The following is a 55,091-nucleotide window of genomic DNA, read 5'->3' on the forward strand; positions in this document are numbered from 1 at the left end:
TGGACACACCCGCCCAACGCATGACCCAACTTCTTAGCCAAGCCGCCTAATCGTTGTCATAGCCACTTGACATCAAGGCGTTTTGACGCGCGTGGAACGCAATTTCGGCGCGGGTGGCGCGGGGGGGCGGGGTGGGGTCAGCGGGTCCGGAAGTGGGCGATGGCCAGCACCGTCAGGACCCCGGCGGCGGTGGCCGACATCAACGACAACGTCAGCAGCGGCGCCGAGTACACCTGCGACACCGTGGCGGGCTCGCCGTCGAGGACGGGCGGGATCACGACGGGCGACGACGCGGCCACCCGGCTGGCGACCGCAGCAACAGCCGCGAGCAGGGCCAGCACCGCTTCGACGACGGCGCGCATCCTCACGACGAGGTCTCCGGCGGGATCCGTTCTTCGACCAGGTTCGTCAGCGCGGCGCGCAGCTGCTCGTGCTTACGCGCCCACGCCTGCGCGGTGCGGTCGTTGGTCAGCCGAACGCCGATACCGGTGCGTCCGCGCGGCACACCGGTGAGCTCGCCCAGGGCCCGCGCGTACTGCCATTTCGGAGTCTCGGGGCCCTTGGCCTCGGGATAGACCCGAACGATCTCCTCGGTGCGGGTCACCTCGGTGCCCTGCCGCAGGGTGTCCGGGGTCAGCTCCACGGACGTGTGGATCCGGGCCGCCTTGACCTGAATGCTCAGGAACAAAGTCACCAGGACGAAGAACATGCCCGGGACCACCCACTGGATGCCGTAACCGGCCGACATCTGGATCAACAGCATCGCCAGGCCCGCGCCCGGTCCCGCCAGCACCCACAGCCAGCTCGCACCCTGCTCGTGGAACAACACCTCGGGCTTGTCGGTGGTCTGGGTCATCGCTGCCTTTCCGGGTCGTACCAGGCGGCCGCCGCCGGGCGGGTGAACAACGCGGCGCCGACGAGCAGCGGCAACAGCGCCAGCAGGATGACCGGATGTGCCACCTTGACGCCGAGCGCCAACAACAGCATCACCACGGTCGCCGCGGCCACCAGTCCCAGGACCGCCAGCCGGAAGCGGGCGTCGCCGCCGCGGGCCCGCCCCGCCAGGAACGCCACCAGCCCGCCGACGATCACCGCGCCGATGCCGGTGGCCCGGTAGATCGCGAGGTAACTGCGGACCGTGTCGTCGTCCACGGTGTCGGGGAAGGCGGCCCGCGCGGCGTCGTAGCCGGCCGACGAGGCCATCAGCCCGCCGACGATCAGCACCACCGCTCCCGCGACGAAGCACCAGAACGACAGGTCGACGATGCGTGGGCGATCGGCCGGGGTGGGGTCGGTCATGGTCGGGTCAGAGTATCCAATCACCGGGTGAAGAACTCGTGTGCTTCCTTGCGGTGCAGCAGGTAGGTGCCGCCGACGATGAGCACCGAACCGATGATGACCGGCACGGCATAGGCCAGCGCGGTCGCCGCGGAGGGTCGGTCCACACCGAAGAGGTTGCTCACCGAGTAGACGACGGCCGCGATGGATCCGCCGGTCAGGAAGGTGCGGGCCCACCGGTAGCCCTGGCGCAGCAGATAGAGGAAGGTCGCGACGACGGCCGCCAGTGCGCCGACGAACACGCAGTTGATGGCGAGGAACAGTCCGTCCTGACCCCGGTGGGCGGTGAAGAGGTCCACCAGGTAGCCGATCACCATCAGCGGCAGCGCCACCAGCCACAGCCAGAATCCGGTGTCCACATCGGGCGGGCGGACCGCCGATTCCGGACTGTCGGCGGGCTCCCGGGGATCGGTCACGACAGCCAGCGGGCCGCTTCTGCGGCCCAGTAGGTCAGCACGATGTCGGCGCCGGCGCGGCGGATCGACGTCAGTGACTCCAGAACCATCGTCTGCCGGTCGATCCAGCCCCGTTCGGCTGCGGCGGTGATCATCGCGTACTCACCGGAGACCTGGTAGGCGGCCACGGGCACCGAGGAGATCTCGGCCGCCGCGCGCACGATGTCGAGGTACGCCATCGCCGGCTTCACCATGACCATGTCGGCGCCCTCGGTGAGGTCGAGTTCGATCTCGCGCAGGGCTTCCCGCGCGTTCCCCGGATCCTGTTGGTAGGTGCGACGATCGCCCTGCAGGCTCGAACCGACCGCCTCGCGGAACGGGCCGTAGAAGCCGGACGCGAACTTCGCGGCGTAAGCCAGGATCGCGGTGTCGACGTAGCCCGCGGCGTCGAGTCCGTCGCGGATCGCGGCCACCTGGCCGTCCATCATCCCGCTCGGTCCCACCACCTGCGCACCGGATTGCGCTTGCGCCACAGCCAGTTCCACGTAGCGACGGTTGGTGGCGTCATTGTCGACCCGGCCCCGATCGTCGAGCACCCCGCAGTGTCCGTGGTCGGTGAACTCGTCGAGGCACGTGTCGGCCATCAGGACCGTGGCATCACCGAGGTCCGCGGTGAGATCGCGCAGAGCGACGTTGAGGATCCCGTCGGGGTCCACCCCGACCGATCCGTCCGAGTCCTTGTCGGCGTCCTTCGGCACGCCGAACAGCATCAGTCCCCCGACACCGAGGCGCACCGCCTCGTCGGCCGCGCGGCGCACGGTCTCGCGGGTGTGCTGCACGACACCGGGCATGGACGTGATCGCGCGCGGCTCGTCCAGGCCGTCGGCGACGAACATGGGCAGCACGAGATGCCTTGGTTCCAAGCTGGTTTCGCCGACCAGACGACGCATGGCAGCAGTGGAACGCAGCCGCCTGGGGCGGTGGCTCGGGAAGCTCATGGACGGCCCCCGCTAGCGGCGACGGCTCTTTTTCCGCGGGGGCGGCAGCGCACCCTCGGCCCGCAGTCGGGCCGCATGCTCGGCGAGCGCCTCCACCAACGGTCCGACGGCGGCCACCTCGGGCTGCACGTCGACCCGCAGGCCGAATTCCGCTGCGGTCTCGGCGGTCTTGGGTCCGATGCACGCAACGATGGTGCGCGCGTGGGGCTTTCCGGCGATACCGACCAGATTGCGCACCGTCGAACTCGAGGTGAAACAGACCGCGTCGAATCCACCGGTCTTGATCATCTCGCGGGTGTGCGCCGGCGGCGGAGCGGCACGCACCGTCCGGTAGGCCGTGACATCCTCGATCTCCCAACCGCGTTCACGCAGGCCCTCGGCCAGCGTCTCGGTGGCGATGTCGGCGCGGGGCAGCAGCACCCGGTTCACCGGATCGAAAACGTCGTCGTAGGGCGGGAAGTCGTCGAGCAGGCCCAGGGAGCTCTGCTCACCGCTGGGCACCAGTTCGGGGTTGATGCCGAACGCGCGCACCCGGTCGGCGGTGGCCTGACCGACGCAGGCGATCTTCACACCCGAGAATGCCCGCGCATCCAGGCCGAACTCGTTGAACTTCTCCCAGACCGCGCGCACGGCGTTGGTGGAGGTGAACACCACCCACTGGAACCGGCCGTCCACCAGGCCCTTGACGGCCCGCTCCATCTGCGCGGGGCTGCGGGGCGGTTCGACCGCGATGGTCGGGACCTCGATCGGCAGGGCACCGTGGGTGACCAGACGGTCGCTCATCTCCCCGGCCTGATCCTTGGTGCGCGGCACCAGCACGGTCCAGCCGTACAGCGCGCGGCTCTCCCACCAGTTCAGCTTCGCGCGGTGCGCGACGGTCCGTCCGATCGTCACCACGAGGGTTCCGGTCAGCGGGCCGGCGGGCTCGGCGATCGCCGGCTTGTCCAACACCGCCTTGTCGAGCAGGCCGGCCAGAGTGGTCTCCACCGAACGCTGCTGGCAGGTGGTGCCGTTGCCGGTGACCACCGCGGGCGTCGACTCGGCCAGGCCGTACTCGATGAGCGTGCGCGCCGCGTCGGGAAGATGCGATGCCGTCGCGTGCAGGATCAGCGGGCCGGGAGCCGCGGCCAGCGCCGCCCAGTCGACCTCCGGGTCGCGGACGTCGGCGACGGTGTGCGACGAGCCCAGCGGCAGACCGGCATAGGTGGGCACGGCGGTGGTGCCCGGCAGGCCGGGCACGATCTCGAACGTCAGCTGGGTCCGCGCCAGCGCGTTGACCTCGGTGATCACCGAGTCCACCGACAGCGGATCGCCGGCGACCAGGCGCACCACGTCGACACCGGTGCGGGCTTCGGTGGCAAGCGTCTTGGCGACCTCGGCGGGTTCCCCGAGCGCGGGGCGCACGTCCGGACCGCCGGGGATCACCGCCTCGACGGCGGGCGTCTCGGCACCCTTGTCGTCGTCGGCGTCCTTCTTGGCGGCCGCCGTGGCGTTCTCCGGCAACGGCCCCGACGGCGGCGGCAACTCCGTGCCGACCAGTGCCAGAACCGACTCCGGCACATCGGGGTCGGTGAACACCAGCGCGGCGTTGGCCAGCACCGCGCGGGCCCGCGTGGTCAGCAGACCCGGATCACCGGGCCCGGAGCCGACGAACGTGATGCGACCGGGCTTGCCCTTGCGTCCTCGCAAGCTCATGCGTCTCTCCCGCCTTCGTCCAACAGATCGCGCGCGCCCAAGTCGAACAACTCCTCGGCCATCGAGAGCCCCAGCTCCCGTGCCCGATCGGGTGTCCCGACACCGGACGCACGGATCACGTCGGATCCGTCCAGCGTCGCCACGCAGCCGCGCAGCGACAGCTCTTCGAAGACGCGACCCTCCTCATCGATCGACTCGACCACCTCAGCGATCGCACCGACCGGTGCGGAACATCCCGCCTCCAGTTCGGCCAGCAGGGTCCGCTCGGCGGTGACCGCGGCCCAGGTGTCGGCGTCGTTCAACTGCGCCAACACCTTCACCAGGTCGGTGTCACCGGCACGGCACTCGACGGCCAACGCTCCCTGGGCCGGCGCCGGCAACATCTGCACCGGCTCCAGCGCCTCGGTCACCACTTCGAGGCGACCGATACGGGACAGACCCGCTCGAGCCACCACGATTGCGTCGAGTTCACCGCGGCTTACCCTGCTCAACCTGGTATCTAGGTTGCCTCTTAGGGGGCGGATTTCCAAACCGAGACCCAGTGCTTTAAGCTGTGCCACCCTTCGCGGGGACGACGTACCGATCACGGAGCCGGCAGGCAACTCGCCCAGCACCATGCCGTCACGTGCGACCAGCGCGTCTCGCGGGTCTTCGCGCCGCGGTGTGGCGGCGACGACGAAGCGCGGGTCCTGGGCGGTCGGCAGGTCCTTGAAGGAGTGCACGGCGGCGTCGACGGTGCCGTCGGCGATGGCCTCGCGCAGAGCGGCCGTGAACACCCCGACACCGATGTCGGCGATCGGCTCGTCGGGACGTTGGTCGCCCGCGGTGGCCACGATGACCAACTCGGTCGGGTGACCGGCGGCGATCAGCGCGTCGCGCACGGTACCCGCCTGGGTGGTGGCCAGCAGGCTACCGCGGGTACCGAGACGAATCACCGGACGGTCGGAAGAGGGTGTGGATTCACTCGGATGTGTCGAAATCTCTTGTCACCACCGATATTTCGCTGCCATTGACGGCATTGATGTCCAGGCCGTCAAGCGGCAGCTCACCGGCCGCCACAGCATCGACCGCCTGCTGGTCGAGTTCGAACAGTTCCCGCAGCGCCTCGGCGTAGCTGTCGCCGCCGGGCGCGCTGGCGAGTTGTTTGACGCGCACCGTCGGCGCGTGCAGAAGCTTGTCGACGACGCGGCGCACCGTCTTGGCGACCTCGTCGCGGTGGTCGGCGTCCAGTCCCGGCAACCGGTTGTCCAGCCGCAGCAGCTCAGCCTCGACGACATCGGCGGCGCGCTGACGCAGCGCGGTGACCGTCGGGGTCACCTCGGCCATCCGCTGCCCCGCCAGGTAGTGGGCCACCTCCGCGGCGACGATCGTGCGGGCGGCCTCGGCATCCGAGGCCGCGGCGCGCGCCGTGGGTTCGCGCTGGATGCGCTCCATGTCGATGACGTGCACGTCGGGCAGACCGGCCACCGCCGGGTCGACGTCGCGGGGCATGCCGAGGTCACAGATCACCAGCTGCTTGCGGTCGGCACTGTGGGCCAGCCCGCGGTGCACGTCGGCCAGCGACACGACCGGGCGCACGGCCCCGGTGCAGCTGACCACGACGTCGGCGTCGGTCAACAGCGGCGGCAGGTGGTCGAACGGGAACGCCTCGGCGGCGGTGCCCGCGGCGTTGAGGTTCTCGGCGAGGCGCTTGGCGCGCGGCAGGGTGCGGTTGACGACGTGGATGCGCTCCACCCCCGCGCGGACCAGTTGCCTGGCCGCCAGCGCTCCCATGGATCCGGCGCCCACGACGACCGCGCTACGGCCGGCCAGCGAACCGAGCTTGCGTTCTGCGATGTCGAGCGAGACCGACACCACCGACGCCCCGGCCGCATCGATCCCGGTCTCGGTGTGCACCCGCTTCCCCACCGACAGCGCCCGCTGCGAGAGCTCGTGCAAGGTGCGGCCGACAGTGCGGTTGGCCTCGGCGGTCGCGTAGGCGCGCCGGACCTGACCCAAGACCTGCTGCTCGCCGATGACCGCGGAGTCCAGACCGGAGGCCACGGAGAACAGATGCTCGACGGCCGCCTCGGCGTAGCGCACGTAGGCGTACTTGGTCAGATCCTGCAACGACATGCCGGAGTGCTCCGCCAGCACCTGCCCGATCACGGAAAGGCCGCCGTGGAACGCTTCCACGACGGCGTAGACCTCGATGCGGTTACAGGTGGACAGCACCATCGCCTCGGTGACCAGCGACGAACGCAGCACCTCTTCGATGATCTTGGCCTGGTCGTCTTCGTCGGTGGTCAGTTGCTCGAGCACTGACACCGGCGCGCTGCGGTGCGACACCCCGAAAAGCAGAACGCTCATGGCTTCATCACCGCGCTGACCACGCCTTCCAAGGTAGTCGCTGACTGCTGGGCCACCAAATTCGTTCAGCTAACAGCTGAGATGTCAACGCCCCAGATCAGCACGCAATCGGGGTTCGTCGACCTCCCAGTAGCTGTGTTCTGCTCCGTCGAGCAGCACGACGGGCAACCGGTCGCCGAACTCGGCGCGCAGCTCGGTCCGCCCGTCGGCAGCGGCGTCGTCGACGTCGGTCACCACCAGGACGAAGCCCAGCTCGGAAGCCATCGCGGCGAGCTGGTCGGCCGCGCGGGCACACATCGGGCACCCCTGCCGGGTGAGCAACTGCACCTGCCGATCCACCCCGCCAGTATCGCGCCTGGGTGCCTTAATCTTGTAGCCGTGTCGGACAGCGGGGAATTGCCGGGCGGGTCCGCCGGTCTGGGATCGGGCGTCTCCGCCGGTCTGGGATCGGGCGTCTCCGCCCACCGGGCGCAGGAACTCGCCGGTCAGGCCAGCGCCGAGGCGGCCGCCCTCGGTCTGACCGAGCTGCCCGACGAAGCCGCGGCCCCGCCGGCCCCACCGCCGGATCTGACCGCCGCGGCGTTCTTCGACGTGGACAACACCCTGGTGCACGGCTCGTCGCTGGTGCACTTCGCGCGCGGGTTGGCCGCACGCGAGTTCTTCACCTACAAGGACCTCGCGCGGTTCGCGGTCGCCCAGGCCAAATTCCAGCTCACCGGCCGGGAGAACAGCGAGGACGTGGCCGCGGGCCGACGCAAGGCGCTGGCGTTCATCGAGGGCCGGTCCACCGCCGAGCTGGTCGCGCTGGGTGAGGAGATCTACGACGAGATCATCGCCGACAAGATCTGGCCGGGCACCCGGGCGCTGGCCCAGATGCATCTCGACGCCGGGCAACAGGTGTGGTTGGTGACCGCGACACCCTACGAGCTGGCCGACACCATCGCGCGACGGCTGGGCCTGACGGGCGCCCTGGGCACTGTCGCCGAATCCGTCGACGGGGTGTTCACCGGCCGGCTGGTCGGCGACATCCTCCACGGGGTCGGCAAGGCGCACGCGGTGCGGTCGCTGGCGATCCGGGAGGGCCTGAACCTGCGGCGCTGCACCGCCTACTCCGACAGCATCAACGACGTGCCGATGCTGTCGCTGGTCGGCACCGCGGTGGCGATCAACCCTGATGCCCACCTGCGCGATCTGGCCCGGCAGCGCGGCTGGGAGATCCGTGACTTCCGGACCGCCCGCAAGGCCGCCCGCATCGGGGTGCCGTCGGCACTGGCGCTCGGCGCCGCCGGCGGCGCGCTGGCCGCGGCGGTGTCCCGCCGCGACCGCACGTGACCTTCACGCCACATAACCGCTGATAGGCTCACGCCTCCAGCGCCCAGACACAGAGAGACTCCGGCATGGCCATCGCAGAAGAGATCATCGGAACCCACTACCGGTACCCCGATTACTTCGAGGTCGGCCGCGAGAAGATCCGTGAGTTCGCCCGCGCGGTCAAAGACGAGCACCCCGCGCACCACGATGAGGACGCCGCCAGGGAATGCGGTCACGACGCGTTGATCGCGTCGTTGACGTTCATGGCCGTCGCCGGCCGGCGCGTACAGCAGGAGATCTTCAACCAGTTCGACCTGCCGATCAACATGGAGCGGGTGCTGCACCGCGACCAGAAGCTGATCTTCCACCGGCCGATCGTCGCCGGCGACAAGCTGTGGTTCGACTCCTACCTCGACTCGGTGACCGAGTCGCACGGCGCCGTGCTGACCGAGATCCGCGGCGAGGTCACCGACGACGACGGGCAGCCGGTGGTGACCAGCATCGTGACCGTCATGGGTGAGGCCGCGCACGACGGCGAGGCCGACGAGTTGACCGCCAAGGTCGCCGCGAACCGGGACGCAGCCCTGTCGAAGTTCGTTGCTGGGCAAAAATCCCAGGCGGAATGACCGCTCAGCCGAAGAAGGTGTTGCGGCGGTTGGTCAACAGCTGATACAGCGTCTGCTGGATGGTCTCGCGCACCTGGTCGGTCAGGTCGAACGTGACCATCGGATCGTCGGCGGCGGACTCGTCGTAGTCGGCGGTGGAGATCGGCTCGCCGAACTCGATGTACCACTTCGACGGCAGCGGAACCACGCCCAGCGGACCGGCGAGCGGGAACAGCGGGGTGACCGGGAAGTACGGCAGACCGAGCAACCGCGCCAGCAGCTTGACGTCGGCGACCATCGGATAGATCTCCTCGGACCCGACGATCGAGCACGGGATGATCGGGGTCTTGGAGCGCAGCGCCGCCGACACGAATCCGCCGCGGCCGAATCGCTGCAGCTTGTAGCGGTCTTTGAAGCGCTTGCCGAGCCCCTTGTAGCCCTCCGGGAACACCGCGGTGAGCTCGCCGGAGGCCAGGAGGCGATGGGCGTCGTCGGTGCAGGCCATGGTGTGGCCGGCCTTACGCGCGGCCTGCCCGACCATCGGCATGTCGAACACCATGTCGGCGGCCAGCAGACGCAGATTGCGCTGCGCGGGGTGGTGGTCGTGCACGGCGACCTGGGTCATCAGCCCGTCGAAGGGCAGCACGCCCGCATGGTTGGCCACCACCAGTCCCGCGCCGGTCTCGGGGAGGTTCTCGATCCCGCTGACCTCCACCCGGAACCACGACCGGAAGAACACTCGCAGCAAAGGAAGGATGATTGCTTCGTTGAGGTGCGGGTCGAACCCGAACTCGTCGACGCTGTAGTCACCGGTCATCCGCTTGCGAACGAAGTCGGCGACCGCGGAGATGTTCTTGGCCAACTCGGTCGGCGTCGCCTCGACACCGTCGGCCCGGTGTGCGTCGATGTCGCGGATGACGGCGTCGAATTCCTCGTGCGCGACGTCGCCATCGGGATCGGCGAGAAACGAGGGATGGCGCCGCGAACTTTCCGCACGCTGCGCCGCGCTGCGTCGCTGAGCCGCGCCGCGACTCGAATTCGAGTGCAGCGGAATCACTTTCGCTTTCGGCTCGCTGGCCAACGTGGTAACCCTCTCCACCAGCCTCCCCCGGCTGACAATCTGAAAATCGAGTCTAGCGTCCCCAGCGCTGCGCCGCAGTGACCGCGCGGTCCTCGATCGAACGTACCCAATCCGGATCGACGATGGGTTTCAACGCACGCCCCCGGACATAGTCGTCGAACGCTTCGGCTGTCGTCCACTTGGGCGTGTAGCCGAGTTCCGCACGCATCCGGCTGGTGTCCATCACGCGTCCGTAGCTCAGGTAGTCGAGCTGTTCACGATCGAGCTCGGTGTTGCGGGTGGCTCGCCACAGCGAATCGACGACCACCAGAGCCGAACGTGGCAGTGGTAGCGGAATTCGCCCGGCGCGGCGGATCGCCTGGCTCATCATGATGATCCCCGACGCCCCGATGTTGAACGTACCGGCCTTGCCCGCGATCGTGGCGTGCTCGAGGGCACCCAGCGCATCCTGTTCGTGCAACAGCTGCATCCGTGGATCGTGGCCGACGACCGTCGGCACCACGGGCCCGGCGAGATAGCGCGACAGCGCGGTGTCCATCGCCGGGCCGATCATGTTGGCCAGCCGCAGGATGGTCACCGCGATGTCGGGGCGTCGCCGTCCGAGACCACGCGCGTAACCCTCGATGTCGATGCTGTCGCGGGCGAACCCCTCCCCGGGCGGGCGGCGGCGGCTGCTGCTCTCGGTGAACAGCACCGGGTCGCGCGCGCTCGAGCCGTAGACCTCCGAGGTCGACTTCAGGATCACCCGACGCACCGACGGCGCCTTCTGGCAGGCCGCGAACAACTGGATCGCGCCCATGACGTTGTGTTCCTTGAGCATCGCCCGCCCGCCGGAGCGCGGCGCGTAGGACGCGGCCGCAGCGTGCACGACCGTGTCGACGTCGCCGGTCCTGATGACCTTGGCGATGAACGGGTTGCGAATGTCGGCGCGGACGAACTCCGCCCGGCCCATCCGACGCAGCAGATCCTTGCTCGGAGCGATCGCGTCGACCGCGATCACGTGCTCGATGCGCGGATTTTGGGCCAGCCGTGCGACCAGGTAGCCACCGAGAAAACGACAGGCACCCGTGACGAGCACGACCTTCGGATACTTGAGTTCGTCGCGGGTGCCTGATGGCCCGGCGCCGCCGTCGGACCTGGAATCAGCATCCATCCGGACAGCCTAGCGACCGGGCGCTCGACCTACTTGCCGAGTTTTCTGCGCTGGACCCGGGTGCGACGCAGCAGCTTGCGGTGCTTCTTCTTCGACATGCGCTTGCGCCGCTTCTTGATGACAGAACCCATGAACTCCGCTACCTAAAGTTGTTTGACATTTCGGGCACCGTCGATCGACGGCGCCAGTCCCGAGCGGTCACTTTACCTGGGCCCTCGGGTCAAACGAAAAACGGCTCTGTCGGGAAACCAGCCGCCCCGCGCCTACCCCGCGTCGAAGTAGGAGCTCTCCAGCATGTCGTGAACGGCCTTGGCGTGCACACGGAACGAACGACCGACCCGGACCGCGGGCAGCTCGCCGTTGTGCACCAGGCGGTACACCGTCATCTTGCTGACCCGCATGAGGCCGGCCACCTCGGCGACGGTCAGAAATTGCGCTCGCGGCGCCTGACCGTCGCTCTGGCCGGCATCACGTGCCGCCTTCCCTCCGCTCGCGGAATCCCGCGCCGACGGCCCGTTCGTAGACGTCATCGCAACCCAATCCTTCAGGCACGGGCAGTTCCAGCGGCTTCCCCACCGCTGGCACCGACCCGTGCTTACCACTGGGAGAATAGCGTGGCAGGTGGGGTTACTGCGACGGGTGTGGGGTTTTCAGTCCGAAATCGCTGAACTACTCGGATGTAATTCCGAGCTGCTCAGAGCGGGTTTTCGCCGCGGCCACCGCGTTGGCGACCGCCGCCCGCAGCCCACCCCGCTCGAGTTCACGCAGACCAGCAGCGGTGGTGCCGCCGGGAGAGGTCACGGTGGCGCGCAACTCGGCGGCCGAGGTGTCCATCGCCGCGGCCATCACCGCGCTGCCGCCGGGGGACCTCTGATCGAGCCGCTCGAGCAGCATCGCCGCCGAACCGGCCATCGTCTGCACCACCAGATCGGTGGCCACCGCACGCGCCAGCCCGGCGTCGACGGCGGCGTCGACGAGCGCCTCCACCATCAGGAAGAAATAGGCCGGCCCCGACCCTGACACCGCGGTGACGGCGTCCATCTGCGCCTCGGAGACGGTCAGGACACCGCCGACGGCGTCGAACAGCGCCGAGACCTCCTTGAGGTGCTCGGCGGTGGCGAACCGGCCCGCTGCCAGGGCGCTGACCCCTCCCCCGACCAGCATCGGCGCGTTCGGCATGACCCGGACCACCGGCGACCCCGCCGGCAGCTTGTTCTCGTAGTAGTCGGTGCTGACCCCGGCGGCCACGCTGACGAACACCTGCTCGGCCGCGTCGCTCTCCGCGCGCGCGGCGGTGTCGGCGATGTCGCCGATCACGTGGGTCACGTCGGAGGGTTTGACCGCGACGATGACATAGGTGGCGGAGTCGACCGCCTCGGAGACCGTGGTGACCAGCACCGAATACTTCTCGGCGAGGTAGCCGGCGCGATCCGCGCTCTTCTCCGCCACCACGAGGTCCTTGACCTGTCTGCCGGCGCGCAGCAGTCCGGCGAGCAGAGCTTCGCCGATGTTGCCGCCACCGATGATCGCGATTCTGGCCATGCCGGACAGCATCGCACGCACACCGACCGCGGCGGCTGCCGCGTCAGCCGTCGCCGTCGGCGGCGGGCACCATCGCCAGCTGCCGGGTCTGCACCACGATGTGGCCCTGGGAGTCGACCACGATGTGGTCCTCGTCGAACCAGTCCTGACCGATCTGCGTCGTCGTACACATCACCCGCAGCCAACCGGGGGCGGGCATCGCGCGCACGTAGGCGGTGAGTTGCACCGTGGGCGCCCACCCGAACCGGTTGACGCCGTAGGTCACCGGGGCGGACACGTCGCCGCACAGCAACGCGAACAGCAGGTCGGGTTCCACGCCTTTGGGACGGACCCAGTACTCGATCATCGGCGGGCCGTCATCGGAACGCGGTGCGAACGTCGTCAGCGACGGCCGGATGTCGCAGCCTCGGCTCAGATGCACGATGTCGGCCATCGGGTGTCCGGGGCCGATCGGTTCGAGGCCCGGCGGAGGTTCGGGCATCATCAGCGGCAACACCGGGTTCACCGACAGCAGCGGCGGCACGTCGTGTTCGGGTGTCCCCATGGTGATGGCGGCCCGCACGGCCACCCGATCACCCTGGCGCAGTTCGACGTCGATCAGGCTGACCCGGCGCCCCCGCTTGCGCACCGTGGTGACCACCTCCATGGCACCGGGGTCGGGCGCCCACAGAAAGTTTCCGGATACGGCGATGGGCTCGACGTCGGGCATCTCGTGGCGTGCGGCGTTGGCGCACAGCCCGAGCATCGCACCGCCGTGCACCTTCGGACCGATGGTCCAGTTCTCGTTCAGCACACCGTGATAGACGCCGTCGCCGGCGGCGCTCAGGGTCATCGCATCGGTGAACAGGGTGGAGCTCGTCATGGCTGGGTTCCTCGGCTGTGCCAGGTCAGCGCAGCAGATGCGCGCGGGCGTACTGCAGCGACTCGGTCAGAAGGGCCTCGCGTTCGGCGGCGGTGCGCGCGCCCGAGGTGGTCACCTCGAGGATGACATGACCGGCGAAGTCACTTGCAGCCAGCATCTCGCAGATCTCTGCGGTCGGCTGGGTGCCGCGGCCGGGCACCAGATGCTCGTCGGTCGACGCGCCGCTGCCGTCGCACAGATGCAGGTGCACCAACCCCTCGCCCATGCGCCGGGCCATGTCCACGGCGTCGGTGCCCGCCGTGGCGGTGTGGGACAGGTCCAGGGTGTAGTGCGCGTGCCCGCCGTCGAGCGGGTCGAACGACGGCGCGAACGCCGAGATACCGGGGCCGGGGCGCCCGCCGCGTTTGCGCATCCGCTCGATCGAGGTCTGACCGGCACCGAAGAACCGGTCCGCGCGGAACGGGAACATGTTCTCCACTGCGACCATCACGTCGCTGCGGGATTCCAGCTCGGCGACCTGGTCGCTGAATCCTTCGGCGTAGCGCCGCTGCCACCGGAACGGCGGGTGCACCACCACGGTCTGTGCGCCCAGTTGTTCGGCGGCGCGAACACTGCGTTCGAGCTTGGCGATCGGGTTGGCGCCCCAGACCCGTTGGGAGATCAGCAGGCACGGTGCGTGCACCGACAACACCGGCACGCCGTAGCGGCGCGACAGTTCCTCGACGGCGTCGATGTCCTGGCTGACCGACTCGGCCCAGACCATCAACTCGATGCCGTCATAGCCGAGCTCGGCGGCGTACTCGAAGGCGGCTTCGGTTCTGAGCGGGTAGACCGATGCGGTCGACAGACCGACCTTGATGGCGGGGCGCACGATGTCCGTCGGCCGCCGTCAGCCCGACTGCAGCAACGCCAGCGGACCCAGCGTGACCAGCGCACCGACCGCCACCGCGATCAGTGTGCTGCCGATGTCCTCGGTCTTGCGCACCACGCGGACCGCCACCACCAGACCGAGGATGACCAGCACCGAGAGCACCAGCGCGACGATGTTGTTCCACTTCCACAGCTGGTCGAACGCGATGAACAGACCGGCGCCGAAGGCGACCGCGAAGATGCTCTGCCCGACGATCCACAGCGCGTGCACGAACGAGGACATGCGACCGGGTTCGCGGTAGTCCTCGTCGACGAGGTCGGCCTCGTCGGGATCGGTGTCGTCGGTCGTGGCGGCGACATCGGCCAGCGGGCCGCCGAACAGGGGTTCGGAGGTCGAGCGCAGATAGGACGGCAACTCGTCGTCCGTGTCCGCGCGGGTGTCGTCGAGGTCGGTGACGTCATCGAGGTCGGTGTCGAGTTCGAGCGCGGCCTCGGCGTCCAGGGCGTCCGGGTCGGACACGTCGTCCGCGCCGTCATCGTCCGTCGCTGCGTCGTCCGGCGCGAGAGCCTCGGAATCGATCTCGTCCTCGACCTCGGGCAGCGGGTCGGGGCTCATGTGCTCGGCATCGGCGTCGGTCTGCTCGACGGCGGGCGGCTCGGTGGTGCTCAGGCGTTGTTCGATCTGGGCGGCGTAGGCGGCGACCGCGTCGGCGTAGTCGTCCTCGTCCTCGTCGGCTTCTGCGACTGTCTCGACTGCCGCGGGCGCGTCGTCGTCGGCCGGTTCCTCGGTCTGTTCGGCGGGAGCTTCCTCGTCGGCGGGTGCCGGTTCGGCCGGGGCCTGCTCGTCTTCTTCGACTTCTTCGACTTCTTCGACTTCTTCGATGACGCTCTCGTCGGCCACCGGGGCATCGGTGGAGGTCTCCTCGGGGGGCTCCTCGACGCGTTCCTCGGCCGGCGGGGCAGGTGCAGGCTTGGTGTCGGTGTCCCGGATCACCGGGATCTCGCCGGTCAGCTCCGCGACCGTCACCGCGTCGGCGTTGCCGCGCCGACGACGTCGCCTGCCGCCCACCGGGGGTGAGCCGATCGTCCCGTTTCTGGCCAGCAGCTCGGCGACCGAGATCGGTCGCGTCGTGCCGGAGTCATCAGATCGGGTCATCGTTTGCTGCCTTTGCGCCTCGCTGCGTGTCCGTCAAGCATCGCGCACCGCCATCGACTGCGTGCCCAAACCATCGGTTCCGCCGACGAGTGCGCTCGCGTCGGCGTCACTGTCGAGTCTCCGCAGGATCGACCCGCCCCGCAACGCCCGTCGACAGATGTCCACCGTTTCGATACCGAGGGCTCTCATGCTCGCATCCGCCACCGGCGCGGCCGCAACGCTGTGCGGCGCCCGTCAGCGTTCACCCCTTTCAGTTCCGCTCGGTCAGACGCGGTCATCCTAGAGATGAAAAATATGAGTTCACGAAGAGCCGCCCCGGTCGGCCGGAACTCGGTCCGGACCCGCGCCCACCGATGGACGGTTTTGCCGCCCACGTCGGCCGCGCCTGATCGCACCCGCCCAACCTAATGGGTCTACCGTGGGAAACTGTGAGCGGACCGCAGTATCCCGGTGAGGTCGAACTGGATTTCGCCCGCGAATGGGTGGAGTTCTACGACCCCGAGGACCCCACGCATCTGATCGCCGCGGACATGACGTGGCTGCTGTCGAAATGGACGTGTGTGTTCGGCACCCCGGCGTGCAAGGGCACCGTGGAGGACCGGCCCGACGACGGATGTTGTTCCCACGGCGCGTTTTTGTCCGACGACGACGACCGGGCCAAGCTCGACGACGCGGTGAAGCTGCTCACCGACGAGGACTGGCAGTTCCGCGCTAAGGGGTTGGGCAAGAAGGGCTACCTCGAGCTGGACGAGTACGACGACGAGCCCACTTGGCGGACGCGAAAGTACAAGGGCGCCTGCATCTTCCTCAACCGCCCCGGTTGGCCGGGCGGTATCGGCTGCGCTCTGCACACCAAGGCCCTGAAGATCGGGGTGGAGCCGCTGACCCTCAAGCCGGAGGTGTGCTGGCAGTTGCCGATCCGGCGCACCCAGGAGTGGGTGACCCGTCCGGACGGCTCGGAGATCCTGCGCTCGACGATCACCGAGTACGACCGGCGCGGTTGGGGCGAGGGCGGTCTCGACCTGACCTGGTACTGCACCGGAGATCCCAACGCCCATGTCGGCGCGCGGCCCGTCTTCGAGTCCTACGGCCCCGAGCTGACCGAGCTCCTCGGCGAGAAGGCTTACGCGGAGTTGGCCGCAATCTGCAAGCGCCGCAGCGGTTTGGGCCTGGTCGCGGTGCATCCGGCGACGCGGGCCGCGCAGTGAGCGACGCGCTGTTCCTGTTCCGGTTGATCCCGCCGCGCGCGGACTTCGCACAGACCATGACCGACGCCGAACAGCAGGCGATGGCCCAGCACATGACCTACTGGCGGCAACTGCTCGTCGACGGCCAGGTGGTGGTCTACGGTCCGGTGGCCGACCCCGAGGGGGTGTGGGGTCTGGGTGTGCTGCGCGTGCGCGACCGCGCCGAGGCGTTGGCCATCGGCGCGGCCGATCCGTCGGTTGTGGTCGGCGTCAACAGCTTCGAGGTGTTCGAGATTCCCGGTGGGGTCACCGGCGATACCGCTCAGCCCTCGAGCTTGTAACCGAGCCCGCGCACCGTCACCAGGTGCACCGGATTGGCCGGATCCTCTTCGATCTTGCTGCGCAGCCGCTTGACGTGGACGTCGAGGGTCTTGGTGTCGCCGACGTAGTCCGCGCCCCACACCCGGTCGATCAGCTGCCCGCGGGTGAGCACCCGACCGCTGTTGCGCATCAGATACTCGAGAAGGTCGAACTCCTTGAGCGGCAACGTGATCGGGTTTCCGTTGACACTGACGACGTGGCGTTCGACGTCCATGCGCACCGGTCCGGCCTCCAGCACTCCGTCGTCGAGTGCCGCGTCGTCGTTCTCCGCGCCGCGGCGAAGGACGGCGCGGATGCGCGCGATCAACTCGCGCGCGGAGTAGGGCTTGGTGACGTAGTCGTCGGCGCCGAGCTCCAGGCCGACCACCTTGTCGATCTCGCTGTCACGGGCGGTCACCATGATCACCGGCACGCTCGACCGGGACCGCAACTGGCGGCACACGTCGGTGCCACTCATCCCCGGCAGCATCAGATCAAGCAGCACGATGTCGGCGCCGGAACGCTCGAACTCGGCCAGGGCCGAGGGCCCATCGCTCACCACCGTGGCCTCGAAGCCCTCCTTGCGCAGCAGAAACGCCAGGGGATCAGCCAAGGACTCCTCGTCCTCCACGATCAACACGCTGGTCATCGATGCACTAGTCCTCTCGCTCGTCACTGTGTGGGGGGTCGTCGTCTGACTGATACGCCGGAATCGACAGCGTGAACGTCGACCCGGTACCCGGCCGGCTCCACAGCCGGATGGTCCCGTTGTGGTTGGCGGCCACGTGCTTGACGATCGCCAGGCCCAGACCCGTACCGCCGGTGGCGCGGGAGCGCGCCTTGTCGACCCGGAAGAACCGTTCGAACACGCGCTGCTGGTCCGGCGGGGCGATGCCGATCCCCCGGTCGGTGACCGCGATCTCGATGTTGTCGCCGCGGCGGCGACGGCTGATCGACACCGGGGAACCGTTGGGCGAGTAGGCGATCGCGTTGGACACCAGGTTCGCCAGCGCGGTGACCAGCAGGGTCTGGTCTCCCAGCACACGGAACCCGGTCGGGGCGTCGGTGGTGATGGCGATATCGGCGTTGTCGGCGGCCACCTTGTGCCGCGACAGGGCCTCGGTGACCACGGTGTCGACGTCGACGACCCCGAGATCGGGCAGGGGTTCGGCGCCCTGCAGCCGGGACAGCTCGATCAATTCGCCGACCATGTCGGCCAATCGATTGGACTCGGCGACGATCTTCTCGGCGAAGTGCCGCACCGTGTCGGGTTCGTCGGCCGAGGCCAGCACCGCTTCGGCCAGCACGCTCATGGCGCCCACCGGGGTCTTGAGTTCGTGGCTGACGTTGGCCACGAAGTCCCGGCGGGTCGCCTCCATGCGGGCCTGCTCGGACTGGTCGTCGACGTAGAGGACCGCGAACCGCCGGTCGGTCGGACTGAGCAGCCGGACATGCCCGCGCACCGACAGGCGGGAGCGTCCCGACCGGTTCGGGTTGGTCTCCGACAGGTCGATCTCGCCCTCGTCGCCGGTGGCCAGGGTCCGTTGCGCGCCCTCCCAGGCCCGGTCGTCGAGGAGACGGTCGCGGACGACGCCGAGTTCCTCGGCGCGCGCGTTGCAGTACACGACATCACGGAACGCGTCGACGACCACGACGCCGTTGGGTGAGTTCGCAGCGATGAGTTCGTGCATCTGCGAGACGGTCAGCCCCGCGGTGGCGGTGGTGCGCCGTCGGGCGTCGCCGAGTCTCGGAGCCACCCGGGCTCCGACCGCCACACCGACCGGCATCGCCAGCAGTGCCACGATGGCGGCGAGCAACAGCGCCGACACGACACTCACGCGACGATCGTACGTATCCGGTGAACGTCATCCCAGCAGCGTGCGGCGAAATCGGGACAACTCACACCCCGAGAGGCAAATGTTCGGCGGTGCGTCCCCGTCCGTTCACCGGCCGTTCGCCGCGCCGCCGGGCGGGCCCGGCGCTACTTCGCGAGCCGGGTCGGGGCCCGGCGCTACTTGGCGCCCTGGGCGGCCACCGCGGCCGCACCGGCCGCCGCGGCGTCAGGATCGAGGTAGCGACCACCGGCCACGGTGGGCTTCAGGTCGGCGTCGAGGTCGTAGCGCAGCGGGATGCCGGTCGGGATGTTCAGCCCCACCACGTCCTCGTCGGACATGCCGTCGAGGTACTTCACCAGGGCGCGCAGTGAGTTGCCGTGCGCGGCGATCAGCACCGTCTTGCCCGCCTTCAGGTCGGGGACGATGGTCTCGGTGAAGTACGGCACGAAGCGCTCCACCACGTCCTTGAGGCACTCGGTCATCGGGGGGCCACCGGGGATGTCGGCGTAGCGCGCCTCGCCGTCCTGGCTGTACGTCGAGCCCGCCTCGATGACCGGCGGCGGGGTGTCGTAGCTGCGCCGCCACGCCATGAACTGCTTGTCGCCGTACTTGGCCTTGGTCTCGGCCTTGTCCAGGCCCTGCAGCGCGCCGTAGTGCCGTTCGTTGAGACGCCAGTCGCGGTGCACCGGGATCCAGTGCCGGTCGGCCTTGTCGAGGGCGACGTTGGCGGTGGTGATGGCGCGACGCAGCAGTGAGGTGTAGACGACGTCGGGCAACCGGTCCTGCTGCTTGAGCAGTTCGCCGGCGCGGACGGCTTCGGCACGGCCCTTCTCGGTCAGGTCGACGTCGACCCACCCGGTGAAGAGGTTCTTGGCGTTCCATTCACTTTCGCCGTGGCGGAGCAGGATCAGCGTCGCGGTATCTGCCATGTGGGCATCTTCTCACGACCGAATTCAGTCGTCCCGGTCGCCGATCAGGTGCTCGAAGGCCTGCAGGTTCTTCAGCGACTCACCGCGGGACACCCGCCACTCCCACTCCTTCTCGATCGAGGAACGGAAGCCAAGTTCGAGCAGGGTGTTGAAGTCCGAGTCGACAGCCTCGAGGACCTGCCCGAGGATCCGGTCGACCTCGTCGGGGGTCACCGACGCCAGTGCCATCCGGCCGACCAGATAGATGTCGCCGACGTTGTCGAGCGTGTAGGCCACCCCGTAGAGCCGCCGGTTGCGTTTGAGCAGGAAACGGTAGACGCCCTCGTGGTTCTCGTCGGGGCGGCGGCACACGAACGCCTCCACGCGTACCGAATGCTCGCCGACCGTGAGGATGGCGTTGGTCTTCAGGCGGCGCTCGCCGGGTAGCTCCACGACCACACCGGGCAGTCCGCCGTGGGCGCCCTCGTGGTGGAAGTAGCTCAGGCCCGACTCGTCGAGCGTCTTCTCGATGACCGTGACGACGGACTCCGGGGTGGGCGCGCTCATGCCGACACCCCGCGGTGCAGCGACAACCGCGGACCGGACCGCAGCAGTTCGCCGGCCTGGTGGTCGGCGATGGCGCGTCGGTAACTGTCCAGGAGTGCGTCGACGGTGTGCGCCCACGAGAACTGCTCGGCGTGCGACCGGGCCGCCGCGGACCGGGTGGCCGGGTTGTCCGCGAAAACACGACCCAGGGCGCGGGCCCAGTCGTCGGTGTCGTGGCCGTCGACCAGGGCGCCGGTGACTCCGTCGCGCACCGCCACGGGCAACCCGCCCACAGCGGCGGCGACGACCGGCGTGCCGCAGGCCTGGGCCTCGACGGCGACCAGACCGAAGGACTCCGAGTAACTCGGGACGGCGACGACGTCGGCGGCGCGGTAGACACGGACCAGTTCGGCCCGGGATTGCGGCGGCAGGAAAGTCACCCGGTCGGAGATACCCAGCTCGGCGGCCAGGTGAACAAGACTGTCCGGGGTCGCCAATCCCGAGCCCGACGGGCCGCCGGCGATGACCACCCGCACCCCGGGCAGCCGCGCGGCCGCGCGCAGCAGCACGTCGGGGGCTTTGAGCGGCTGGATACGTCCGACGAACGCCACGATCGGCTCGCCGGGGGTCAGTCCCAGCGCCGCGCGGGCGGCGTCCCGGTCCCCCGGGGTGAAGGTGTCCAGGTCCACACCGGGGTGCACGACGTCGATGCGCTGCGGATCGGCCTGATGCAAGGACACCAGTTGCTGTGCCTCGTGTTCGGTGTTGACGATCAGCCGGTCGGCCTCGTCGGCGACCTGCTGCTCGCCGATGGACCGCATGGGCGGTTCGGGCGAGTCGCCGGTGGCCAGCGACGCGTTCTTGACGGCGGCGAGGGTGTGGGCGGTGTGCACCAGCGGCACGGCCCAGCGGTCGGCGGCCAGCCAGCCGACCTGACCGGACAGCCAGTAGTGGGAGTGCACGATGTCGTAGTAGCCGGGCTCGTGGGTGGCTTCGGCGCGCAACACTCCGGCGGTGAACGCGCACAGCTGGGTGGGCAGGTCGTTCTTGTCGAGTCCCTCGAAGGGGCCGGCGACCACGTTGCGTACCAGGACCCCGGGGGCGACCTTGACGACGGGCTGGTCCGACGACGCCGTCGCGCGGGTGAAGATCTCGACGTCGACGCCGCGCCGAGCGAGTTCCAGCGCGGTTTGCAGCACGTAGACGTTCATGCCGCCGGCGTCACCGGTACCCGGTTGCGCCAGCGGCGACGTGTGCACGGAAAGCACGGCCACCCTGCGTGGCGCGGGCAGTCCGGACGGTCGGCCGGCCTGATCGGTCGCTAGAGGCACATCGTCATGTCTACACCGCCGTCGCCGCGGCCCGGCTACGCACTCACGTCGGGGCGGCGGGTCTGCGCGCGTCGCATCGCACCAATCGGGTCGGCGTACAACCCGCCCAGCGAGACCACCCCCGCACCGGCCTCCTGAACCCGGTTGCCGAATGCGGTGACGCGGACGTCGCGGTGCGGCAGCACCGAACGGGCGGCGAACGCTTCCTGCACGGCCGTCATACCCTCGGGGTACTCGGTGAACGCCTGGCCGCCGACCACCAGATCGTCGGGGTTGAGCATGTCGCGCAGCAGCGCGACCGCCTCGCCGAGCACCCGGGCGCGCTCCGCGAGCAGCGCGGCGGCCGCCTCGTTGCCGGACCGGGCGGCCCGCACGACCGACGTGACGCTCGATTTCGGACCGTCGACCGGAATCACACGCGCCTTGCGCGCGGCGACCAGCACCGCCTCGTCGCTGACGGTGGACTCCAATTGGCCTGTGCCGCCGAGCAGTTCGGATTGCACGGGCAGCGCGGCGATGGTGCCGGGACCACTCGACGGCGAGTGCACCCGCCCCCCGATGGACAGTGCGTAACCGACGGTTTCGCGGGCGTAGACGTAGAGGCTGGTGGCTGTCGGTGTCGGCTGACGGCGCCCGCCGAGCAGCAGTTCGGCACCGGCCATCGCGTCGACGTGGGAGGCCACCGACACCGGCAGTCCCACCGCTTCGGCGAGCACCGGACCCACCGGGGCGTCGGTCCAGCCCAGCCGCGGGTGGTCGAGGTAGCCGGTGGTGCTGTCGACGACGCCACCGGCGGCCACACCGACCCACAGCGGGCGGCGGCGGTGCCACCGCCCGAGGTAGCGGCGGGCGCTGGCGGCGATGGCGGCCAGTGCCGCGGTCTGCGGTCCGCGCGGTGTCGGCGTCTCGACCACGTCGAGCGTGCGTCCCAGCAGGTCGGTGGCCACGATGCTGGTGGTGCGGGCGCCGATGTGCACGCCGAGCGTCAGGAACGGTTCGTGGTTGACCTCGACGGGCACGCGGGGGCGGCCGATGGCGCCCGAGACCGCGAGATCCGGTCGTTCCCGGAGCATCCCGACGTCCAGCAGGGCTGTGACCTGCCGGTTCACCGTGGCGATGCTGAGGCCGCTGATCTGGGCGATGACGTCTCGGGCGATCGGTCCGCGTTGACGGGCGGCGGCGAACACCGAGGCCGGCGCCGCGTCCGGAATGCGCAGCGACGGCGCCACGACGTTGTGCAGCAGTGCCTGCGGGTAGCGGCCCGGCGCGGCCACGGCGGCGGAGGTGACACGCGCAACCGAGGTCGGGCGGCGGGGGGCGAGGGTGGCGGGAGCGCTCACGGAAAGGTCCTTTGCGGAAGTCGGTTCAGGTGGGGCCGGGCCACACCTGGCGACTCGCGAGGACGGGAGGAAGTCCGGGTTCAGTCAGGCGCGGCGAGATGCGTGACGACAACAACACGCACGCCGCGCGGCAGCGAGCACTGCCTGACTGTTCCGGAACACGCGGTCAAGTTAGCACGGCCGAAGTCGACCGTGCGAGCGTGTGTTCGCGCGGCCTAGTGTTGAGACCATGACGACGCCTACAGATGAGCGCCGCGTGGTCGTGGTCACCGGAGCCAGCGCGGGAATCGGTGAAGCCACCGCGAGAACCCTTGCCGCCCAAGGCTTTCACGTGGTCTGCGTGGCGCGCCGGGAGGCCCCGATCCAGGCCCTGGCCGCCGAGATCGACGGCACCGCGATTGTGGCGGACGTCACTGACGCGACCGCGGTGGCGGCGATGGCCGGGCGCCTGGACCGCGTCGACGTGTTGGTCAACAACGCCGGCGGCGCGCGCGGACTGGAGCCCGTGGCCGACGCCGATGTCGACCACTGGCGCTGGATGTGGGAGGCCAACGTGCTGGGCACGTTGCACGTCACCCGCGCGCTGTTGCCGAAGCTGATCGCCTCCGGCGATGGACTGATCGTGACCGTGACCTCGATTGCAGCCGTGGAGATCTACGACAACGGCGGTGGTTACACCTCGGCCAAGCACGCGCAGGGGGTGCTGCACCGCACGCTGCGCAGCGAGCTGCTCGGCCAGCCGGTGCGGCTGACCGAGGTGGCGCCCGGCATGGTCAAGACCGATTTCTCGCTGAACCGCTTCGAAGGCGACCGGGAGCGCGCCGAAGCCGTGTACCAGGGCGTCACCCCGCTGGTCGCCGAGGACATCGCCGACGTCATCGGGTTCGTGGCCAGCCGGCCCTCGCACGTCGACCTGGACCTGATCGTCGTCCGGCCACGCGATCAGGTCACCGGCGCGTCGGGCTCCCGCTTCCACCGCGTCACCTGACCCCGCTCGATCCCCGCCGAACTTGCATTCCACGCGCGTCAAACTGCGTTTTGACGCGCGTGGAATGCAAGTTCGGCGGAAGGGGGTCAGCGGCCGGGGGGTTTCTGTGACGCCTCCTGAGACAGCGCAGACATCGCGACCCACTCGTCCCACGGCACCGCCCAGTCCCAGATGTCGCCGTCGGCGTAGGACAGCGGGATCCGGGTTCCGGTGACCTCGACCGGGTCGCCGTAGATCACGCTGTCGAAGAAGGCCTCGGCGTCGGGCGCCGACAGGTTGATGCAGCCGTTGGTGACGTTGCTGTTGCCCTGCGCCCCGGCGCTGCCCGGGTTGGCGTGGATGAACTCGCCGTTGTTCGAGATCCGCACGGCGTGACGCATGTGCACGTTGGCGTAGCCCGCGGCCGGGTTGGTCATGTAGAAGTCCTCGTGCTTCTCGGTGACGACGTGGATACCGCTGCGGGTGACGTTGCGGTCCAGGTCGCCTTCGCCGTAGCTGCACGGGAAGTCCATGATCACCGCGCCGGCGCCGTCGAGCACCTGGATGCGATGGCTGGGCGCGTCGGCCTTGACCACCTGGCGCCGACCGATGCTGAAGTCCAGCGTCGAGTCTCCGGCGCCGTAGGCCCCCTCGCCGAACGGCACGCCGTAGAGATTCGCGTCGACGTGCACCGTGGCGCCGGCTGGGAGGTACTCCCGGCTGCGCCAGTGCACGCGGGACCCGCCGACCTCGTCGGGCAGCCACGCCCAGCCGCCCTCGACCTGCGGCGTGGTGGTGACGGTGAGTGCCTTTTCCACCGCGGCACGCGCCGCTTCCGGGATCGCGGCGTTGAACTGCAGGATGATCGGTGCCGCGACGCCCACGGTCTGGCCGTCGGCGAGCTGGAAGCGCCCGTTGACCTGACGGGTCGGGGCGAGCGTGGTGAACGCGCCGGCGACGGGCACGGGTGCGGTGCCGTCGCCGCCCGCGACGGTGCCCGACCAGGTGTAGGTGACGCCGTAGCCGAGCGGCTCGGTGACGGTGAACACCGTCCGTTCCGGATTGAGCTGCCCTGCGACGACCTTGCCGGCGGGGTTGGTCAGCGCGACGGTCTGGAACGTCCCGTCGGCCACGCGGACCGCGACGGGCGCGGTCGGGTTGACCTCACGGGCCGCGTCGGCGGGTTCGAAGGTGATCGTCGGCGGTGTGGGTGCGTCGTCTGTGGACAGCGGGCCGCCCCGGGATCCGCAGGCGGCCAGCACGCCCGGGGCGATCGCGCCGACGGCCAGGGCGGCCAGCGCGCGGCGTCTGCTCAGCGCGGTGTCGGCGAAGCTCACGTAGATCGACAGTACCTAGAGTCGGCACCCGATCAGCGTCGGTTCCGGTGTGAGTTCGATCCCGAACGCGGCCTTCACTCCATCCCGCACGGTGCGGGCCAGGGCGAGGATGTCGGCGCTGGTCGCGTGCCCCCGGTTGGTCAGCGCCAGCGCGTGCTTGGTGGACAGCCGCGCGGGCGCGTCGGGCCCGGGGTAGCCCTTGCCGAACCCGGCGTTCTCGACGAGCCACCCGGCCGCCAATTTCACGCCGTCCGGGGACGGGTAGTTCGGGACGGGACGGTCGACCGTCGCGGCGATCCGTTCGAAGTCGGCGGGGGTGACGACCGGGTTGGTGAAGAAGGATCCGACGCTCCAGGTGTCGTGGTCGGCGTCGTCGAGCACCATGCCTTTGCCGGCGCGCAGCGCAAGCACCGTCGAGCGCACCGCAGCCGGGTCGGCCCGCCGGCCGGGTTCGACGCCCAGCGCCGCGGCCAGTTCGCCGTAGCGCAGCGGCGCGCTGCGTCCCGCGGCGTCGAGAGCGAACTCGACCTCGAGCACCACCCTGCTCGAGGTGTTCTTCAGAATGCTTGTGCGGTAACCGAACTGGAGCGCAGCAGGGCTCACCCAGCGGTCCTCGCCGGTGCGGCGGTCCAGCAGACGCACCCGGCGCAAGGTGTCGGCCACCTCGGCGCCGTAGGCCCCGACGTTCTGCACCGGGGTGGCGCCGGCCGAGCCGGGGATACCCGACAGACATTCCAGCCCGCCGAGTCCGTGGGCCAGGGACGCGACGACGACGTCGTCCCACACGGCACCGGCTTCGGCGCGCACCCGGTCACCGTCGACGGTGATCGCACGGTTGGCCAACCGGATCACGGTCAGGTCCGTCAGATCGTCGCCGAGCACGACGTTGGATCCCCCGGCCAGCACCAGCGCGTCGGGTCCGGCGGCGCGCACGGCGTCGATCACCTGCTCGGTGGTGGTGCACGTCGCCACACGCGCCGCCACGGGCCCGACGCGCAACGTGGTCAACGGCGCCAGGGGCACTCCCTCGGCGACCGCCACACCCCCAGGCATCCGACTGACCACGGCCGCTAACGGTAGCGTGGTTTGCTATGCCGCGTTCATTCGACTTGGCCGCCGAGTACGGCGGCACCGTCGAACAGGTCCACCGCGCGTTCAGCGACGAGCAGTACTGGCTGGTGCGGCTCGAGGATTCCGGCGCCGACCACGTCCGCCTCGACGAGATGACCGTCGAGTCCTCGGGCGCGATCCGCGTCCGGACCACCCAGATCCTGCGGGCCGACCGGTTGCCGGCGGTGGTGACCCAATTCCACCGCGGTGATCTGAGTTTCGTGCGCGAGGAGACGTGGACGCCCGTGGTCGACGGGCGGGCCGAGGCCACGGTCAGCGGCGCCATCCCGGGTGCGCCGGCCAGCTTGTCCGGCACCGCGTTGCTGCTGCCGGCGAACTCCGGGAGCCGCGCCCGCATGGACCTGAAGGCCACCGTCGAAGTGCGGGTGCCGTTGGTAGGCGGCAAGATCGAGAACTTCATCGGCGGTCAGCTGGTCGAGCTGCTGATCGCCGAGCAGCGGTTCACCACAGGCTGGATCGCCGAGAACAGCTGACCTACACCTGATGCCACCCGCGCGCCCACTCGGCGCGATCACCCGGGGCACCACCGGTCACAACCGGTTGCGCCGCTGTGATCGCTGGCTGATCCATTCCGCCGACGTCTGCACCGCATTGCAGTCCACGCCCGACCCACTGGTGGTCGACCTGGGCTACGGCGCCATACCCGTCACCACGCTGGAGTTGGCGGCCCGTCTGCGCGGGGTCCGCGCCGACATCCGGTTGTTGGGGCTGGAGATCGACCCCGACCGTGTGCGGGCTGCGCAGGAAGCAGCGACACCGGGTGTCGAGTTCGCGCTCGGCGGCTTCGAACTGGCCGGACGGCACCCGGTGCTGGTGCGCGCGTTCAATGTGCTGCGTCAGTACCCGGTCGAGGCCGTGCCCGAGGCGTGGGCCACGTTGCAGCGCGGACTGGCCCCCGGCGGGCTGATCGTCGACGGCACGTGCGACGAACTCGGTCGCCGCTGCTGTTGGGTGCTACTCGACGCCGCCCACGCCCGCAGTCTCACCCTGTGCTGCGACCCGTCGGCCATCGAGCGGCCCTCCGACCTGGCCGAACGTCTACCCAAGGTGCTGATCCACCACAACGTCGACGGTCAGCCGATCCATGCCCTGCTACGCGCTGCTGACCAGGCCTGGGCCGCTGCGGCCGGCCACGGGGTGTTCGGGCCGCGTGCGCGGTGGCGGGCGATGACCGAAACCCTTGCCGGTCAAGGGGTTCCAGTGGTCCGGTCGCGTCGCAGCACCCGCGACGGGGTCCTGACCGTGCCGTGGCCCTACGTCGCACCGCTCGGTTGACCAGCACGCGTCACTACCCTGGGGGCATGCGTATCGCCCTGGCCCAGATTCGCAGCACCACCGACCCCGCAGCCAACCTCCGGCTGGTCGAGGAGCACACCCGGCAGGCGGTCGATGCCGGTGCGGCGATGGTGCTGTTCCCGGAAGCGACGATGTGCCGCTTCGGGGTGCCGCTGGGCGACGTCGCCGAGCCGTTCGACGGGCCGTGGGCCACGCAGGTCCGGGCCATCGCCGAACGTGCCGGCATCGTGGTGGTCGCCGGCATGTTCACCCCGGCCGACGACGGCGCGCGGGTCACCAACACCCTCATCGCGACCGGGGCGGGCGTGGACGCCCGCTACGACAAGATCCACCTCTATGACGCGTTCGGGTTCACCGAGTCCAAGACCGTCGCCGCCGGCACCGAGCCCGTCACGATCACCGTGGACGGCGTGACCGTCGGGTTGACTCTCTGCTACGACATCCGCTTCCCCGAGCTCTACGTCGAGCTCGCCGAGCGGGGTGCCGAGGTGATCACCGCGCATGCGTCGTGGGGCACCGGTCCCGGCAAACTCGACCAGTGGACCTTGCTGGCCCGCGCCCGCGCCATCGACACCAGCACCGTGGTCGCCGCGGTGGGCCAGGCCTATCCCGGGGACGAGATCGCCAAGCTGGGACCGACCGGTGTCGGCGGCAGCCTGGTCGCCTCAGCTCTGGGGGAGGTGGTGGTCGCCGCAGGTCCCGACCCGCAACTTCTGGTCACCGACGTCGACCTGGAGGCCACCCGCAAGGCGCGCACCACCGTCGCGGTCATGCAGAACCGCTCAGCGTTCGCTCATCCGGGTAGGGCAGAATCGCGGGCGTGACCGATCCCTGGGCCCGTCCGCCCCAGCAACCCGACCCGTCTCAGCCGGTGTTCCCGCAGAACACGCCGCAGGGAACGGGCCCGGGTGTGCCGCCCGGCCCACCGACCGACCCTGCGGAGGCCTCGCTGCCCGCGAAACTGAAGAAGATGCTGTCCGACCCGCTGTCCGTCGTACTCGTCGTGGTGATCGTGGTGGCGCTGGTGTTCGCCGGGGTGCTGGCCACCGAGCTCTATGCACGCAACCGCGGCGACTCGGTGGTCGCCGGGGTCGTCGAGTGCGTGGTGCAGGACGACGCCGAGGCGTCCTTCGGCGTGTTCCCCCCGTTCGTGGTGCAGCACCTGTCGGGTCACTACACCAACATCCGCATCCAGACCGCAGGCAACCAGGTCCGCGACGCCAAGGGCATGAAGGTCGAGCTGGACATCAACGACGTCCGCCTGGAGGACACCGCCGACTCGAGCGGATCGGTCGGTTCGCTGGTCGCCAACATCACGTGGAGCGCCGAGGGCATCAAGCAGACGATCCAGGGGGCGGTCCCGCTGGTCGGCAGCTTCGTCAACGGCGTCACCACCAACCCCGGTGACGGCACCGTCGAGCTCGAGGGCGCGCTGGGCAGCATCACCACGCGTCCGCAGGTCGTCGACGGCGGGATCGTGCTGCAGGTGCAGCAGGTCACCGGGCTGGGCTTCACGTTGCCGCGTGAGCTGGTCCAGCCGGCGCTGGACGCGTTCACCGCCGAGCTGACGCAGAACTATCCGATGGACATCAAGGCCGACTCGGTGGAGGTCACCGATTCCGGTGTGGTGAGCCGTTTCTCGACGAGCAACGCGTCGATCCCGAAGCAGACCGACGACCCGTGCTTCAGCGGGCTGTGACGCGCTAGCGGTCGAACCCGTCCAGAACCGTTCGGGTACCGGACAATCCGAGTCGGGTGGCGCCGGCGTCGAGCAGTGCGGTGGCGTCGGCCGCGGTGCGGATGCCCCCGCTGGCTTTGACGCCCAGACGACCCCCGACCGCGCGGGCCATGATTTCCACCGCCGTCACCGAGGCACCTCCGCTGGGGTGAAAACCGGTGGAGGTCTTCACGAAATCCGCTCCGGCGTCCTCGGCCGCACGGCAGGCGTCGCGCAGGGTCCGCTCGTCGCCCATGCTCAGTAACGCGGCGGATTCGACGATCACCTTCAGCAGCGTCTGAGGCACCGCGGTCCGGACTGCGGCGATGTCGGCGCCGACCCGTCCGAAATCGCCGGCGAGTGCGGCGCCGACGTCGATGACCATGTCGATCTCGACCGCACCGGCTGCCGCCGCCAGTTGGGCTTCCTGCGCCTTGACCGCCGAGAAGTGTTTTCCGGACGGGAAACCCACCACGGCGGCGAGGTGCTGCTCACCCCGGCGGGCCGAAGCGGCGGCGGCCACGAGCGTCGGTGACACGCAGATGGCGTACACGCCGAGTTCGGCGGCCTCCGCGGCGAGGGCGGCGATATCGGCTTCTGTCGCTTCGGGTTTGAGCAGCGTGTGATCGACCAGCGCGGCCACGCCGGCGCGGGTGTAGGAGCCCATCAGAAGGGTTCTTCGGTGCCGCCCGGATTGCATCCGGTGGCCACCATCTGGTCCGGGGTGACCTCGGGACGCCACGGTTCCAGATTCCAGCTGGTCTTGCCCGGCTCGAAGATCTCGGCGAACTTCCAGTGGCACAGGAACTGTTCCTTCATGCCCGGAATGGCGGCGTCCGGCGACAACGCCAGGATCTCCGCCCACGCGTGTTCGCTCGCGGCAGTGGTGCCCGGACGCCCGGAGGTGTCACGACCGGCCGGGGTCGGGTAGACACGCAGGCTCGACAGATCGCCCCACTTGGCCCACTCGACGTGCTCGACGTAGGGCGGGGGCGAACCGGCCGGAGTGGCGGCGGCGGTCGGAGCCAGCACCGCCGGCACCACGCAGGCGGCCGCGGCGGCGGCCAGGATCCGGCGCCGCACTATCGCGACTTCCCTTGCACCTCGAGAAGTCTGGGGCGTACGTCGACGAGATAGACGCCGGCGGCGACGGCCGCGATGGCCACGCCCATGACGCCCAGCACCAGGGCCAGCAGGACACCCACACCGAGGATCACCAGCCACACCGGCTTGGTCAGCTTGTCGGCCGCGGGGTACGCGTCGGGACGCTGCATCGCGGCATGGACGAACGCGTACACCGTCGTCGCCAGGACGGCGATCTGTAACGCGAAGAGGACGTAACCCACCAGGCCTTGGAGCTGCACGCACGACAGCCTATGCGGGTTACGTCCTCCGGTCGACCACCCCTACCGGGTGGCCGGATTACTTCTGGGTGACCTTCTTGGCCGCCGCCTTCTTGGCAGGGGCCTTCTTGGCCGGCACCTTGGCGGCCTTGGCCGGAGCCTTCTTCGCGGGGGTCTTCTTGGCCGCGGACTTCTCGGCCGGGGCCTTCTGCGCGGCAGTCTTCACCGGCTCGGCGGCTTCCTCGGAACGCTTGGGCAGCTCGACGCCGACCAGTTTGGCGGCGCGCTCACCGACGGCGCGGGTCTGCGAGGCGACGTTGCCCAGCGCCTCCTGGGTGAGTTCCACGGCCTGGTCGGTGTATCCCTCGACCCGGCTGGCAGCCTCTTCCAGGGCCGGCTGGTTGCGCAGCCGCTCCAGGGCGGCCTCGCCACGCTCGATCAGCTTGGTGTAGGTCGACTGCGCGGCATCGGCGTAGGTCTCGGCGAACTTGCGCAGCTCCTCGGAGCTGAGCCGGCCGCGCAGGTCCGCGTACTGGCTCGGGAGGTCCTCCTGCAGCCGGTTGATCCGCGCGCGGCTCTCCTCGACGCGGGTCTCGGCGTCGGAGCGTGCATCACCGGCGCGCTCGCGCAGGGTCGCCACGATCTCGTTGACCCGCTCCAGCGCGAGGTCCGCGGCACCGACCGCGGCGAGCAGCGGGGCCTTCAGGTCGTCGATGTCGAACTGGTTGTCAGCCATGGGTGGTTCCTTTCAATTCACGTTTGTGGGGTTCGGCTGCACGAGTGCTAGTGGGCTCTTGTCCTCAGTGGTCGGCTCCTCGTCTGGTTCGCTGACACTGTCGGGCGCCCCTGCTGCCTCAAGGGCGGCCTCGTTCTGCTCGCAGAACGAGGCGTAGATGTCGAGCAACACCTGCTTCTGCCGCTCATTGATCGCCGTATCGGTGACGATGGCGTCCCGAACCTCGTTGGTCTCGCTCGGTTCGAGAATCCCGGCCTGGATGTAGAGCACCTCAGCAGACACGCGCAGGGCTTTGGCGATCTGGTTGAGCACGTCTGCGGACGGCTTCCGCAGTCCCCGCTCGATCTGGCTGAGGTACGGGTTGCTGACGCCGGCCTTCTCGGCCAGCTGCCGCACGGAGACCTGCGCGGCCTCGCGCTGACTCCGGATGAACGATCCGATGTCCTGCGCCGCGTTGGACACGACAGCAGCGAGCTTCTCGTCCTGCGCCACGATCGCCTCCTCCCGCGATGGGTACCCGTCTACCGACAGGCACCACGGTACGCCGGAGTGCTAACTTTTGCAAGCACCTGCTAGCGCAGGTCAGAAGGCCAACTGCGCGACGGTGTAGATCACCAGACCGGCCAGCGAACCCACGACGGTGCCGTTGATCCGGATGAACTGCAGGTCGCGTCCCACGTGCAACTCGATCCGGCGACTGGCCTCCTCGGCGTCCCAGCGCTCGATCGTCTCGGTGATGATCGCGGTGATCTCCACGCCGTACTGACCCACCAGGTGCTGGGCCGCGCGCACGATCCAGTTGTCGACCTTGTCCCGCAGGTCGGCGTCGTCGCACAGCGACTCACCGATGCGCATCACGGTGTCGGCGATGCGCTCCCGCAGCGCCGACGACGGGTCGTCGACGGACTCCAGGATCATGCGTTTGGCCGCCGTCCAGGCCGTCTCCGCGGCCCGGGTGACCTCGTCACGACCCAGGATCTGTTCCTTGACGTTCTCGGCCTTCTGGATGGTCGCCGCGTCGTTCTGCAGGTCGTCGGCGAAGTCGAACAGGAACCGCGTCGCCGAACGGCGCAGTTCGTGGTCGGGATTGCGGCGCACCTTGTCCGTGAAGTCCATGAGCTCCCGGTGGATGCGGTCACCCACGAGGTGGTCGACCCACCGCGGCGACCACGTCGGCGAATCGCGCTCGACGACCCGCTCGATGATCTCGTCGGCGTTGAGCGACCACTGGAACGCGCGGTCGGCGAGCAGCTGCAGCAGGGCCTCCTGACGGCCCTCGGCAAGCAACGTCGACAGCACCCGTCCGATCGGTGGGCCCCACTGCGGCTCGGCGATGCGCTTGACGATCATGCGGTCGAACACCTGCTGGACGTCGTCGTCGCGCAGCATCTCCACCAGCACACGCAACACCGTCGATGCCTCGGCCGCGACCCGCTCGGCGTGCTCGGGGTCCGCGAGCCACTTGCCCACGCGGCCGGCGACCTCGGCGCTGCGCAGCTTGGTCTCCACGTTCTCCGGGGACAGGAAATTCTCCCGCACGAAGGTACCCAGACCCTCGCCGAGCTGGTCTTTCTTGCGTTTGATGATCGCCGTGTGCGGTATCGGGATGCCGAGCGGGTGCTTGAACAGCGCCGTCACGGCGAACCAATCGGCCAGCGCGCCCACCATGCCGGCCTCGGCCGCGGCCCGCACGTATCCGACCCACGGGGCCGCGCCGTGCGACTGCGCCCAGCTGCACAGCAGGAAGATGACGGTTGCGCCGAGCAGGAAGCTCAGCGCGACGAGCTTCATCCGGCGCAGCGATCGGCGCCGCTCGGCGTCGCCCGCCGAGTCGGCTCCGGCCAGTGCTTCGGCGAAGCTCGGTCGGACGGTACCCGCGGCGGGTAGTCGGTGTGCCACCTCACCATCATCCGCTACGTCACCGACTGTGCTGTCCCAGCAAGTCCGCAGGCGTCGGTCACCGTATTATCGACAAGGACAACGGAACGGATCAGCGCGAACGTGGCACAAACATCATCACCGCCGATGGCGGCCAAGACCGACGGACGGAAACGCCGCTGGCACCGGCACAAGGTCGAGCGTCGCAACGAGTTGGTGGACGGCACGCTCGAGGCCATCCGCCGCCTCGGCAGCAACGTCAGCATGGATGAGATCGCCGCCGAGATCGGTGTCTCCAAGACGGTGCTCTACCGGTATTTCGTCGACAAGAACGACCTGACCACCGCGGTGATGATGCGGTTCGCGCAAACCACCCTGATCCCCAACATGGCCGCGGCGCTGTCGTCGAATCTCGACGGCTACGACCTCACCCGCGAGATCATCCGCGTCTACGTCGAGACCGTCGCCGCCGAACCGGAGCCCTACCGCTTCGTCATGACCAGCAACTCGGCCGGCAAGAGCAAGGCCGTCGCGGAGTCCGAAACGATAATCGCGCGCATGCTGGCGGTGATGCTGCGGCGGCGCATGGTGTCGGTCGGCATGGACACCGGTGGGGTGGAGCCCTGGGCATATCACATCGTCGGCGGCGTGCAGTTGGCCACGCACTCGTGGATGTCGAATCCGCGGATGAGCTCCGACGAACTGATCGACTACCTCACGATGCTGTCCTGGAGCGCCCTGTGCGGGATCGTGGAGGTCAACGGATCGCTGGAACGGTTCCGGGCGAGCCCGCACCCGTCACCGATCCTTCCTGATTCACTGGAGGAATGAGCGACGCTGCCGGGCTGCCGTCCCTGTGGACCCACGAACCGCACACCGAGCTGATGTTCCGCCCCGGCGACAAGGTCGCCGACATCGATTCGGACGCCACACCGGGATTCGTCGGCAAGAAGGCCGACGCGCCCACCCTGCAGGCCGAGCGCAACACCCGGCTCGCCGAACTGCAGGAGATGCTCTACGCCAACAGCCGTGCCGGCGACCATCGGTCGGTGCTGCTGGTCCTGCAGGGCATGGACACCGCCGGCAAGGGCGGGATCGTCAAACACGTGATGGGCGCGGCCAATCCGCAGGGCATCCAGTACCGAAGCTTCGGAAAACCCACGCCCGAGGAGCTTTCGCATCACTATCTGTGGCGCATCCGCAAGGCGCTGCCGACCGCGGGCCACATCGGGGTGTTCGACCGCTCGCACTACGAGGACGTGTTGATCGTGCGGGTGCACAACCTGGTTCCGCCCGCGGTGTGGGAGCCACGGTACGACGAGATCAACGCCTTCGAGCGCGAGTTGACCGACAGCGGAATGACTTTGGTGAAGGTGGCGATGTTCGTCTCGCTCGACGAGCAGAAGCGGCGCCTGGCCGAGCGGCTGGAACGGCCGGACAAGTACTGGAAGTACAACCCCGGCGACATCGACGAGCGGCTCAGGTGGCCCGACTACCAGGAGGCCTACCAGGCGATGCTGGACCGGACGTCGACCGACTATGCGCCGTGGCACATCGTGCCGTGCAATCGCAAGTGGTACAGCCGGCTGGCGATCACCGAGTTGCTGATCGAGGCGCTCAAGCAACTCGACTTGTCCTGGCCGCCACCGTCTTTCGACGTCGAGGCGGAGAAGGCGCGGTTGGCGTCGGTCTAGTTTGCGCGTAGCCTGCGCCGAGTGCACGCTTTCTGACGAAATCTGTCGGGTTTCGGGTCACAATGCGTGCATTCGGGACCTCGATCAGAGGCTGCCGTCCCACCCGCGCGCACGGAGCGCCTCCTCTGCCCGCCGCACGATGCCGTCGGGCGCGTAGCGCAGGTGCCGCGCGCTGACCCGGACGATGATCCATCCACGGGCGGCCAGAAACTCCAGCCGGGCGATGTCGTCGGCGTGCGCCGCCGGGTCGGTCCAGTGTTGCTCGCCGTCGTACTCGACACCGACGAGGTATCCGGGCCAGCCCATGTCGATGCGGCGGACGACTCTGCCGTGCGCGTTCCTGACCGGGATCTGGGTGACGGGCCTGGGTAGACCGTTGCGGACCAACAGCAGGCGCACCCGAGTTTCCTGTGGTGACTCAGCGCCGCCGTCCACCAAGCTCAGGACTGCGCGCAGACGACGGATGCCCCGCATGCCCGGATGACGAACAGCGACGTCGTCGATTTCTGTCGACGGGCACCGGGTCGCGTTGAGCAGGGCGTCGATACGAATGATTGCTTCGTCGCCGGGAATCCGACGCCCGAGATCGAAGGCCGTCCGGGCGACCGACGTGCAGTCGATGCTCTGCACGAGACAGACTTCGTCGTCGAGAAGGGTTTCACGATGGATCGCGATACCCGGTGGACTGCCGCAGCGCACCCGGGTGAGTTCAGCGGTCCCGTCGGCGGGTAGCCACCGCGACCCGTGCATCGCCGCCGCCGACATCCCGGCGAGGGTGGCCCGGCGTCCCGACCACAGCCACGCCGCGACGGCGCGATCGCGGGCCGTCAGCGGCATACCTTGCGGCGCATACACATTCCGGTGGAGTTTGACGAAGCGCCGGCGCAGATCCTGACGCGTCACCGTCCCGCCGGCGAGCGCCTCCGACGCCACGATGAGTTCGCGCACACCCTGTTAGGCGCACGGCAGCGCTCTCCGGTTCCCGAGTGCACGGATTATTACGTGAATCGCGACAGGATTCGTCAGAAAGCGTGCACTCGGCGCCCGAGGGTCAGTAGGTGTAGAAGCCCTTGCCGGTCTTCTTGCCCAGCTGGCCGGCCTCGACCATGCGCTGCAGCAGCGGCGGGGGCGCATAGTGCGGGTCGCGGTACTCGTCGTACATCGAGTCGGCGATCAGCTTCATGGTGTCCAGACCGATCAGATCCGACAGCCGCAGCGGACCCATGGGGTGCGACAGCCCCGCGACGATCGCGGTGTCGATGTCCTCGACGCTGGCCACCCCGGCCTCGGCCATCCGGATCGCCGAGAGCAGGTACGGCACGAGCAGCGCGTTGACGATGAAGCCGGAGCGGTCGCCGCAGCGAACGACTTTCTTGCCCAACACTTCTGCGGCGAACCGCTCGACCCGCGCGACGGCTTCGTCGGAGGTGACCAGTGTGTTGACCAGTTCGACCAACGGCAGCACCGGCACCGGGTTGAAGAAGTGCAACCCCAGTACCCGGCTCGGATTCTTGGTTGCCGCAGCGATTTTCATGATCGGGATGCTCGAGGTGTTCGACGCCAGCACCGCGTCGGGGTCGGTGACGATGGCGTCGAGCTCGGCGAAGACCTTGCCCTTGACTGTTTCGTCTTCGATGATCGCCTCGATGACGAGCTGCCGATCGGCCAGGTCGGACATGTCGGTGGTGAACGTCAGACGCCCCAGCGCGGCGTCGCGGTCCTCCTCGGAGAGCTTGCCCTTGCTGGTGGCACGCTCCAGCGACGAGGTGATGCGGTCGCGGCCCGCGTTGACCAGTGCGTCGCTGGGCTCGTAGACCACGACGTTGGCGCCGGACTTCGCGCAGACCTCCGCGATGCCCGAACCCATCTGCCCCGCGCCGACGACCCCTACCCGTTCAATGTTCACGCTGACACTTTCTACTAGAGGCGCGAGCAGACGCAAAGGCCCCCATCACGCCAGGGTGATGGGGGCTTTCGCGGACTGCTCGCGAGAGCTCAGTGGCTCAGTGGCTCAGGCCTTCGGTTCCACTTCGCAAGCTCAGTGGAACTGACCCTCCTCGGTGGAACCGGCCAGCGCGGTGGTCGAGCTCGTGGGGTCCACCGTGGTGGCGATCCGGTCGAAGTAGCCGGCGCCTACCTCGCGCTGGTGGCGCGTGGCGGTGTAGCCGCGCTCCTCGGCGGCGAACTCGCGCTCCTGCAGGTCGACGTACGCGGTCATCTGGTTGCGGGCGTAGCCGTAGGCCAGATCGAACATCGAGTAGTTCAGCGCGTGGAAACCGGCCAGCGTGATGAACTGGAACTTGAAGCCCATCGCGCCGAGCTCCTTCTGGAACTTCGCGATCGTCGCGTCGTCGAGATGCTTGCGCCAGTTGAACGACGGCGAGCAGTTGTAGGCCAGCATCTGGTCCGGGAACTCGCTCTTGACGCCCTCGGCGAACTTGCGGGCCAGCTCCAGATCCGGGGTGCCGGTCTCCATCCAGATCAGGTCGGAGTACGGCGCGTAGGCCTTGGCGCGCGCGATGCACGGCTCCAGGCCGTTCTTCACGCGGTAGAAGCCCTCGGCGGTGCGCTCACCGGTGATGAACGGACGGTCGCGCTCGTCGACGTCGGAGGTGATCAGCGTCGCGGCCTCGGCGTCGGTGCGGGCGATGACGACCGTCGGCACACCGGCCACGTCGGCGGCCAGGCGGGCGGAGGTCAGCGTGCGGATGTGCTGCTGGGTGGGGATGAGCACCTTGCCACCGAGGTGACCGCACTTCTTCTCCGAGGCCAGCTGGTCCTCCCAGTGCGACCCGGCGACACCGGCGGCGATCATCGCCTTCTGCAGTTCGTAGACGTTCAGCGCGCCGCCGAAGCCGGCCTCACCGTCGGCGACGATCGGGGCCAGCCAGTTCTCCACCGAGGTGTCGCCCTCGACCTTGGCGATCTCGTCGGCACGCAGCAGCGCGTTGTTGATGCGCCGCACGACCTGGGGCACCGAGTTGGCCGGGTACAGGCTCTGGTCCGGGTAGGTGTGGCCCGAGAGGTTCGCGTCCCCGGCGACCTGCCAACCCGACAGGTAAATGGCCTTCAGACCGGCGCGGACCTGCTGCACGGCCATGTTGCCGGTCAGGGCGCCCAGCGCGTTGACGAAGTCCATGTTGTGGAGCTGGTCCCAGAGCACCTCGGCGCCGCGGCGGGCCAGGGTGTGCTCCTCGACGACGTGGCCCTGCAGGGCGACGACGTCGGCCGGGGTGTAGGTGCGGGTGACGCCCTTCCAACGGGGATTGTGGTCCCAGTCGTGCTGGATCTGTTCCGGGCTCTTCGGCATGCCAACGGTCGACATCGGGCTGCTCCTTCATTTTGCAAACAGCAGCGGGAGGCGATCCCACTGATCTTGTTAATGCGCCGGCTTGATGTCCGGCTGGATAACCCGAGGATGCCTCACGCCATAACCGCAGGTCCACCCCTTTTGCTTGTGAACTTTCGCCAACGACAGTCCAGCATCTGCAAAGTTTGCGAAGATACCGATTGCTGAACCGGTTCAGAAGTTACCGGCAAGTAGCGAATATCCGCAGGTCAGTACGCCCGTACTGTTAACGCGCGGGATTCACAAAGCGAAGATCGCCGCGACCGCTTTGGTCTGATCACCGACGACGTATGTGAGCGTTGTAACACTGCGATCGCTGAGTTCCGCGCCGAATCGGTCCGTCGAACCGGCCGGATGGACGTGCCGCAGGATCTCCAACTTGTCGCCGAGCGCCACCGGCAGATCATGCTCGATGGTCACGCGCAACGGGGCCTGCATCAGATCCGGCCGCGACTGCAGGTAGTCCTCCACCACACTCCAGTACACGGAGTTGTTCATGTGGTCGAAGATGTCGATGTCGCTGACCCGGACCGGGAAGTTGTAGACGGCGTCCGCGTCCTCGCGCGCCCCGCCCTTGAGGTACGGCTTCCACCGCAGTCGGCTCTCGCTGGTGGTGCGACGCAGGCCCTCGATGAAGTCGTCGGAGATGCGCGCGGGCCCCTGGGTCTCGCGGTTGATGTTGATCCAGAACGCCTCGGACTCGACGAGTCCGCCCTTGCGGCCGTCGATGCGCACCCGCATCTCACACCAGCGGTTGGACGTACCCGAGCACCAGCGCCGCAGCCGCAGGATGTCCTTGAACATGATCGGCTCGATCATGTCGATCATGGTGCGCCGCACGATCCACAGCGGATGGGTCTCCTCGTAGCCCATCTCGCGCAGCTGATCGGTTCCGATGTCCTGGATGTGCCGGGTGGCCGCGTCGAACTTCAGCCGCCCTTCCCGGTCCACATCGGCCACCCGCAGCGGCCACTGCACGTCGAAGACGTCGGGGTGCGGGTCCGGTACCGGCATCAGGGTCTTGGCCAAGCTCACGGCATTCGATACTGCCACACCCGCAGGCCTTCCCACCTTTGCGAATTATGTCTTCGCAACGCAGCTATTCTGACGGGCGTGGCCAAGACGTACGTCGGTTCGCGGCTCCGTCAGCTGCGCAGCGAACGCGGGTTCAGCCAGGCCGCGCTGGCGCAGATGCTCGAGATCTCCCCCAGCTACCTCAACCAGATCGAGCACGACGTCCGGCCGCTGACCGTGTCCGTCCTGCTGCGCATCACCGAGGTGTTCGGCGTCGACGCGACCTTCTTCGCATCGCAGGACGACACGCGCCTGATCGCCGAACTTCGCGAGGTGCTGCTCGACCGGGATCTCGACGTCGACGCCGACGCCGCCGAGGTCGCTGACATGGTCGCCGCGCACCCGGCCCTGGCCCGCGCGATGGTCAACCTGCACCGCCGCTACCAACTGACCACCACGCAGTTGGCCGCCGCCACCGAGGGGCGGTTCAACGACGGAAGCGGTTCGGGCACAGGCGCGATCACGATGCCCCACGAGGAGGTCCGCGACTACTTCTACGAGCGGCAGAACTACCTGCACGAGCTGGACACCGTGGCCGAGGAACTGACCTCGGGCATGCGCATCCAGCGCGGCGAACTCGCCGGCGACCTGTCCGACCGGTTGCGGTTCGTCCACGGTGTCGCGATCCGCCGCCACGATCTGGGCGAGTCCGTGCTGCACCGCTACGACCCCGAGACCAAGACGCTGCACCTGAACACACAGCTCTCACCGGGTCAGCGGGTGTTCCGCATGGCCGCCGAGCTGGCGCTGCTCGAGTACGGCGACCTGATCGACCGACTCGTGGAGGACGGCAAGTTCACCAGCGACGAGGCCCGCACCCTGGCCCGGATGGGTCTGTCCAACTACTTCGCCGCCGCCACGGTCCTGCCCTACGCCTCGTTCCACGAGGTGGCCGAGAAGTTCCGTTACGACGTCGAACGTCTGTCGGCCTACTACGCCACCAGTTACGAGACCATCTGCCACCGGTTGTCGACGCTGCAGCGTCCGTCGATGCGCGGTGTGCCGTTCTCGTTCGTCCGGGTCGACCGGGCGGGCAACATGTCGAAACGCCAGTCCGCCACCGGTTTTCACTTCTCCTCCAGCGGCGGGACGTGTCCGCTGTGGAACGTCTACGAGACGTTCGCCTACCCGGGCAAGATCCTGGTGCAGATCGCCGAGATGCCCGACGGGCGCAGCTACATGTGGGTGGCGCGCACGGTGGAGCGCCGCGCGTCGCGCTATGGTCAGCCGAGTAAGACGTTCGCGATCGGCCTGGGCTGCGAGTTGCGCCACGCCCACCGGCTGGTCTACTCGGAAGGTCTGGACCTGCGCAGTGACTCCACCGTGCGAGCCACCCCGATCGGTGCCGGCTGCCGGGTCTGCGAACGCGACAACTGTCCCCAGCGTGCGTTCCCTGCGCTCGGTCGCGCGCTCGACATCGACGAACACCGCTCGACGGTGTCGCCCTACCTGGTGAGGCCCACATGACTCAACCGGATCCGCGCCCGGCCCGCATCGCGCCCGGCGGGTTCAAAGAACTCGGCCCGATCAACTGGGTGGCCGCCAAACTCGGTGCCCGCGGGATCCGCGCTCCGCGGTTCAGCCTGTTCAACGTGCTGGGACGGCACCGGCTGTTGTTCTGGGCGTGGTTGCCGCTGTCGGGCTATCTGCTCTACGCCGGCAAGTTGTCGCGCCGCGACGCCGAGACCGTGATCCTGCGGGTCGGACATCTGCGCGACTGCGAGTACGAGTTGCAGCAGCACCGCCGGCTGGCCCGCAGCCGCGGCCTGGACGCCGAGACGCAGGCCCGCATCTTCACGGGTCCCGACGCCGAAGGCCTGTCCGACCGGGAACGGGCGCTGATCGCCGCGACCGACGAGTTCGTCGTCACCCGCGGGGTGTCCACCGAGACGTGGCGGGCGCTGTCGGCGCACCTCAACACCGCGCAGTTGATCGAATTCTGTCTGCTGGCAGCGCAATACGACGGGCTGGCCGCGACCATCACCACGCTGGGCGTGCCGTTGGACTTCCCGGACTGACCCGGGCCCCGACGTAGCCGCCGGGGTGACCCACGTCACGGCTACGATCCGATCATGCTCGCTGCGAATCCGTGGCGCCACCCGCCAGGCGTCCCCCGATGTGAACCTCCCCGTGCCGAGGGCACGTTCTTCCTGCCCGACGGCCGCCGCCTCGGCTACGCCGAGTTCGGTGATCCGTCCGGGCCGGTGGTGTTGTGGTTCCACGGCACCCCGGGCGGGCGCCGCCAGCTGCCGATCGTCGGGCGGCGCGCGGCCGAGACGCTCGGGCTGCGCGTGGTGTTGGTGGAACGCGCCGGTGCCGGGCTGAGCGACGCGCACCGGTATCACCAGATCGGTGACTGGGCTTCCGACATGGCCCACGTGGCCGATGCGCTCGGCGCCGAGCGGATCGGAGTGGCCGGGCTGTCCGGTGGCGGCCCGTACGCGCTGGCGTGCGCGGCGATGCCTGCGCTGCGGGACCGGGTCGCCGCCGTCGCGATCCTCGGCGGCGTGACGCCGTCGGTGGGACCGGAGGCTTCCTGTCGCGGCGCGATCGCGCTGGCCCAACGGATGTCGGCGGTCACGGCGGCGCTGCGCCGCCCGTTCGCCGCGGTGACGGCCGCGATGCTGACCCCGGTGATCCCGCTGGCCCATCTGGCCTACACGGGTCTGGCCGCCGCGATGCCCGAAGGCGACAAGCGGGTGTTCGCCAACCCGGAGATCGAGGCGATGTTCATCGACGACATCGTCCGGGTGACCAACGGCCGGTTCCAGGCGCTGCTCGACGACGCACGGTTGTTCGGGCGCGACTGGGGTTTCCGTCTGGCCGACGTCGACGTGCCGGTGCGGTGGTGGCACGGCGACGCCGATTCGATCATCTCGCTGGAAGATGCTCAGGTCGCCGCCGCGCACCTGCCCGATGTGGACCTGCTGCTGATGCCCGACGAGAGCCACCTGGGCGGCTTCGCCAAGGCCGACGACGTGCTGGCGTTCCTGCATCCGTATCTGCAGCGCCCGACCGGGACCGGAAAGGCCCGCCGGGAGGGCTGACCGCCGCGACTACCGCACCTCGGTGGTGACCACGACGCAGTTCCCGCCGCGGGCCTTGGCCTCGTACATCGCCGCATCGGCCGCGGCGATGGCGTCGTCGAGCGCGGTGTCGGCGGGGGCGCAGGCCACACCGATGCTCACCGTGACGCTCGGGTCGGCGACCGCGGAGACCGCGCCGCAGATCCGCTCGGCGAGTGTTTCGGCGTGCTCGGCCATCATCCGCTCGACCACGAGGAACTCCTCACCACCCCACCGCACGACCACGGCGTCGTCGACCACGGTCGAACGGATGCGCCGCGCCGTGCGCATCAGCACGTCGTCACCGATTGCGTGCCCGTGCGTGTCGTTGATCGCCTTGAATCCGTCGACGTCGATCACCAGCACGCACAGATCGGTGTGGTCCAGCGCGGCCGCGTTGAGGCGTTTCACCGCCAGAGCCAGGCCGCGCCGGTTGGTCAACTCGGTCAACGGATCGGTAAGCGACTGCATCGAGCTGTCCTGCAGCAACCAGAAACCGAACTGCAGCGCGGGCAGGATGCACACGGTCACCAGCAGCGCGATGATCGCGCGCGTCAACGCGACCTGCAGCCCGTTCTCCGGGGTGGACACCGCCAGCCACACCGCGATGCCCCCGACCGACACCGTGCACCAGATGATGTGGGCCAGATGGAGTCTCGGGCCGTGGAAGAACACCACGTAGCCACCCGCGCACAGCAGTATCGGGATGCCCGACATGGCCAACGCCGGATCACCGAACAGCAACGCCGACAGGGTCATCAGGATGTCGACGAGCACCACCATCGCCGCCGACGCCCGCACGCTCGGCCAGGGGAAGAGCGCCCAGCGCGCCGCCCAACCCAGCGAGCCCAACGCGACCACGGCCCAACCGATTCGGAACAGCGTGCCCTGTCCGCCGGGCGTCAGGAAGATGTTGACCACCGACAGCACACCCATGGTGGCGCCGATACCGGCGATCACATACCGCAAAATCGACAGCAGACCGCGGCTGCGGAGGAACTCGACGCGCCAGTGGTAGTCGTCGCGCTGGCGCCACCATTGGCGCAACAGATCACCGACGTCGACCCTGTCCCCCACCGGCTCATTCTGGGAGGCCCGGGAGGCAGCGTCAAGCAAACGTCGCGCGCTACAGGTAGGTGACGCCAAGAACCGTCAGCGACAACAGCACCGGAGACACCGGCAGCAGCCACCAGAACGCGGTCCACACTTGCCAATTCGGGCCGCGCCGTTGCCGCGCGGCGCGGCCGGCCAGGCCCGCACCGACCCCGATCAGCAGCGACAGTGCAGCGACCACCAGCACCCAGCGGGACACGTCGGCGGTTTCGATGGCCACGGAGATACCGGCCAGCCAAAGGATGTGGCCGACCAGCAACCCGCCGAGACCGGCGACCCAGACGGCTCTCAACTAGAAGTTGATCATGTGGCCGACCAGGCCGTGGAAGCACTCTTGGAGCGCTTCGGACAGGGTCGGGTGGGTGTGCACGTTGCGGGCCAGCTCGTTGGCGGTCAGGTCCCATTTCTGGGCCAGCGTCAGCTCGGGCAGCAACTCGGAGACGTCGGGGCCGATCAGGTGTCCGCCGATCAGCTCGCCGTACTTCGCGTCGGCGATCAGCTTGACGAACCCGGTGGGCTCGGCCAATCCGTGCGCCTTGCCGTTGGCCGTGAACGGGAACTTGGCGACCTTGACGTCGTAGCCCTCTTCCTTGGCCTGTTCCTCGGTCAGACCGAAGCTGGCGACCTGCGGCTGGCAGAACGTGGCGCGCGGCATCATCCGGTAGTCACCGAGAGCCAGGGTCTCGGCGCCGGCGATGGTCTCGGCGGCCACCACACCCATGGCCTCGGCGACGTGGGCGAGCTGCAGCTTGCCGGTGACGTCGCCGATGGCGTAGATGTGCGGCACGTTGGTGCGCATGTAGTCGTCGACGCCGATGGCCTTGCGGTCGGTCAGCTCCACGCCGGCCGCCTCCAGGCCGAAGCCCTCGACGTTGGGTGCGAAGCCGATGGCCTGCAACACCTTGTCGGCCTTGAGTTCGTCGTTCTTGCCGTCCTTGGACACGGTGACGGTGACCGAGTTGCCGTCGTCCTGGATCTTCTCGACCTTGGTGCCGGTCAGGATCTTCACGCCGAGTTTCTTGTACTGCTTCTCGATCTCCTTGGAGACCTCGGCGTCCTCGTTGGGCAGGGCCCGCGGCAGGAACTCGACGATGGTGACCTCGACGCCGTAGTTCTTCATGATGTAGGCGAACTCCATGCCGATGGCTCCGGCGCCGGCGATGATGATCGACCCGGGCAGCTCCCGCGACATGATCTGGTTCTCGTAGGTGACGACGTTCTCCGACAGCGAGGTGCCCGGCACCAGTCGCGTGCTGGCCCCGGTCGCGATGATCGCGTGGTCGAACTCCACCTTTTCGGTGTCGCCCTCGTTGAGGTCCACCTCGATGCTGTTGGGACCGGTGAACTTGCCGTAGCCGTGGATCTCGGTGATCTTGTTCTTCTTCATCAGGAAGTGCACGCCGGCCACGCGGCCGTCGGCGACCTTGCGGCTGCGGTCGAACGCGGCGCCGTAATCGAAGCTGGCCTCACCGGTGATGCCGAACGTCTTGGCCTGTTTGGTGAAGATGTGGGCCAGTTCGGCGTTGCGCAGCAACGCCTTGGACGGGATACACCCGACGTTCAGACACACGCCGCCCCAGTACTTGGGTTCGACGATGGCGGTGTTCAGCCCGAGTTGCGCGGCGCGGATGGCTGCGACGTATCCGCCGGGGCCGGCTCCGAGGACGACGACGTCATAGTGAGTCACGTCCTCAACCCTAATGGTCCCGGCAAGGCCAACGCAGTCCCCGCCAGCGCGTCGATCAGCGCAGGATCGTGGCTGACCAGCACGACCACCGCTCCGTCGGCGGCAAAGTTCCTGAGCAGGGACACCACCGACGCGGTGGCGATGGGATCGAGCATCGCCGTGGGTTCGTCGCAGAGCACGAACCGCGCCTGCTGGGTGAGGACCCGCGCCAGGCAGGCTCGCTGCAGCTGACCGTCGCTCACCTGTCCGGGGTAGCGGTCGAGCAGTTCGGGTTCCAGACCGACCCGCACGGCGGTGTCGACGACCGAGGTGCTCGCGCCGCGGACGACGGCGGGCTCGGCGATGATCTGCGCGAGGGTCCACCGCGGGTTGCACACCAGCCGGGGGTGCTGCGCGAGCAGCGCGACCGATCCGGGCGGCGGGACCGGCGCCCCGTCGTAGGAGAGCGTCCCGGCGTCGGGCGTCTGCAGACCGGCCAGCACGCGCAGCAGGGTGGTCTTGCCGCTGCCCGAGACGCCGGTGACGCCGGTGACCTCGCCGGCCGGAGCGGTCAGGTCGACGCCGTCGAGCACGGTGCGCCCGCCGAGGGTGACGACGACGCCGGCGGCGCGGATACCGGTCATACCGGCACCGTGGCCAGCAGCGCCCGCACGTACGGATCGTCACTGGCCAGCGCGACGGGGAGCGGGTCCTGGGACACCACGGTGCCGCGTGTCATCACGGCGACGTCGTCGCAGGCTTCGGCGCGCAGCAGCGACGGCATGTCGTGGGTGATGACCAGCACGGCGGAGCCGTGGGCGGCCGCGTCGCCGAGCAGCCGCCACACCAGCGCGGCGTTGTCGGGGTCGAGCGCCGAGGTCGGCTCGTCGGCGATCAGCAGCCCGGGCCGCCCGGCGACCGCGGCCGCGATCGCGACCCGCTGCGCCATCCCGCCGGACAACTCGTGCGGGTACTTCTGCAGCGTCGAAGCCGGCAGGGCGACCGAGGCGCACAACTTTTCCGGGGTGCGGTCGGTGCCCAGGCGTGTGCAGACCTCGGCGAGTTGCGAGCCCACGTTGCGCACCGGGGTCAGCGATGTCGCCGCCGATTGCGGGACCAGCCCGACGTGGCGGCCGCGCAGCGTCCGCCAGCTGCGTTCGTCGCCGTGTCGCACCTCGCGGTTGCCGATGTGCACGTTTCCGCGGACGCGTGACCCCGGGGGCATCAGACCCGACAGTGCTGCGGCGACAAGCGATTTGCCGCAACCGGATTCGCCGATCAGAGCCGTGACCCGGCCAGCCGGGACGGCGAGGTTCACGTCGTCGAGGACGGTCACCGCGGCTGCTCGGCGCCCGCGCCGGAGTTCGATGTCCACGCACAGGCCGGTCAACCGGGCCGCCGTCGTCTGGTCTTCACGCGTACAGACCGTCGTCACCACACAGCTCCCATCGGTGGTCGGTGCCGGTTGCGCATCGAGGCGCCCGCCATCGCGAAGGTCAACGCGGTGACGATCAGAGCGGTCGCGGGCACGGCGAGGGTCCACCAGGCGCCGGTGAGCACGTCACCGCGGGCCTCGCTGAGCAGGGTGCCGAGACTGGCCCGGTCCGGGGACAACCCGACCCCGAGGAACGACAGCGTCGACTCGTGCCACACCGCGTGCGGCAGCAGCACGACCATCGCGACCAGCGCCTGCGCGGTGACCGCGGGCAGCAGGTGGCGACGGGCCACGAACCAGCGGGACGCGCCGGCCAGCCGTGAGGTCTCCACCCACCCTGCCTCGGCGACGGCGAGCAGTTCGGCACGCACCACGCGAGCCACCGCCGGCCAGTGCGTCAGCGCGATGGAGGCGATGATCGCCAGCGGCGCGCCCCGCCACATCGCGGCGATCACGATGCCGACCACCAGATGCGGCAGCGCGTTGACCCCGTCGACCAGGCGCATCACGACCACGTCCAGCCAGCCCCCCACCAGTGCCGCCAGCACGCCGATCAGCACACCGAGCAGCGTCGCGGCGACCGCGCACACCGCGGCGATCAGCAGCGACATCTGCAACCCTTCGGCGGTGCGCACCAGCAGGTCGTAGCCCGAATGATCGGTTCCGGCAATGTGTTCGGCGCTGGGCGGCCGCAACGCCGCGGAGAAGTCGGCGACCTGGGCGCCGGCGATCAGCGGGATCCCGATCGCGGTCGCAGCGATAACGGCCAGGACGATCCACGGCCAGCTGAGGTGCGGCCGGATGCGGTGCAGCGTGGGGATGCTCATGCGGCCATCCGGATGCGTGGGTCGATGGCCACCGCGGCGGCGTCGGACAGCGCCGACCCGGCCAGGACGGCGGCAGCGGCCGCGACGGTCAGCGCGGCCAACAGCGGAAAGTCCAGTGCGGCGGCGGAATCCACCAGTACCGCGGCCATGCCCGGCCAACCGAACACGGTCTCCACGATCGCCGCGCCCGCGATCAGTTCGGGCAGCCGAGTACCCAGCAGCGCCAAGGTGGGCAATACCGAGACCGGGGCGATGTGCCCGCGCAGCAGGGCCCAACCGTGCACGCCGCGGGAGCGGGCGCCGCGGACCGCGTCAGATTCGACACCGGCCACCACGGCCGCGCGGGTGGTCAGCAGCAGCCACGGGATCATCGACACCGTCAGTGCGATCCACGGCAGAATGCCGTGGCGCAGTACGCCTTCGGCGGTGTAGGCGGCTCCGGGAGCTGCGGCTCCGGAGGCGGGCAGCCACCGCAGACCCACCGCGACGACGACCACCAGCGCCAGCGACACCACGAACGGCGGGACCGCGGCGAAGGCCACCGACAGTCCGGTGACCATCCGGTCGAACACGCCGCCGCGCCGCATCCCGGCCAGACATCCGAGCACGATGGCCAGCAGCGTCGCCGAGAGCAGCGCCGCGCCGGAGAGCCCGAGGGTGAACGGCAGACGTTCGGCCAGCACCGTGGTCACCGGCTGCGACTGCGTCGACGACCAGCCCAGGTCACCGCGGGTGAGCCCGCCCAGCCACTGCCACCATGCGCTGTACCAGGACTGGTCGGTGGCGTAGGCCTCGCGCATGGCGTCGCGTTGCGACTGGGTGGCGAATTGGTAGTTGTTGCCCAGGTAGGCGGCCAGCGGGTCGAACGGGGACAGCGATGCGACGGCGAAGATGGCCGCCGAGATCGCCACGGTCATCGGAACGGCGATCGCGGTCCGCACGGCCAGCAGCCGTGCCGCGGCGCGCAGAGGGCGCGCGGGACGCACCGCCGAGGGGTCCTCGACGTAGACGGTGGGCGGCGGGGTCAGCGTGTCCATCGGGCGATGTCCCACCACGGGCCCCAGGACACCCCGTGCGAGTGCGGTTCCATGATCGGCGCCGTCTGGTTCCAGCCGCGGTCGCGGTAGGTGTAGGCGTGGTCGAGGAACACCAGGAACACGTGTGACGGTTCGGCGGCGTAGGTGCGCTGGATGTCGCGGTACAGCGCGTCCTTCTCCGGGCCGGACGCCGACCGGGCCGCCCGTTCGAGCAGACCGTCGAGCCCTTCGGCGGTGAAGTTGCCCGGATTGGAGTAGATCGACGAGTTCGGCACGCGGGTGTGCAGGGTGTCGTAGACCTGGGCGTCGATGCTGTAGGGCGTCGAGCCGCCGCCGAGCAGCACCGCCGAATCACCGAAGCGGGTGTCGATTTCGTCCCAGCTGGTGCCGCGCGGCGCCACGTCGATCCCGAGCGGTTTCATCGCGGCGGCGAACGCGACGGCCAGGTCGCGGCGCAGGGTGTCCTGCGCGTTGTACAGCAGGTCGAAAGACGCTCGGGCGCCGTCTTTCTCACGGACCTCTCCGGGGCCCACCCGCCAGCCGGCCTCGTCGAGAACGGTTTTGGCGCGGTCGAGGTCGAAGGTGTACTGGGCCTCGGGATTGTAGGCATCGCCGTAGGCCTGCGCCACCGGCGTGCTGGCGGGGCGCCCGTAACCGACGAGCACGTCGCGCACCATCGCGTCACGGTCCACGCCGAGGTTCATGGCGAGCCGGGCGCGCGCGTCGGAGGTGAACGGGTTACCGGCGGGCAACGCGACCCCGCGCCAGTCGGCGGACTGCACACCCACGGATTCGATGTCCTCGCCGTCGAGCGATTCGATCAGCCGCGGCGGCAGCGTGGTGCCGTCGACCGTCCCGGCGACCATGCTCTGCGCGCGTGCGTTGTCGTCGGGTGTGTTGGTGTAAACGAGGCGTTGCACCTGCGCCGGGTCACCCCAGTAGTCGTCGCGCGCCACCAGCACCACCTGGTCGGGTCGCAGCGTGTCCAGGCGGTAGGGCCCGGTGCCCACCGGGGCGGTGTTGACCGCCCAGTCGCCGGCCGGTGCGTCCTCGATCTTCTCCGACGGCAGGATGCCCAGCAGCAGGTACGGCCGCGGATCTGCGGCGGTGTCGAGTTCGACGGTGACCGCGTCGGGACCGTCGGCGGTCAGCGCCACGATCGGCGCCACCGAGGTCGAGATCTCCGAGGCGACCTTCGGATCGGCGACCGCGGCATAGGTGGCGACCACGTCACCGGAGTCGAACGTGCTGCCGTCGGAGAACACCACGTCGGCGCGCAGGGGGATGCGCCATCGGTTGGGGCCGATCGACTCGGGCGCGTCGGTGGCGAGTGCCGGAGCCAGTTCGGGGACGGTGGTGTCGGTGGTCGCGCGCGGCCGGTACAGCCCCTCGTAGATCGGCGAGACGCCGGACTCGGAGTACCCGTTGACCGGGTTGTAGCCGCCGAGTTCGTAGCTTTCGGCGAGCACGATCTGGTCGGAAGTCTGCTCGTCGGACTGTCCGGCACACGCCGCGACCAGCGCAGCACTCAGAACGCAGGCCAGCGCCGCGCGACGGTTCATGTGTCTATCTGAACATATGAATGAGCCCTGTGCGCAGGCGGATAGAAACTTTCAGCGGCTGACCCAGCCGAACACGTACCCACCGTAGAGCAGCGCGGCTCCCGCGACCGCGGCCATCGGCGCGGACATCAACGCGATCGCCAGCGCTGCGACCACCGGCCGCTCCTGCACCAGCGCGGTGAGCAGGCTGCCGACGGTGGCCGCGACCAGGAAGACGAGCACGACGAACACCGGCATGGTCTTGTCGTGCGAGTGGAACCACCAGTAGTAGAGACCGGCGCCTGCGGCCGCCGCCACCAGCCACACCGCGCACAGCACGAGGACGAACCGCCACCGGCCGAGGTACTGGGTGACCCCGGGCACGACGACCGGTTGGGCCGGATGCGGCGGAATCTCGGTGGGCCGGTCGTGCACCGCGGCGGCGGTGAAGGCACCGGTGAACTCCGGTGTGAACGTCTGGGTGTTCTCGCCGCTGTCGGGCTGGGAGTCAGGCACCGGTGGCCACCTGGATCGCGGTCAGCGCGCCGAGCAGACCCGGACCGATGGCGAGCACCATCGCACCGACGGCGGTGACCCAGCGGCGACGGGACGCGAGGATCGTGACGAGCCCGACGAGCCCGGGGACTCCGACCACCAGCGCGATGACGACGTCGGGGCGGATCGACGCGCTGATCTCCACCGCAGCCACGATGGCCGCGATCATGCCGATCGCCACTCCGACGATCATCACCCCGGCCAGCGCCGAGGCTCTCGGCAGCGGAATCACGCTTCCGACGATAACGCCGCCACCGCCTCCGACCAGTGCGGCGCGCCGCCGGTTGTCCCCGTTGCGCGACGGGTGCGCAGAATGGGGGACGTGGCAGACACTGACGACCCGTACCTGTGGCTCGAAGACGTCACCGGGGATGAGGCGCTGGCCTGGGTGCGCGCGCACAACGAGCCGACCATCGCCCAACTCGGTGGCGAGCGCTTCGAACAGATGCGCACCGAGGCGCTGGAGGTGCTCGACACCGACACCCGCATCCCGTACGTACGACGCCGCGGTGACCACCTCTACAACTTCTGGCGCGACGCCCGCCACCAGAAGGGGGTGTGGCGGCGCACCACCCTGGAGAGCTACCTGCAGGAGCAGCCGGAATGGGACGTCATCATCGACGTCGACGAGCTGGCGTCCGCCGATGGGGTCAGCTGGGTGTGGGCCGGGGCGCAGGTGATCGAACCGGACTTCTCCCGCGCTCTGATCAGCCTCTCGCCGGGTGGTTCGGATGCCGCGGTGGTGCGGGAGTTCGACATGGCGTCCCGGCAGTTCGTCGACGGCGGGTTCGAGCTTCCCGAAGCCAAGTCGCAGGTGAGCTGGGTCGACCACGACACGCTGCTGATCGGCACCGACCTCGGCGACGGCACGCTCACGGAGTCGGGCTACCCGCGGGAGGTGCGGCGCTGGCGGCGCGGGCAGCCGCTGCAGGACGCGGAGGTGGTGTTCAGCGGCACACACGAGGACGTCATCGTCGCGGCGTCGGTGGACCGCACCGAGGGTTTCGAACGCACCCTGATCTCACGCGCCCTGGACTTCTTCAACGACGAGATCTACGAGCTGCGCGCCGGTGAGCTGATCCGCATCGACGCTCCCACCGATTCCAGCGTCTCGGTCCATCGGGAGTGGCTGCTGATCGAGCTGCGCACCGACTGGCAGTACGGCCGACAGTCCTACCGCGCCGGTTCCCTGCTCGCGGCGCCGTACGAGGAGTTCCTCGCCGGCACGGCCACCCTGACAACGGTGTTCGAGCCCGACGCGCACACCTGCCTGCACCATTACGCGTGGACGCGCGACCGCCTGGTGGTCGTGACGCTGGCCGACGTGGCCAGCCGGGTCGAGGTCTACACCCCCGGTTCGTGGGACGCCGAGCCGGTGCGCGGACTCCCGGAGAACACCAACACCGTCATCGCCGCCGCCGACGAGGACGGCGACGAGATCTTCCTGGACTCCTCGGGTTTCGACACACCGTCGCGGCTGCTGCACGGCGCCGCCGGTGGCGAGCTGCAGGAGATCAAGCGGGCGCCGTCGTTCTTCGACGCCGCCGACCTGGAGGTGACGCAGCATTTCGCGACCTCCGAGGACGGCACCTCGGTTCCGTATTTCGTTGTGGGGCATCGTCATCGACAAGGCCCGGGCCCCACGCTCCTGGGTGGGTACGGCGGATTCGAGGTGGCGCGTACGCCGTCCTACGACGGGGTACTGGGTCGGCTGTGGTTGTCCCGCGGCGGCACATACGTATTGGCCAACATCCGCGGCGGCGGCGAGTACGGGCCGACGTGGCACACGCAGGCGATGCGGGAGGGCCGCCACTTGGTGGCCGAGGACTTCGCCGCGGTGGCCAAGGATCTGGTGGACCGCGGGATCACGACCGTCGAGCAGCTGGGCGCCCAGGGCGGCAGCAACGGCGGCCTGCTGATGGGCATCATGCTCACGCAGTACCCGGAGTTGTTCGGCGCGTTGGTCTGCAGCGTGCCACTGCTGGACATGCGCCGGTTCCATCTGCTGTTGGCCGGTGCGTCCTGGGTCGCGGAGTACGGCAACCCCGACGACCCCGCCGACTGGGAGTTCATCTCGAAATACTCGCCCTACCAGAACATTTCGTCCGAGCGTCGGTATCCGCCGGTGTTGATCACCACGTCGACCCGCGACGACCGGGTACATCCGGGCCACGCCCGCAAGATGACGGCCGCACTGGAGGCCGCAGGACATCCGGTGCGCTATTACGAGAACATCGAAGGCGGACACGCCGGCGCGGCCGACAATCCGCAGACGGCGTTCCGCGCGGCACTCATCTACGAGTTCCTGCACCGCACCCTCGACGGGAGTTGACATGTCCACCACCATCCGAGCCCTGGCCGCCGTCGCATGTGCGGCCACGCTGCTGGTGACAGGGTGCGCCCGCGAGATCTCCGGGACCCCGGTACTGGCTGCGGGACAGACCCCCGGGCAGGCGTGGGTGTCCGACGCCGACTGCACCACCGTCGAGGCGCCGTTGGCCGAGGTCCCCGCGATGAGCCCGCGCGAACCGCGGCTGCGCATCCCGATCCCGTCGGGCTGGAAGCGCAACTCCATGATGGACAGCCAGGTGATCCGCTTCGCGATCGTCGCGGAGAATCTGATCGCCAACGGCTTCGCACCCAACGCCGTCGTCACCCTCGAACGGGCGCGCGGGGTGGCCGACGCCGCCGAGGTGTTCGAACAGAACCGCGCCAACCTGGTGCGCATGATGAACGCCACCAACCTCCGCACCGAGGACAACACGACCTGCGGGTTCCCCTCGGAGACCACCACGTATACGGCGCCGCCGATGGGGCCCGCGCCGCAGCGGCCGATCATCATGCACGCCGTCGTCGCCCAACGCGGCAACGCCACCTACCTGGCGACGGTGACCATCCAGACCTCCGACGGAGACAACCCGACGTATCAGCGCGACGCCGAGCAGATCGTCGACGGATTCCAGATGCTGATGCCCTGACATGAACCAGATATCGAACGTGCTGTTGATCGCCGGTGCCGTGGCGTTGCTGGCGGCCGCGATCGTGCCGGGGCGGGCGACCGAAGGCCTGTCCGCCGGGCAGGTGAAGCGCCGGATCTACTGGACCGGCAGCGTGATCGGCGCGGCGCTGCTGTTCGCGGGCGGGCTCCCCGATCTGCAGAGCGCGGTCGCGTTCCTCGCGGCGGCGACGATCCTGATGACCGGGTGGGCCTACTTCCGCACGCCGCACATCAAGCTCGGTGGCCGGGTGTACTCCGCGCACCCGGCGCACCGGGAGCCCCGGTAGGCGCTCGTCAGCGCGCCTGGGCCTGCACCTTCCGGCGACGCAGGCGGGTGAACACGAACCGTGCGACGAGCACACCGATGATGGCGAACACGATGTACTGGAAGATCGCCGAATACGGCTCGACGTAGTGCCAGTTGACGCCGAGGGCGTAGCCGAGCCCGACGAAGACGCTGTTCCAGATGAGGCTGCCGAACGTGGTGAGCACGGTGAAGACGGCGAAGTTCATGCGCTCCGTGCCCGCCGGGACGGAGATGAAGCTGCGGAAGAACGGCAGCATCCGGCCGAAGAACACGCCTTTGGTGCCGTGCCGGGCGAACCAGTCCGCAGCCTTGTCGATGTCCTCGGTGTCGATCAGCGGGACCTTCGTGACCAGGCGGCGCATGCGGTCATGACCGAGTCGCGCGCCGAGCCAGTAGATGAACCACGCGCCGAGCACCGATCCGAGCGTGGTCCACAGGATCGCGCCGGTGACCGAGAAGACACCGAGCTGCGCGGCGAACCCCGCCATCGGCAGGATCACCTCGCTGGGCAGGGGCGGGAACACGTTCTCCAGGAAGATCGCCAGACCGGCTCCCGGGCCGCCGAGACGTTCCATGAGGTCCACGGTCCAGCCGGCGAGGCCGTCGAGTTCGGTGATGGTGTCCGTCGACAACGAGCAGCCTTTCGTCGGGGATCTCGGGCCAGCCTAGCCAAGGTGGTCCGGGTACCCCGTCGCGCGGCGATCACTCCCAGAACGTCACCGGGAGGTTCTGGGGACCGCTCAACCCGGTCAGTGGCTTCCACGGCCCGTCCCCGTCGAGGCGCAGGTGCGGCATCCGCTCAGCGATGACGGCCAGCCCCTCGGCGATCTCGAGGCGGGCCAGATGCGACCCGAGGCAGAAGTGCATGCCGCCGCCGAAGGTGACCATCGCCGAGGCGTTGGATCGCCGGATGTCGAGCCGGTCGGGATCGGTGAACACAGCCTCGTCCCTGTTGGCCGAAGCGAGGTTCGCCATCACCAGTTGCCCCGCCGGAATCTCGGTCCCCGCCAGATCGACATCCTCCACCGCGGTGCGCAACATCGCCACCGCCACCGGCGAGTGCCTGGTCACCTCGTGGGCGGCGTTGTAGGCCAGCTCCGGATGCCGGCGCAGCAACTCCCACTGGTCGGGGTTCCGGCACAGGACCTGCACGGCCGCGGCGA

At 69.1% G+C, this 55,091-nt stretch carries 64 protein-coding genes and 1 pseudogene (1 of these 65 running past the window's edge); 17 read left to right on the forward strand and 48 right to left on the reverse strand.

Annotated elements, in window-relative coordinates:
• Positions 1 to 137: 137 nt before the first annotated feature.
• The 9 genes from ACAG25_RS09420 to ACAG25_RS09460 all read right to left on the reverse strand — a co-directional run bounded on the left by ACAG25_RS09420 (position 138) and on the right by ACAG25_RS09460 (position 7,114).
• Positions 138 to 362, reverse strand: a complete 225-nt coding sequence (locus ACAG25_RS09420) for a hypothetical protein (protein ID WP_370488392.1) — start codon at positions 360 to 362, stop codon at positions 138 to 140.
• Between the two features lie 2 nt (positions 363 to 364).
• Positions 365 to 856 carry a DUF3093 domain-containing protein gene (locus tag ACAG25_RS09425; RefSeq protein ID WP_370488100.1) on the reverse strand — a complete coding sequence of 164 codons (492 nt, stop codon included), beginning with the start codon at positions 854 to 856 and terminating at the stop codon, positions 365 to 367.
• A complete protein-coding gene (locus ACAG25_RS09430) occupies positions 853 to 1,299 on the reverse strand; it encodes a hypothetical protein (protein ID WP_370488101.1) in 447 nt (148 codons plus the stop codon). The genes ACAG25_RS09425 and ACAG25_RS09430 overlap by 4 nt, the downstream gene beginning before the upstream one ends.
• A gap of 20 nt (positions 1,300 to 1,319) precedes the next feature.
• A complete protein-coding gene (locus tag ACAG25_RS09435; RefSeq protein WP_370488103.1) occupies positions 1,320 to 1,754 on the reverse strand; it encodes a hypothetical protein in 435 nt (144 codons plus the stop codon).
• Positions 1,751 to 2,731, reverse strand: a complete 981-nt coding sequence (gene hemB, locus ACAG25_RS09440) for a porphobilinogen synthase (protein ID WP_370488104.1) — start codon at positions 2,729 to 2,731, stop codon at positions 1,751 to 1,753. The genes ACAG25_RS09435 and hemB overlap by 4 nt, the downstream gene beginning before the upstream one ends.
• 12 nt (positions 2,732 to 2,743) lie before the next feature.
• Positions 2,744 to 4,426, reverse strand: coding sequence for a uroporphyrinogen-III synthase (locus ACAG25_RS09445; protein ID WP_370488105.1), 1,683 nt, complete (start codon positions 4,424 to 4,426; stop codon positions 2,744 to 2,746).
• Positions 4,423 to 5,361 carry a hydroxymethylbilane synthase gene (hemC, locus tag ACAG25_RS09450; RefSeq protein ID WP_370488106.1) on the reverse strand — a complete coding sequence of 313 codons (939 nt, stop codon included), beginning with the start codon at positions 5,359 to 5,361 and terminating at the stop codon, positions 4,423 to 4,425. Before hemC ends, ACAG25_RS09445 begins: the two co-directional genes overlap by 4 nt.
• A gap of 25 nt (positions 5,362 to 5,386) precedes the next feature.
• Positions 5,387 to 6,775 (reverse strand): glutamyl-tRNA reductase, encoded by a 1,389-nt coding sequence (locus ACAG25_RS09455; RefSeq protein ID WP_370488107.1) that lies wholly within the window; start codon positions 6,773 to 6,775, stop codon positions 5,387 to 5,389.
• Between the two features lie 84 nt (positions 6,776 to 6,859).
• A complete protein-coding gene (locus tag ACAG25_RS09460) occupies positions 6,860 to 7,114 on the reverse strand; it encodes a glutaredoxin family protein (protein WP_370488108.1) in 255 nt (84 codons plus the stop codon).
• Positions 7,115 to 7,192: 78 nt separating this feature from the next.
• Between ACAG25_RS09460 and ACAG25_RS09465 the strand changes: the two genes are divergently transcribed.
• A complete protein-coding gene (locus tag ACAG25_RS09465; protein ID WP_370488393.1) occupies positions 7,193 to 8,107 on the forward strand; it encodes an HAD family hydrolase in 915 nt (304 codons plus the stop codon).
• Between the two features lie 65 nt (positions 8,108 to 8,172).
• Positions 8,173 to 8,712: a MaoC family dehydratase N-terminal domain-containing protein gene (locus ACAG25_RS09470; protein ID WP_370488109.1), complete on the forward strand. Its 540-nt coding sequence runs from the start codon at positions 8,173 to 8,175 to the stop codon at positions 8,710 to 8,712.
• 4 nt (positions 8,713 to 8,716) lie between these two features.
• Here ACAG25_RS09470 and ACAG25_RS09475 read toward each other — a convergent pair whose 3' ends face one another.
• The 9 genes and pseudogenes from ACAG25_RS09475 to ACAG25_RS09515 form a co-directional block, all read right to left on the reverse strand.
• A complete protein-coding gene (locus tag ACAG25_RS09475) occupies positions 8,717 to 9,772 on the reverse strand; it encodes a lysophospholipid acyltransferase family protein (protein WP_370488394.1) in 1,056 nt (351 codons plus the stop codon).
• A 52-nt stretch (positions 9,773 to 9,824) separates the two neighbouring features.
• Positions 9,825 to 10,925: an SDR family oxidoreductase gene (locus ACAG25_RS09480; protein WP_370488110.1), complete on the reverse strand. Its 1,101-nt coding sequence runs from the start codon at positions 10,923 to 10,925 to the stop codon at positions 9,825 to 9,827.
• A gap of 29 nt (positions 10,926 to 10,954) precedes the next feature.
• Positions 10,955 to 11,056 (reverse strand): 30S ribosomal protein bS22, encoded by a 102-nt coding sequence (locus tag ACAG25_RS09485; RefSeq protein WP_003402602.1) that lies wholly within the window; start codon positions 11,054 to 11,056, stop codon positions 10,955 to 10,957.
• Between the two features lie 132 nt (positions 11,057 to 11,188).
• On the reverse strand, positions 11,189 to 11,455 hold the full coding sequence (locus ACAG25_RS09490; RefSeq protein WP_370488111.1) for a helix-turn-helix domain-containing protein: 267 nt from the start codon (positions 11,453 to 11,455) through the stop codon (positions 11,189 to 11,191).
• A 139-nt stretch (positions 11,456 to 11,594) separates the two neighbouring features.
• A complete protein-coding gene (gene proC, locus ACAG25_RS09495; protein WP_370488112.1) occupies positions 11,595 to 12,467 on the reverse strand; it encodes a pyrroline-5-carboxylate reductase in 873 nt (290 codons plus the stop codon).
• A 43-nt stretch (positions 12,468 to 12,510) separates the two neighbouring features.
• On the reverse strand, positions 12,511 to 13,329 hold the full coding sequence (locus tag ACAG25_RS09500) for a thioesterase family protein (RefSeq protein ID WP_370488113.1): 819 nt from the start codon (positions 13,327 to 13,329) through the stop codon (positions 12,511 to 12,513).
• Positions 13,330 to 13,354: 25 nt separating this feature from the next.
• Positions 13,355 to 14,200, reverse strand: a complete 846-nt coding sequence (locus ACAG25_RS09505) for a sugar phosphate isomerase/epimerase family protein (RefSeq protein ID WP_370488114.1) — start codon at positions 14,198 to 14,200, stop codon at positions 13,355 to 13,357.
• A gap of 18 nt (positions 14,201 to 14,218) precedes the next feature.
• Positions 14,219 to 15,355, reverse strand: coding sequence for a hypothetical protein (locus tag ACAG25_RS09510; protein WP_370488115.1), 1,137 nt, complete (start codon positions 15,353 to 15,355; stop codon positions 14,219 to 14,221).
• A 33-nt stretch (positions 15,356 to 15,388) separates the two neighbouring features.
• A pseudogene (locus ACAG25_RS09515) lies at positions 15,389 to 15,663 on the reverse strand (hypothetical protein); the annotation flags it as partial.
• Positions 15,664 to 15,762: 99 nt separating this feature from the next.
• Between ACAG25_RS09515 and ACAG25_RS09520 the strand changes: the two are divergent.
• Entirely contained in the window at positions 15,763 to 16,563 is an 801-nt protein-coding gene (locus tag ACAG25_RS09520) for a hypothetical protein (protein ID WP_370488116.1), read from the forward strand.
• Positions 16,564 to 16,571: 8 nt separating this feature from the next.
• Positions 16,572 to 16,883 carry a YciI family protein gene (locus ACAG25_RS09525; RefSeq protein ID WP_370488395.1) on the forward strand — a complete coding sequence of 104 codons (312 nt, stop codon included), beginning with the start codon at positions 16,572 to 16,574 and terminating at the stop codon, positions 16,881 to 16,883.
• On the opposite strand, the gene regX is transcribed toward ACAG25_RS09525, so the two are convergent.
• The 6 genes from regX to ACAG25_RS09555 all read right to left on the reverse strand — a co-directional run bounded on the left by regX (position 16,865) and on the right by ACAG25_RS09555 (position 22,862).
• Positions 16,865 to 17,551: a two-component sensory transduction protein RegX gene (regX, locus tag ACAG25_RS09530; RefSeq protein ID WP_370488117.1), complete on the reverse strand. Its 687-nt coding sequence runs from the start codon at positions 17,549 to 17,551 to the stop codon at positions 16,865 to 16,867. The genes ACAG25_RS09525 and regX overlap by 19 nt on opposite strands.
• A gap of 7 nt (positions 17,552 to 17,558) precedes the next feature.
• Entirely contained in the window at positions 17,559 to 18,740 is a 1,182-nt protein-coding gene (locus tag ACAG25_RS09535; RefSeq protein ID WP_370488118.1) for an ATP-binding protein, read from the reverse strand.
• Between the two features lie 173 nt (positions 18,741 to 18,913).
• Positions 18,914 to 19,666: a phosphoglyceromutase gene (locus ACAG25_RS09540; protein ID WP_370488119.1), complete on the reverse strand. Its 753-nt coding sequence runs from the start codon at positions 19,664 to 19,666 to the stop codon at positions 18,914 to 18,916.
• Positions 19,667 to 19,690: 24 nt separating this feature from the next.
• Positions 19,691 to 20,212, reverse strand: coding sequence for a YbjN domain-containing protein (locus ACAG25_RS09545; protein WP_370488120.1), 522 nt, complete (start codon positions 20,210 to 20,212; stop codon positions 19,691 to 19,693).
• Positions 20,209 to 21,522, reverse strand: a complete 1,314-nt coding sequence (mshA, locus tag ACAG25_RS09550; RefSeq protein ID WP_370488122.1) for a D-inositol-3-phosphate glycosyltransferase — start codon at positions 21,520 to 21,522, stop codon at positions 20,209 to 20,211. The genes ACAG25_RS09545 and mshA overlap by 4 nt, the downstream gene beginning before the upstream one ends.
• Positions 21,523 to 21,557: 35 nt before the next feature.
• Positions 21,558 to 22,862: an ROK family protein gene (locus ACAG25_RS09555; RefSeq protein ID WP_370488123.1), complete on the reverse strand. Its 1,305-nt coding sequence runs from the start codon at positions 22,860 to 22,862 to the stop codon at positions 21,558 to 21,560.
• Positions 22,863 to 23,091: 229 nt separating this feature from the next.
• On the opposite strand from ACAG25_RS09555, the gene ACAG25_RS09560 reads away from it, so the two are divergent.
• Positions 23,092 to 23,850: an SDR family oxidoreductase gene (locus ACAG25_RS09560; RefSeq protein WP_370488124.1), complete on the forward strand. Its 759-nt coding sequence runs from the start codon at positions 23,092 to 23,094 to the stop codon at positions 23,848 to 23,850.
• An 86-nt stretch (positions 23,851 to 23,936) separates the two neighbouring features.
• Here ACAG25_RS09560 and ACAG25_RS09565 read toward each other — a convergent pair whose 3' ends face one another.
• Both ACAG25_RS09565 and ACAG25_RS09570 read right to left on the reverse strand, forming a co-directional pair.
• Positions 23,937 to 25,166, reverse strand: coding sequence for an Ig-like domain-containing protein (locus tag ACAG25_RS09565; RefSeq protein WP_370488126.1), 1,230 nt, complete (start codon positions 25,164 to 25,166; stop codon positions 23,937 to 23,939).
• Positions 25,167 to 25,181: 15 nt separating this feature from the next.
• Complete coding sequence (locus tag ACAG25_RS09570; RefSeq protein ID WP_370488127.1) at positions 25,182 to 26,219, reverse strand: UDP-N-acetylmuramate dehydrogenase; 1,038 nt, start codon at positions 26,217 to 26,219, stop codon at positions 25,182 to 25,184.
• Between the two features lie 38 nt (positions 26,220 to 26,257).
• On the opposite strand from ACAG25_RS09570, the gene ACAG25_RS09575 reads away from it, so the two are divergent.
• The 4 genes from ACAG25_RS09575 to ACAG25_RS09590 are packed head-to-tail and all read left to right on the forward strand — an operon-like array spanning position 26,258 to position 29,292.
• On the forward strand, positions 26,258 to 26,770 hold the full coding sequence (locus ACAG25_RS09575) for a DUF2505 domain-containing protein (protein ID WP_370488128.1): 513 nt from the start codon (positions 26,258 to 26,260) through the stop codon (positions 26,768 to 26,770).
• 10 nt (positions 26,771 to 26,780) lie between these two features.
• A complete protein-coding gene (locus ACAG25_RS09580) occupies positions 26,781 to 27,572 on the forward strand; it encodes a class I SAM-dependent methyltransferase (protein WP_370488129.1) in 792 nt (263 codons plus the stop codon).
• A 26-nt stretch (positions 27,573 to 27,598) separates the two neighbouring features.
• Positions 27,599 to 28,417, forward strand: a complete 819-nt coding sequence (locus ACAG25_RS09585; RefSeq protein WP_370488130.1) for a carbon-nitrogen hydrolase family protein — start codon at positions 27,599 to 27,601, stop codon at positions 28,415 to 28,417.
• Positions 28,414 to 29,292, forward strand: a complete 879-nt coding sequence (locus tag ACAG25_RS09590) for a DUF2993 domain-containing protein (RefSeq protein ID WP_370488131.1) — start codon at positions 28,414 to 28,416, stop codon at positions 29,290 to 29,292. Before ACAG25_RS09585 ends, ACAG25_RS09590 begins: the two co-directional genes overlap by 4 nt.
• A 4-nt stretch (positions 29,293 to 29,296) precedes the next feature.
• On the opposite strand, the gene deoC is transcribed toward ACAG25_RS09590, so the two are convergent.
• The 6 genes from deoC to ACAG25_RS09620 form a co-directional block, all read right to left on the reverse strand.
• Positions 29,297 to 29,977: a deoxyribose-phosphate aldolase gene (gene deoC / locus ACAG25_RS09595; protein WP_370488132.1), complete on the reverse strand. Its 681-nt coding sequence runs from the start codon at positions 29,975 to 29,977 to the stop codon at positions 29,297 to 29,299.
• Positions 29,977 to 30,393, reverse strand: coding sequence for a DUF2599 domain-containing protein (locus ACAG25_RS09600; RefSeq protein ID WP_370488133.1), 417 nt, complete (start codon positions 30,391 to 30,393; stop codon positions 29,977 to 29,979). Before ACAG25_RS09600 ends, deoC begins: the two co-directional genes overlap by 1 nt.
• On the reverse strand, positions 30,393 to 30,674 hold the full coding sequence (locus ACAG25_RS09605) for a DUF2516 family protein (RefSeq protein ID WP_370488135.1): 282 nt from the start codon (positions 30,672 to 30,674) through the stop codon (positions 30,393 to 30,395). Before ACAG25_RS09605 ends, ACAG25_RS09600 begins: the two co-directional genes overlap by 1 nt.
• Positions 30,675 to 30,732: 58 nt before the next feature.
• The gene (locus ACAG25_RS09610) at positions 30,733 to 31,389 is read right to left on the reverse strand and encodes a heparin-binding hemagglutinin (protein WP_370488137.1); all 657 of its coding nucleotides are present in this window, start codon (positions 31,387 to 31,389) and stop codon (positions 30,733 to 30,735) included.
• Between the two features lie 12 nt (positions 31,390 to 31,401).
• Positions 31,402 to 31,881: a helix-turn-helix domain-containing protein gene (locus ACAG25_RS09615; protein ID WP_370488138.1), complete on the reverse strand. Its 480-nt coding sequence runs from the start codon at positions 31,879 to 31,881 to the stop codon at positions 31,402 to 31,404.
• 90 nt (positions 31,882 to 31,971) lie between these two features.
• Complete coding sequence (locus ACAG25_RS09620) at positions 31,972 to 33,288, reverse strand: DUF445 domain-containing protein (protein ID WP_370488140.1); 1,317 nt, start codon at positions 33,286 to 33,288, stop codon at positions 31,972 to 31,974.
• 126 nt (positions 33,289 to 33,414) lie between these two features.
• Between ACAG25_RS09620 and ACAG25_RS09625 the strand changes: the two genes are divergently transcribed.
• On the forward strand, positions 33,415 to 34,098 hold the full coding sequence (locus ACAG25_RS09625) for a TetR/AcrR family transcriptional regulator (RefSeq protein WP_370488142.1): 684 nt from the start codon (positions 33,415 to 33,417) through the stop codon (positions 34,096 to 34,098).
• Entirely contained in the window at positions 34,095 to 34,961 is an 867-nt protein-coding gene (locus ACAG25_RS09630) for a polyphosphate kinase 2 family protein (RefSeq protein WP_370488143.1), read from the forward strand. Before ACAG25_RS09625 ends, ACAG25_RS09630 begins: the two co-directional genes overlap by 4 nt.
• A gap of 84 nt (positions 34,962 to 35,045) precedes the next feature.
• Here ACAG25_RS09630 and ACAG25_RS09635 read toward each other — a convergent pair whose 3' ends face one another.
• From ACAG25_RS09635 to ACAG25_RS09650, 4 genes are all read right to left on the reverse strand, one after another.
• Positions 35,046 to 35,909: an endonuclease domain-containing protein gene (locus tag ACAG25_RS09635; RefSeq protein WP_370488144.1), complete on the reverse strand. Its 864-nt coding sequence runs from the start codon at positions 35,907 to 35,909 to the stop codon at positions 35,046 to 35,048.
• Positions 35,910 to 36,012: 103 nt separating this feature from the next.
• Positions 36,013 to 36,867, reverse strand: coding sequence for a 3-hydroxybutyryl-CoA dehydrogenase (locus ACAG25_RS09640; protein WP_370488145.1), 855 nt, complete (start codon positions 36,865 to 36,867; stop codon positions 36,013 to 36,015).
• A gap of 132 nt (positions 36,868 to 36,999) precedes the next feature.
• Positions 37,000 to 38,286 (reverse strand): isocitrate lyase, encoded by a 1,287-nt coding sequence (gene aceA / locus ACAG25_RS09645; protein ID WP_370488146.1) that lies wholly within the window; start codon positions 38,284 to 38,286, stop codon positions 37,000 to 37,002.
• 264 nt (positions 38,287 to 38,550) lie between these two features.
• Entirely contained in the window at positions 38,551 to 39,324 is a 774-nt protein-coding gene (locus ACAG25_RS09650; RefSeq protein ID WP_370488396.1) for an acyl-ACP thioesterase domain-containing protein, read from the reverse strand.
• A gap of 99 nt (positions 39,325 to 39,423) precedes the next feature.
• On the opposite strand from ACAG25_RS09650, the gene ramB reads away from it, so the two are divergent.
• From ramB to ACAG25_RS09665, 3 genes are read left to right on the forward strand one after another with little or no spacing between them, the layout of a single operon-like run.
• Positions 39,424 to 40,851 (forward strand): acetate metabolism transcriptional regulator RamB, encoded by a 1,428-nt coding sequence (gene ramB, locus ACAG25_RS09655; RefSeq protein ID WP_370488147.1) that lies wholly within the window; start codon positions 39,424 to 39,426, stop codon positions 40,849 to 40,851.
• The gene (locus ACAG25_RS09660) at positions 40,848 to 41,402 is read left to right on the forward strand and encodes a carboxymuconolactone decarboxylase family protein (protein WP_370488148.1); all 555 of its coding nucleotides are present in this window, start codon (positions 40,848 to 40,850) and stop codon (positions 41,400 to 41,402) included. Before ramB ends, ACAG25_RS09660 begins: the two co-directional genes overlap by 4 nt.
• 54 nt (positions 41,403 to 41,456) lie before the next feature.
• The gene (locus tag ACAG25_RS09665) at positions 41,457 to 42,431 is read left to right on the forward strand and encodes an alpha/beta fold hydrolase (RefSeq protein ID WP_370488149.1); all 975 of its coding nucleotides are present in this window, start codon (positions 41,457 to 41,459) and stop codon (positions 42,429 to 42,431) included.
• 9 nt (positions 42,432 to 42,440) lie between these two features.
• Here ACAG25_RS09665 and ACAG25_RS09670 read toward each other — a convergent pair whose 3' ends face one another.
• The 10 genes from ACAG25_RS09670 to ACAG25_RS09715 form a co-directional block, all read right to left on the reverse strand.
• Positions 42,441 to 43,526, reverse strand: a complete 1,086-nt coding sequence (locus tag ACAG25_RS09670; RefSeq protein WP_370488151.1) for a diguanylate cyclase domain-containing protein — start codon at positions 43,524 to 43,526, stop codon at positions 42,441 to 42,443.
• Positions 43,527 to 43,575: 49 nt separating this feature from the next.
• Positions 43,576 to 43,854, reverse strand: a complete 279-nt coding sequence (locus ACAG25_RS09675) for a hypothetical protein (protein WP_370488152.1) — start codon at positions 43,852 to 43,854, stop codon at positions 43,576 to 43,578.
• Positions 43,855 to 45,249: a dihydrolipoyl dehydrogenase gene (gene lpdA, locus ACAG25_RS09680; RefSeq protein ID WP_370488153.1), complete on the reverse strand. Its 1,395-nt coding sequence runs from the start codon at positions 45,247 to 45,249 to the stop codon at positions 43,855 to 43,857.
• Positions 45,246 to 45,872, reverse strand: a complete 627-nt coding sequence (locus ACAG25_RS09685) for an ABC transporter ATP-binding protein (protein WP_370488154.1) — start codon at positions 45,870 to 45,872, stop codon at positions 45,246 to 45,248. The genes lpdA and ACAG25_RS09685 overlap by 4 nt, the downstream gene beginning before the upstream one ends.
• Positions 45,869 to 46,663 (reverse strand): ATP-binding cassette domain-containing protein, encoded by a 795-nt coding sequence (locus ACAG25_RS09690; protein WP_370488155.1) that lies wholly within the window; start codon positions 46,661 to 46,663, stop codon positions 45,869 to 45,871. Before ACAG25_RS09690 ends, ACAG25_RS09685 begins: the two co-directional genes overlap by 4 nt.
• Positions 46,660 to 47,490, reverse strand: coding sequence for an ABC transporter permease (locus tag ACAG25_RS09695; protein ID WP_370488156.1), 831 nt, complete (start codon positions 47,488 to 47,490; stop codon positions 46,660 to 46,662). The genes ACAG25_RS09690 and ACAG25_RS09695 overlap by 4 nt, the downstream gene beginning before the upstream one ends.
• Entirely contained in the window at positions 47,487 to 48,407 is a 921-nt protein-coding gene (locus ACAG25_RS09700) for an ABC transporter permease (RefSeq protein WP_370488397.1), read from the reverse strand. Before ACAG25_RS09700 ends, ACAG25_RS09695 begins: the two co-directional genes overlap by 4 nt.
• A 107-nt stretch (positions 48,408 to 48,514) precedes the next feature.
• Positions 48,515 to 50,089 carry an ABC transporter substrate-binding protein gene (locus tag ACAG25_RS09705; protein ID WP_370488157.1) on the reverse strand — a complete coding sequence of 525 codons (1,575 nt, stop codon included), beginning with the start codon at positions 50,087 to 50,089 and terminating at the stop codon, positions 48,515 to 48,517.
• A gap of 51 nt (positions 50,090 to 50,140) precedes the next feature.
• On the reverse strand, positions 50,141 to 50,584 hold the full coding sequence (locus ACAG25_RS09710; RefSeq protein WP_370488158.1) for a hypothetical protein: 444 nt from the start codon (positions 50,582 to 50,584) through the stop codon (positions 50,141 to 50,143).
• Positions 50,577 to 50,855 carry a putative holin gene (locus tag ACAG25_RS09715; protein WP_370488159.1) on the reverse strand — a complete coding sequence of 93 codons (279 nt, stop codon included), beginning with the start codon at positions 50,853 to 50,855 and terminating at the stop codon, positions 50,577 to 50,579. The genes ACAG25_RS09710 and ACAG25_RS09715 overlap by 8 nt, the downstream gene beginning before the upstream one ends.
• A gap of 81 nt (positions 50,856 to 50,936) precedes the next feature.
• Here ACAG25_RS09715 and ACAG25_RS09720 point away from each other — a divergent pair, with 81 nt between their 5' ends.
• The 3 genes from ACAG25_RS09720 to ACAG25_RS09730 are packed head-to-tail and all read left to right on the forward strand — an operon-like array spanning position 50,937 to position 53,908.
• On the forward strand, positions 50,937 to 52,955 hold the full coding sequence (locus ACAG25_RS09720) for a prolyl oligopeptidase family protein (protein WP_370488160.1): 2,019 nt from the start codon (positions 50,937 to 50,939) through the stop codon (positions 52,953 to 52,955).
• Between the two features lies 1 nt (position 52,956).
• Entirely contained in the window at positions 52,957 to 53,601 is a 645-nt protein-coding gene (locus tag ACAG25_RS09725) for an LpqN/LpqT family lipoprotein (RefSeq protein ID WP_370488161.1), read from the forward strand.
• A 1-nt stretch (position 53,602) separates the two neighbouring features.
• Positions 53,603 to 53,908, forward strand: coding sequence for a hypothetical protein (locus ACAG25_RS09730; RefSeq protein WP_370488162.1), 306 nt, complete (start codon positions 53,603 to 53,605; stop codon positions 53,906 to 53,908).
• 7 nt (positions 53,909 to 53,915) lie between these two features.
• Here ACAG25_RS09730 and ACAG25_RS09735 read toward each other — a convergent pair whose 3' ends face one another.
• Positions 53,916 to 54,503, reverse strand: coding sequence for a DedA family protein (locus tag ACAG25_RS09735; protein WP_370488398.1), 588 nt, complete (start codon positions 54,501 to 54,503; stop codon positions 53,916 to 53,918).
• Between the two features lie 127 nt (positions 54,504 to 54,630).
• Positions 54,631 to 55,091 carry the 3' end of a cytochrome P450 gene (locus ACAG25_RS09740; protein WP_370488163.1) on the reverse strand. Its footprint extends 772 nt past the window's final position, so only the last 461 of its 1,233 coding nucleotides appear in the window; its start codon lies off the right edge, out of view; it ends in the stop codon at positions 54,631 to 54,633.

Source organism: Mycobacterium sp. pV006, assembly GCF_041287115.1.
Classification (GTDB): domain Bacteria; phylum Actinomycetota; class Actinomycetes; order Mycobacteriales; family Mycobacteriaceae; genus Mycobacterium.

Bases quoted from the DNA above. Each gene is read 5' to 3' on its own strand.
- ACAG25_RS09510 (WP_370488115.1), bottom strand. From the start codon at position 15,355: ATGACCCGATCTGATGACTCCGGCACGACGCGACCGATCTCGGTCGCC.
- ACAG25_RS09580 (WP_370488129.1), top strand. From the start codon at position 26,781: ATGCCACCCGCGCGCCCACTCGGCGCGATCACCCGGGGCACCACCGGT.
- ACAG25_RS09730 (WP_370488162.1), top strand. From the start codon at position 53,603: ATGAACCAGATATCGAACGTGCTGTTGATCGCCGGTGCCGTGGCGTTG.
- ACAG25_RS09455 (WP_370488107.1), bottom strand. From the start codon at position 6,775: ATGAGCGTTCTGCTTTTCGGGGTGTCGCACCGCAGCGCGCCGGTGTCA.
- ACAG25_RS09610 (WP_370488137.1), bottom strand. From the start codon at position 31,389: ATGGCTGACAACCAGTTCGACATCGACGACCTGAAGGCCCCGCTGCTC.
- ACAG25_RS09500 (WP_370488113.1), bottom strand. From the start codon at position 13,329: ATGACGAGCTCCACCCTGTTCACCGATGCGATGACCCTGAGCGCCGCC.
- ACAG25_RS09665 (WP_370488149.1), top strand. From the start codon at position 41,457: ATGCTCGCTGCGAATCCGTGGCGCCACCCGCCAGGCGTCCCCCGATGT.
- ACAG25_RS09585 (WP_370488130.1), top strand. From the start codon at position 27,599: ATGCGTATCGCCCTGGCCCAGATTCGCAGCACCACCGACCCCGCAGCC.
- ACAG25_RS09490 (WP_370488111.1), bottom strand. From the start codon at position 11,455: ATGACGTCTACGAACGGGCCGTCGGCGCGGGATTCCGCGAGCGGAGGG.
- ACAG25_RS09445 (WP_370488105.1), bottom strand. From the start codon at position 4,426: ATGAGCTTGCGAGGACGCAAGGGCAAGCCCGGTCGCATCACGTTCGTC.
- ACAG25_RS09685 (WP_370488154.1), bottom strand. From the start codon at position 45,872: ATGACCGGTATCCGCGCCGCCGGCGTCGTCGTCACCCTCGGCGGGCGC.
- ACAG25_RS09425 (WP_370488100.1), bottom strand. From the start codon at position 856: ATGACCCAGACCACCGACAAGCCCGAGGTGTTGTTCCACGAGCAGGGT.
- ACAG25_RS09695 (WP_370488156.1), bottom strand. From the start codon at position 47,490: ATGAGCATCCCCACGCTGCACCGCATCCGGCCGCACCTCAGCTGGCCG.
- ACAG25_RS09485 (WP_003402602.1), bottom strand. From the start codon at position 11,056: ATGGGTTCTGTCATCAAGAAGCGGCGCAAGCGCATGTCGAAGAAGAAG.
- ACAG25_RS09540 (WP_370488119.1), bottom strand. From the start codon at position 19,666: ATGGCAGATACCGCGACGCTGATCCTGCTCCGCCACGGCGAAAGTGAA.
- deoC (WP_370488132.1), bottom strand. From the start codon at position 29,977: ATGGGCTCCTACACCCGCGCCGGCGTGGCCGCGCTGGTCGATCACACG.
- ACAG25_RS09575 (WP_370488128.1), top strand. From the start codon at position 26,258: ATGCCGCGTTCATTCGACTTGGCCGCCGAGTACGGCGGCACCGTCGAA.
- ACAG25_RS09430 (WP_370488101.1), bottom strand. From the start codon at position 1,299: ATGACCGACCCCACCCCGGCCGATCGCCCACGCATCGTCGACCTGTCG.
- ACAG25_RS09570 (WP_370488127.1), bottom strand. From the start codon at position 26,219: ATGCCTGGGGGTGTGGCGGTCGCCGAGGGAGTGCCCCTGGCGCCGTTG.
- hemB (WP_370488104.1), bottom strand. From the start codon at position 2,731: ATGAGCTTCCCGAGCCACCGCCCCAGGCGGCTGCGTTCCACTGCTGCC.
- ACAG25_RS09650 (WP_370488396.1), bottom strand. From the start codon at position 39,324: ATGCCGGTACCGGACCCGCACCCCGACGTCTTCGACGTGCAGTGGCCG.
- ACAG25_RS09725 (WP_370488161.1), top strand. From the start codon at position 52,957: ATGTCCACCACCATCCGAGCCCTGGCCGCCGTCGCATGTGCGGCCACG.
- ACAG25_RS09720 (WP_370488160.1), top strand. From the start codon at position 50,937: ATGGGGGACGTGGCAGACACTGACGACCCGTACCTGTGGCTCGAAGAC.
- ACAG25_RS09545 (WP_370488120.1), bottom strand. From the start codon at position 20,212: ATGAGCGCGCCCACCCCGGAGTCCGTCGTCACGGTCATCGAGAAGACG.
- ACAG25_RS09630 (WP_370488143.1), top strand. From the start codon at position 34,095: ATGAGCGACGCTGCCGGGCTGCCGTCCCTGTGGACCCACGAACCGCAC.
- ACAG25_RS09660 (WP_370488148.1), top strand. From the start codon at position 40,848: ATGACTCAACCGGATCCGCGCCCGGCCCGCATCGCGCCCGGCGGGTTC.
- ACAG25_RS09560 (WP_370488124.1), top strand. From the start codon at position 23,092: ATGACGACGCCTACAGATGAGCGCCGCGTGGTCGTGGTCACCGGAGCC.
- ACAG25_RS09470 (WP_370488109.1), top strand. From the start codon at position 8,173: ATGGCCATCGCAGAAGAGATCATCGGAACCCACTACCGGTACCCCGAT.
- ACAG25_RS09700 (WP_370488397.1), bottom strand. From the start codon at position 48,407: ATGACCGTGGCGATCTCGGCGGCCATCTTCGCCGTCGCATCGCTGTCC.
- ACAG25_RS09520 (WP_370488116.1), top strand. From the start codon at position 15,763: ATGGGTCTACCGTGGGAAACTGTGAGCGGACCGCAGTATCCCGGTGAG.
- regX (WP_370488117.1), bottom strand. From the start codon at position 17,551: ATGACCAGCGTGTTGATCGTGGAGGACGAGGAGTCCTTGGCTGATCCC.
- proC (WP_370488112.1), bottom strand. From the start codon at position 12,467: ATGGCCAGAATCGCGATCATCGGTGGCGGCAACATCGGCGAAGCTCTG.
- ACAG25_RS09480 (WP_370488110.1), bottom strand. From the start codon at position 10,925: ATGGATGCTGATTCCAGGTCCGACGGCGGCGCCGGGCCATCAGGCACC.
- aceA (WP_370488146.1), bottom strand. From the start codon at position 38,286: ATGTCGACCGTTGGCATGCCGAAGAGCCCGGAACAGATCCAGCACGAC.
- ACAG25_RS09735 (WP_370488398.1), bottom strand. From the start codon at position 54,503: ATGGAACGTCTCGGCGGCCCGGGAGCCGGTCTGGCGATCTTCCTGGAG.
- ACAG25_RS09625 (WP_370488142.1), top strand. From the start codon at position 33,415: ATGGCGGCCAAGACCGACGGACGGAAACGCCGCTGGCACCGGCACAAG.
- ACAG25_RS09420 (WP_370488392.1), bottom strand. From the start codon at position 362: ATGCGCGCCGTCGTCGAAGCGGTGCTGGCCCTGCTCGCGGCTGTTGCT.
- ACAG25_RS09705 (WP_370488157.1), bottom strand. From the start codon at position 50,089: ATGAACCGTCGCGCGGCGCTGGCCTGCGTTCTGAGTGCTGCGCTGGTC.